Raw genomic sequence first — 56,883 nt, 5'->3', positions numbered from 1 at the left:
GCGCGGCGAGGGCGGCAATTTCGCGGCCGGCGCCGACATCCGGGAATTCCCCGCCCAGCGTGCCGACATGGCCGGGGTGCAGCACTATCACCGCCAAGTGCTGGCGCCCGCGCTCCAGGCCGTAGCCGAGTGCCCGCAGCCCGTGGTGGCGCAGATAGAAGGCGTGTGCGTGGGCGGCGGGCTGGAAATCGCCTGCCAGTGCGACCTGCGCATCGCCGGCGCATCGGCCCGCTTCGGCGTGCCGATCAATCGCCTGGGCTTTCCCATGGCCCCCGATGAAATGCGCGGACTGCTGGCGCTGGCCGGCCGGGCCGCCACCCTGGCCATCCTGCTGGAAGGCCGCGTGTTCGGCGCCGACGAGGCCCGCGGCCTGGGCCTGCTGACCCGCATCGTCGCCGACGGCGAGGTTGCCGAAGCCGCCCGCCGCAGCGCCGATCGCATCGCCCAGGGCGCCCCGTTGGCCGCCCGCATCAATAAGCGCTTGTCCGCCAGGCTCGCCACCGGCGCCGCCTTGACCGAGGACGAGTATCGGGATTATTTCTCCTATGCCGAAAGCCGGGACCACAAAGAGGGCGTGCGCGCCTTCCTGGCCGGCGCAGACCCTTCCTTTTCCGGAGACTAGACAGGTGAGCAACGCCAACCTATATGCTGTCCTGCAAGGCGGCTTTCCCAAAGACCGCAGCAAAGTCGCGCTGGAAACGCCCGACCTCCAATACACCTGGGACGACATCGACCGCGCCACGGCGTGCCTGGCGAATCTGCTGGCCTCGCTGAAGCTGCCCGAGGGCGCGCGCGTGGCGGTGCAGGTGGAAAAATCGCCCGAAGCCCTGTTGCTGTACCTGGCCACGCTGCGCGCCGGCCTGGTGTACCTGCCGCTGAACACCGCATACCGCGAGTCGGAAATCGAATACTTCCTGGGCAACGCCGAACCGTCGGTGGTGGTCTGCGCCAGCAAGAACCTGGATTGGGTGCAGCGCGCCGCCGACAAGGCCGGCTGCGCGCACGTCTACACGCTGGACGAGGACCGCACGGGCAGCCTGCTGGAGGCCGCGGGCGGCCTGGCCCAGACCTTCAAGACCGTCCAGCGCAAGCCGGACGACCTGGCCGCGATCCTGTACACATCGGGCACCACGGGCCGCAGCAAGGGGGCGATGCTCTCGCACGGCAACCTGGCGGCCAACGCCCGCACGCTGCACGAATACTGGGGCTGGCGCGAAGACGACGTGCTGCTGCACATGCTGCCGATCTTCCACGTGCATGGCCTGTTCGTCGCCTCGCACGGCGCGCTGCTGGCTGGCGCCCGGATGATCTGGCTGCCCAAGCTGGACGCGGACCAGGCGCTGCGCTACCTGCCGCAGAGCACGGTGATGATGGGCGTGCCCACCTACTACGTGCGCCTCCTGGCCGATCCGCGTTTCAACCGCGAGGTCTGCGGCAAGATGCGCCTCTTCATTTCGGGTTCCGCACCCCTGCTGGCCGAGACCTTCTCGGACTTCAAGCAGCGCAGCGGCCACCCCATTCTTGAACGCTACGGCATGAGCGAAACCGTCATGCTGACGTCCAATCCCTACGAAGCCGCGCAGGGCGAACGCCTGGCCGGCACGGTGGGCCGTGCGCTGCCCGGCGTGCAGGTGCGCGTTGTGGACGACGCCGGTATTGCGCTGGCGCCAGGCGAGATCGGCAACGTGCAGGTCCGCGGCCCCAACGTGTTCTCGGGCTACTGGCGCATGCCGGAAAAGACCCGCGAGGAATTCACCGAAGACGGCTGGTTCAAGACCGGCGACGTGGGCCGCTGGGGCGGCGAGTCCGCCGGGCGCGACGTGCCCGCCGACTTCCTGTCCATCGTGGGCCGCAGCAAGGACCTGATCATCTCGGGCGGCTTCAACGTCTATCCGAAGGAAATCGAAACCCTGATCGACGACATGCCCGGCGTCGCGGAATCCGCCGTTATCGGCGTGCCGCATGCGGACTTCGGCGAGGCCGTGGTGGCGGTGGTGGTGCCCAAGGACGGCGTGGCGCTCGATGCGTCGGCCATGCAGGCCGAACTGAAATCGCGTATCGCCAACTTCAAGGTGCCCAAGCGCGTGCACATCATTGACCAGCTGCCGCGCAACACCATGGGCAAGGTCCAGAAGAACGTGCTGCGCGAAACCTATAAGGCGCTGTAGCGCCCGCCATGCCGGTCCCCGCGGGACCGGCATTTTTTCAAGGAGACCCATCCCCAGCCAGTGACGCGCCAGCCCTACCCGCCGCATTCAATAAAAAAATTTCAGAGACGAGACGTCAAAAATCAGACGCCGTCCACCGATGCAGCAAGAGGAGACAAAATGAACTATCGCACCACCGCCGCGGCCGTATTCGCCGTGGCAGCCCTGGGTTTCGGCGGCGTTGCCGCCGCGCAATGGCCCGAGCGGCCCATCACGCTGATCGTTCCGTTCCCCGCCGGCGGCGGCACGGATACGTTCGCCCGTCCGCTGGCCGCGCAGCTCACCACGCAGCTCGGCCAGACGGTGGTCATCGACAACAAGGGCGGCGCGGGCGGCACCGTGGGCGCCGGCGTGGCCGCCAAGGCCAAACCCGACGGCTACACCTTCTTCATGGGCGGCGCGCACCATGCGCTGGCGCCTTCCCTCTACAAGAGCCTGAACTACAACATCCAGAAGGACTTCGTGCCGGTGGCCCTGGTGGCGCAGCCGCCGCAGGTGGTGGTCATCAACGCCGGCAAGCTGCCGGTCAAGACCTTGCAGGAGTTCATCGCCTACGCCAAGAAGCGTCCCGGCGAAATCAACTTCGGCACCGCGGGCAAGGGCAGCACCCACCACCTTGCCGGCGAACTCTTCGCCATGCAGACCGGCATCAAGCTGGTGGACGTGCCGTACCAGGGCGCGGGTCCGATGCTGTCGGCGCTGATCGGCGGCCAGGTGGACCTGGCGTTCGACGGCCTGGGCTCGTCCTCTGGACACATCCGCGCCGGCGCGATCAAGCCGCTGGCCGTGGCCGCCACCGAGCGTTCGCAGTCGTTGCCCGACGTGCCCACGGCCGCCGAGGCGGGCGTGCCCAACTACAACGTGTCGACCTGGTACGCGATCTGGGCGCCCGCAGGGACGCCCAAGGAAGCCGTGGACAAGATGGCCGCGGAAATCACCAAGGCCCTGAACACGCCCAAGCTCAAGGAAACCTGGGCCGGCAACGGCTCGGCGGTTCCCACGCTGACCGGCGCCGACTTCGGCAAGTTCGTCGACAGCGAAGTCGAGCGCTGGGCCAAGGTGGTCAAGGACTCGGGCGTGACGCTGGACTGAGGCGTCAGCGCCACTCGCTGGCCAGGCTGAGCTTGGCCAGCTGGTCGTGCGTCAGCGTCAGGCTGGCCGCCTTGACCAGTTCGTCCAGCTGGGCCAGCGAGGTGGCGCTGACGATGGGCGAGGTGATGCCCGGTTGCGCGATCTGCCAGGCCAGCGCGGCCTGGGCGGGCGTGCAGCCGGCGTCCTCGGACACCTCGTCCAGCGCTTTCAGGATGCGGTAGCCGCGGTCGTTCAGGTAGGTGTCCACGATCTTCTTGCCGCGCGCGCTCTTGCCGGCGTCGCCGGGCCCCCGGTACTTGCCGCTGAGAAAGCCGCTGGCCAAGGCGTAGTAGTTGATCGTGCCCATCTGCTGGGTCTTGACCAGGCTTTGCAGTCCGGATTCGAAGGGTTCGCGCGTGTACAGGTTGTACTCGGGCTGGATGCTCTCGTAGCGCGGCAGGCTGTGGCGTTCGCTGGTAATCAGCGCTTCGGACAGGCGCACGGCGGTGTAGTTGGACGCGCCGATCGCGCGCACTTTGCCCGCTTCGATAAGTTTGGCGTACTCCCCCAGGGTGTCGGTCAGCGGCGTGTCCGGGTCGTCCTGGTGCGACTGGTACAGGTCCACATGGTCGGTCTGCAGGCGGGCCAGCGACGCTTCCAGCGAGCGGCGGATGTAGGCGGGCGCCAATCCCTTTTCGCCCGGGCCCATTTCCATGCCCACCTTGGTCGCGATGAGCACGCGGTCGCGCTTGCCCGACTGCTTGAGCCATTTCCCGATCAGCGTTTCGGATTCTCCGCCCTGGTTGCCGGGGACCCAGCGGGAATACATGTCGGCGGTGTCGATGAAGTTCAGACCGGCGTCGACCAGGGCGTCCAGCAGGGAAAAGGTGCCGGCTTGGTCGACGGTCCAGCCGAAGACGTTGCCGCCGAAGGTGAGCGGGGGGATCTGCAGGCCGGAACGGCCCAGTGCGCGTTTGATCATGTCTGGCCTCGGGATGCTGCGGACGGGCGTGCGGAACGGGATGAACGGCGTTTGCCCGGCGCGTTTCGGTATATTCACGCTGCCTGCCCTGGTGTTGGGCATGCGTGCGTACGCATGCACCATTACAGGGATTCCCCCCAACTCCAATCGGGAGGCGGCAAGTTAGACTATACGGCTTTATGGCAGCCTGAACGGACGGCAAGTCCGCGGCGCGGCCGTAAATCCACCGGCACATTCAACAAGCAATACCAAGGGTTCAAGGAGCTTACATATGCTGATCGGAAAAAAACATTTTCTGACGGTTGGCGCCATGGCGCTGGCAATGGCTATCGCCGCGCCGGCCGCCGCGCAGCAGAAGTCCGTGGCGGTCACCGCCATCGTTGAGCACCCGGCGCTGGACGCCGTGCGCGACGGTGTGCAGGACGCCCTCAAGCAAGCCGGCTACGAGCCGGGCAAGAACCTGAAGTGGCAGTACCAAAGCGCCCAGGGCAACAACGGCACCGCCGCCCAGATCGCGCGCAAGTTCGTTGGCGACCGTCCCGACGTCATCGTCGCGATCGCCACGCCGTCGGCCCAGGCCGTCGTTGCGGCCACCAAGGACGTGCCGGTGGTGTATTCCGCCGTGACCGACCCGGCCGCCGCCCAGCTCGTGCCCAGCATGGACGCGTCGGGCACCAACGTGACCGGCGTGTCGGACCTGCTGGCGCTGGACAAGCAGGTCGAACTGATCAAGAAGATCGTGCCCAACGCGAAGCGCGTGGGCATCGTCTACAACCCGGGCGAGGCGAACTCGGTCGTGGTCGTCAAGAAACTCCAGGAAATCCTGCCCAAGTCCGGCATGAGCCTGGTCGAGGCGGCCGCCCCGCGCTCGGTGGACGTGGCCTCGGCCGCGCGCAGTCTGATCGGCAAGGTCGACGTCATCTACACCAACACCGACAACAACGTCGTGTCGGCGTACGAATCGCTGGTCAAGGTCGGCAACGACGCCAAGATCCCCCTGATCGCATCGGACACCGATAGCGTCAAGCGCGGCGGTATCGCCGCCCTGGGCATCAACTACCGCGACCTCGGCGTGCAGACGGGCAAGGTCGTCGTGCGCATCCTGAAGGGCGAAAAGCCCGGCGCCATCCCGTCGGAAACCAGCTCGAAGCTCGAGCTCTACGTGAACCCGGGCGCCGCCGCCAAGCAGGGCGTCACGCTGTCCGACGCGCTCATCAAGTCCGCTGCGGTGGTCGTGAAATAATACCGACCGCCATCGGCCCCGCCTTGCCCTTGCGGCATGAGCGGGGTTTTTCTTGAGTTTTTTTCCCGGTGCGCCGCGTCCCGCGCCTGTCGCGGGCGCCTGCCCGCGCGGCTGCGCTTTGGCAGAAATCAAGGGAAAATCGCGGCTCGGGAAACGTTTATTGCGAAAGCTCGGGTAAAACTGACCCTTGAACGCAAGAAATTGCGCGTTTCACTTCTTTAATATGCTCGTTTCTTTACCTGATTGGATCTGACCCATGTCATTGTTTTCGTTGTTGGGCGCGTTGGAGATCGGGCTGATCTTCAGCCTGGTGGCCCTGGGCGTGTTCATTTCCTTCCGTCTGCTGCGCTTCCCCGACCTGACCGTTGACGGCAGCTTTCCGCTGGGCGGCGCGGTCTGTGCGACGCTGATCGCGTCGGGCACCGATCCGTTTTCCGCGACCCTGATCGCCACCGTCGCCGGCGCCGCCGCGGGGCTGGTGACCGGCTGGCTGAACGTCAAGCTCAAGATCATGGATCTCCTGGCGAGCATCCTGATGATGATCGCCCTGTATTCGATCAACCTGCGCATCATGGGCAAGCCCAACGTGCCGCTGATCACCGAACCCACCGTCTTTACGATCCTGCAGCCGGAATGGATTTCCGACTACGTCGCCCGGCCGCTGATCCTGATCGTCATCGTCGTCCTGTGCAAGCTGGCGCTGGACTGGTTCTTCGCCACCCAGACCGGCCTGGCCGTGCGCGCCACCGGTTCCAACGGCCGCATGGCGCGCGCCCAGGGCGTCAACACCGGCCGCATGATCCTCGGCGGCATGGCGCTGTCGAACGCGCTGGTCGCGCTGGCGGGCGCGCTGTTCGCGCAGACGCAGGGCGGCTCGGACATCTCGATGGGCATTGGCACCATCGTGATCGGCCTGGCGGCCGTGATTGTCGGCGAAAGCATCCTGCCGTCGCGCAAGCTGGTGCTGGCCACGCTGGCCGTCATCATCGGCGCCATCGTCTACCGTTTCTTCATCGCATTGGCCCTCAATAGCGATTTCATCGGCCTGAAGGCGCAAGACCTGAACCTCGTCACCGCGGTGCTGGTCACGATCGCCCTGGTCATCCCCATGCTCAAGCGCCGCCTGGTCGGCAAGAAGGGGCGCTGATATGTTGTCCGCAAAAGACCTGAAAATCACCTTCAACGCGGGCACGCCCATTGAAACCCGCGCCCTGCGCGGGCTGTCGCTGGAGATCCCGTCGGGCCAGTTCGTGACCGTGATCGGCTCTAACGGCGCGGGCAAGTCCACGTTCCTGAACGCCGTCTCGGGCGACCTGCCGGTCGACTCGGGCCGCATCGACATCAACGGCGTGGACGTCACCCGCCAGCCGGTCTGGGCGCGCGCCGGGCGCGTGGCCCGGGTGTTCCAGGACCCCATGGCGGGCACCTGCGAAGACCTGACCATCGAAGAGAACATGGCGCTGGCGCAGATGCGCGGCGCTCGCCGCGGCTTCAGCCGGGCGGTCAAGGCCTCCATGAAAGACGGTTTCCGCGAGCGCCTGGCCACCCTGGGCCTCGGGCTGGAAAGCCGGCTTTCGGACCGCATCGGCCTGTTGTCCGGCGGCCAGCGCCAGGCCGTCAGCCTGCTGATGGCGGCGCTGCAGCCGTCGCGCATCCTGCTGCTGGACGAGCACACCGCCGCGCTCGATCCGCGCACGGCCGACTTTGTGCTGCAGCTGACGGCCCGCATCGTGGCCGAAAACCAGCTCACCACGATGATGGTCACGCACAGCATGCGCCAGGCGCTCGACGTCGGCGACCGCACCGTGATGCTGCACCAGGGCCAGGTCGTGCTGGACGTGTCGGGCGACGAGCGCCGCGGCATGGACGTGCCGGACCTGCTTGCGATGTTCGAGCGCGTGCGCGGCGAGAAACTGTCGGACGACGCGCTGCTGCTGGGGTAGAGGAGTGCGGGGCGAATCCCTTCGCCCTAGATGAAGCGCCCGGGCCGGAACGCATAATGGCGTGAAGCCGCGCCGCCGCCGTCGGCCATCAGCTCTCCCAGTATCTTCGCCGTGCCCGGCCCCGTGCTGAACCCGATGTGCTGGTGCCCCAGGGCCAGCCACAAACCGGGATGGCGGGGCGCTTCGCCGATCATCGGCCGGCTGTCCGGCAGGGTGGGGCGGCGGCCCAGCCAGGCGGCCGGGTCCAGCCGCTTGTCCAGGGGGAAGGCCTCGCGTGCGCGGGCCTCCGCCAGGTCCAGCTGGTCCGTTCGCGCGGGCGCATCGCAGGCGTCCAGTTCTACGCCCGTGGACAGGCGCAGCCCGCGCGCCATGGGCGACAGCACATAGCCGCCGCCGGTGTCATACACGGGGCGGGTGACACTGGCGCCATCCCGACCGCTGTAATGCATGTGGTAGCCGCGTTCGAACGCCATCGGCAGGCTGATGCCAACCGACTTCAGGATGTCTTTCGACCAGGGGCCCAGGGCGACCACCAGCCGGTCCGCCGTCAGCGATCCGGATCCTTCCAAACCCTGCACTGTCCAGCCCTGGCCATCGCGGCGGATGCTGCCGGCCGTAAGGCGCCGGAACTCGCCGCCCTGGCGGCGAAAGAGCTCGGCATAGGCGGCCACGACTTCGTGCGGGTCATCGACCGAATACGAACCCTGGATCCAGAGCGCGCGATGGAAGATCGGCGACAGTGCGGGTTCCAGGGCCGCGAGTTCGGCGGGGCTCAGTTCCTGGGTGGGAACTTCGTACTGCGCAAAGGCGCGCCGCGCCAGCGCGCCCGAATCCCAGGCGGCTTGCGTGCGGTACAGGAAGATCCAGCCGGTATCGCGCAGCCGGCGCCGCGCGCCGCTGGCGTCCATCAGCCGCAGGTGCTCGGGCGCGGACAGCCGGATCAGGCCGTCCAGCGCCTCAGCGGTCTCCTGGAACACGGCTGGCCGCGCGCTCAGCAGGAAGCGCGCCGCCCAGCCCAGGTTGCGCGCAAGGTACTGCCAGCGATACCGGAACTGGACGGTGTCGTTCTTCAGCAGGCGGGGCAGTTGGCTCCACAGGCCGGGATGGTTGAAGGGCATCAGCGAACTGCGGGCCAGGACGCCGGCATTGCCCATCGAGGTTTCCATGCCCGGTTCCCGCCGGTCGACAAGCTGGACCGACATGCCCCGGCGCTGCAATTCCAGCGCGCAGCAGACGCCGACCATGCCCGCGCCCAGCACAATGACCTGTTTTCCCATATCTTTTTTTCGCTGTATCCGGTCTGGAAGAACCGCCTGGCGGCAGGCCATTGCTGACCAGGCCGTAGCGGATCGCCGCGCCCCGCGCGGCCGCGGGCCGGGGGACGACGGATTGTATTGCAGCCGCCGGCTGATGGGCGGTCGGACTATGGACTTGGGCGCGGGCCAGGCTCAGCCGTGCGCGGGCTGGCGCCCCAGGATCCGCTCGGCCGCCGTCACGCCCCACCACGCGGCTTCCTCGAACACCGAATAGCCCGACAGGTCGGCGTGCGCAAACAGCACGGGACCGTCCACCGCGCGCAGCGCGGCCAGGCCCGGGTTGGACAGGTAGCCGCACAGCGGCGAGGCCATGGCATGGCCGCGCACCGTGATCTCCAGCTGGCGTGCATGCCGCCAGAATTCCTTGCCGTAGGCCGCGACCAGGTCAGCTGCGGCGGCGTCGCGCAAGTCCTGCGGGCTGGCCCGGGTGAGCCATTCGCGCGCAGCCTGGGGCGTCTGGCGGCTGAGCGCGTGGTAGGCCGTGAAGACGCTGCGCGGCGAGCGCGCCACGCGCAGGAGCTGGTGCGTGGAGACGACGTAGCCCAGGGCCTGGCCCTGGTAGACGACGTTGTCCCAGGACAGGGGTTCGCCGGGCGCCTCGGCCGGGTAGCCGTCCAGGACGAAGTTCGACACCATCCACGGCGCATGCGCGGACGCGTGCGTATGCGGGTCGTACCCATACGCGCGGATGTCGGGCAGGATGCGCTGCGCCACGAACAGCGGCATGGCGCAGACCGTGCGGCGGGTCTGCAGGACATAGGCGCTGGCGGCGCCATCCGGTCCGGACTGCAGGCACGTGACCTGCGGACCGGCCGGCGCCTCCCGCAGCCTGGCCGCGGCGCCGGGCAGCAGCCAGCCGGCGTGGCCCAGCCTGCGCGTGATGGATTCCCGCATGCGCTGCGCCAGCACCGCCAGGCCGCCGGGCCAGGTCAGCACCGCGCCTTCGCCGGCGTTCGCCGCGTGGCCATCGCGGCTGGCGAAGTAATGCAGGCCGGCCCATGCCGACACCACGTCGTACTCCGCGCCGTAGTCGTCGCGGCAGCAGTAGTTCAGGTACCAGTGCAGCGCGGCGGACGTGTACCCTTCGCGTTCCAGCCATTGCTTGAACGTGATCGCGTCCAGCGCGCGCCAGGCGGGGTCCTGCGACGACAGCGCGATCGGGATGCAGAACAGCTTGCGGCCGTCGGCGCCAACCTGGGTGCGCAGGGTCTCGATCCGCGCCAGGAATTTCCGGTGCTGCGCGGCGTCCGCGTCGGACACGCCCGTCATGGGCAGCAGGCCTTCTTCCCACTGTCCGTTGCGCAGCAGCCGCTCCTGCGGAGAATGCACCAGCACGGTCTCGTCGTAGTAGGGTCTGGCATCGCCCGCGCCGCGCTCGATGATGCCGAACTCCGCCAGCATGTCGCGCACGTGCGCGGACGCCAGCGACGGCAGGGGCAGATAGTGCGCGCCCAGCGGATAGTCCAGGCCGTCGCGCTGCCCCGACGCTGCGTTGCCGGCGAATTCCGGGCCCTGCACGACGACGAAATCCGTGAACCCTTCGCGCGCCAGCTTCCAGGCGCAGGACAGGCCGGCGACGCCGGCGCCCAGGATCGCCACCTGGTGCTGGCGGGTGGCCGACGGTTGCGGCAGGGCGGCGCCGTCGCGCAGCGCGTGGCCCGCCTGCATGCCCGGGTAGCGGACGTCCGGCGTGGTCTCGACGATGCGCGACCGGTAATAGCCCGCGGCGCCCGCCACTGCCGCCGTGCCCGCGCCCAGCAGGAAACTGCGGCGCCGCATCAGCGGATGACCTTGCGCCAGTCCTCGTCGAAGTAGCGCACGAGCGATTGTTCGTTCAGGCGGTTCGGCGGCATGGCCAGCGCCGGCATGTCGGCGGGGAAATGGAACAGCTCGCGCAGGGTGACGGGGTCCAGGTAGCGGGTGGCCACGGTGACCGTGTCGGGCGGCGTGTAGTCGCGCCGCTTGCTGGCCAGGATGAAGCCCCAGTCGCCGAACGACGGCACGTAGGCGTGGTACGGCCAGGTGTTCAGGCCCGCCTCTTTCAGGGTGGCGTCCACGCTCCAGAAGGAGCGCGGCGCAAAGTACGGCGAGGTGGACTGCACGACCATGTAGCCGTTTTCGGCCAGGTGGCGCGCCATCAGGTGATACACCGGCACCGAATACAGCCGGCCCAGGCCGAAGTTGGACGGATCGGGGAAGTCCACCACAATGAAGTCATAGACCTCGGCATGCGTTTCCAGCCAGCGGCCCGCGTCGTCGTTGATGACGGTGACGCGCGGGTCCTTGAGCGAGCCTTCGTTCAGCTTGACCAGGGGCTCGGAACGCGAGAACAGGTTGGTCATGGCGGGGTCCAGATCCACCAGCGTGACGTGTTCCACGTGCTTGTGCTTGAGGATCTCGCGCACGGCCAGGCCGTCGCCGCCGCCCAGCACCAGCACGTTGCGCGCCCAGGGCAGGGCAAGCAGGCCGGGATGCACCAGCGACTCGTGATAGCGGTGCTCGTCGCGCGACGAGAACTGCAGGTTGCCGTTGATGTACAGGCGCAGGTCGTCGTGCCAGCGCGTCACGGCCAGGCGCTGGTACTGGGTGGTCTCGGCATGGATCACGTCGTCGCCATACAGGCCTTTCTCGGCCCAGGCCGTCATGCTGCCGGAATAGATGAAGCCCAGGCCCAGCAGGCCGATCACCACGCCCGCCCGCACGGTCTTTTCACCGGGGCGGCGCACTTCGGCGCGGAACAGCCAGGTGGTCCACAGCGCCACGCTGGCGTTCAGGATGCCGAACAGAAAGCTGGTGCGCAGCAGGCCGAGCTTGGGCGCCAGCAGCAGCGGGAACACCAGCGACACCGCCAGCGCGCCCAGGTAGTCGAAGGTCAGCACGCGGCTGACGATTTCGCGGAACTCGGCCTTGCGCTGGTTGAACACGCGCATCACCAGCGGGATTTCCATGCCGACCATCAGGCCGATGACGAACACGCCCACATACAGGGCGGCGCGGAACGGGGCGGCCAGCCACGCAAACACCAGGAACAGGACAGCCGCGGATACCCCGCCCAGCAGCGCAACCAGCAGTTCGACGTCGATGAAGCGGTCCAGGACGTCTTCGTCTTTTACATATTTTGACAACCACGACCCGATGCCCATGGCGAACAGGTAGCAGCCGATGACCGACGAGAATTGCAGTATCGAATCCCCCAGCAGATAGCTGGCCAGCGCGCTGCTGATGAGCTCGTAGCCCAGCCCGCAGGAGGCGACGATCAATACCGAAAGAATGAGAACGCGGTCGCGCATGAGGTGTCCGACACGAAAAATGCGTTCGCAGTATATCGAACGCGACGTATATACTGCGCGCAATTGGGAGGCTGGCAATGGGAGAAGCAATGCATCCGGCGGTGACCTATCTGATCTACATCGTTTCGGCGCTCGTCATGCTGGGCGTATTCACGATGGTCTATACGGCCGTCACGCACTACAAGGAATTCGACCTCATCCGCGAAGGCAATATCGCCGCGGCCATGTCCTATGGCGGCGCGCTGGTGGGCTTCAGCCTCACCCTGTGCTCCAGCATCGCGGTCCATGCCAGCTTCGTCATGTTCCTGGTGTGGGGCGTGGCGGCGATGGCGGTGCAGATCGTCGTTTACATCGTCGTGACCAGGGCCATAAGGGGCATGAACGACGCCATCGCCGAAAACAACATCGCCATGGGCGGCCTGATCGGGGCGATTTCCCTGGCGGCCGGCATCGTCAACGCCGCCTGCCTGACCTGACCCGCGCAATCCGATCCGTCACAGGAGGACTTTCCATGAGTCTCGGTTCATTCATCCGCAAGCAGTTCATCGACATCCTGCAATGGAACGAGGATCGCGACGGCGTGCTCGCCTGGCGCCATCCGATGCAGGATTTCGAAATCCAGTACGGCGCCAGCCTGACCGTGCGCGAATCGCAGATGGCGGTGTTCGTCAACGAAGGCAAGGTGGCCGACGTGTTCGGCCCCGGCATGTACAAGCTGACCACGCAGACGCTGCCGATCCTGACTTACCTGAAGAACTGGGACAAGCTGTTCGAGTCGCCCTTCAAGTCGGACGTCATCTTCTTCAGCACGCGCCTGCAATTGGGCCGGCGCTGGGGCACGGCCCAGCCGGTGACGCTGCGCGACAGCGAATTCGGCATGGTGCGCCTGCGCGCCTTCGGCGTGTATTCGTACCAGATCTCCGACCCCGCCAAGTTCTACCGCGAAATCAGCGGCACGCGCGACGAGTACACGGTGGACGACCTTGAGGCGCAGCTGCGCAACATGGTGGTCGCGGCCATGACCACCGCGCTGGGCAGCGCCAAGGTGCCGTTCCTGGACATCGCTGGCAACCAGGGTCTGATGTCGCAGAGCATCGCCGAGCAGCTCGCGCCGGTGTTCGACCGCTACGGCGTCAAGCTGGACAACTTCACGGTTGAAAACGTGTCGCTGCCGGAAGAGCTGCAGAAGGCGCTGGATACCCGGATCTCCATGGGCATGGCGGGCGACCTGGGCAAGTTCACCCAGTACCAGACCGCCACGTCGATTCCGCTGGCGGCCCAGAACGAGGGCGGCATCGCCGGCATCGGCGCGGGCCTGGCTGCGGGCGCGGCCCTGGGCCAGACCATGGCGCAGGGACTGGGCGTGGCGGCGCAGGGGCAGCCGCAGCAGCCTGCCCAGCCGGCGCAGCCCGCGGCGGGCGCGCAGGCGGACCCCGTCCAGCGCCTGCAGCAATTGAAGGACCTGCTGGACAAGGGCCTGATCACCCCGGCGGACTACGATTCGGCCAAGGCCGAAGTGCTGAAGAAACTCACCAGCTAACAAGGCCCCATGCAGCAGGTTCTGTGTCCGCAGTGCGGCGCTCCAGTCAAGTTCACGTCCGCGGCGTCGGTGATGGCGGTTTGCGGCGCCTGCCGCAGCACCTTGCTCAAGGACGCGGAATCGGTCCGGCGCATCGGCGAGGCGGCGGAAGTCCTGGAGGACTATTCGCCGCTGTGCCTGGGCGCCGCGGGCGCCTTTGACGGCAAGCGTTTCGACGTCATCGGCCGCATCCAGCTGCGCTTTGACGAGGGCTTCTGGAACGAGTGGTACCTGTGGTTCGAAGACGGCTCCGATGGCTGGCTGTCCGACGCCTCGGGCCAGTACGCCGTGACCCGGCGCCGCAAGGTCAAGACCACGCAGGGCATGCCAGCCTTCGAAGACATTGCGCCGGGCGATGAACTGAAACTGGACGGCCAGCGCTTCGTGGCGTCCGACGTGCGCGCCTGCCAGGCCGGCGGGGCGCAGGGCGAACTGCCGTTCGTGCCGGGCGACGGCTGGCAGGCCAGGGTGGCGGACTACCGCAGCCTGGACGCCTTCCTGACGCTGGATTTTTCCGATGGCCCGCAGCCCGAGCTTTATATCGGCAAGGCCTTCGACCTGTCCGCGATGCAGGCCGGCTCGCTGCGCACGCCCGAACAGGTCGAAGAGACCGCCGGGCGCTTCCGCGGCCAGATCAAGGCCCTGGACTGCCCCAATTGCGGCGCCCCGATATCCTTCGTGGCCGCGATGGCCACGCACGTGGTCTGCCCGTCGTGCGCGTCGGCGGTCGATTGCTCCGGCCCCACGGCCGAGGTCATCGAAAAGGCGCGCAAGGTGCAGAAGATCAGGACCACCCTGGCGCTGGGCGCGGTGGCCAAGATGGAAGGCGTCAGCTACACGCTGATCGGCCTGATGAAATGCGCCGACCCCGACCCCGAGGAACCGTCCAGCTGGATCGAGTACCTGCTGTTCAATCCGGTCAAGGGATTTGTGTGGCTGGTGGAAACCGACGAGGGCTGGGAGCGCGTGCAGGTCTGCGACACCTGGCCCAGCCACAACAACGCCACCAGCGTGCGCTGGCGCAACCGGCTGTACCAGAAGCTGTACGACTACACCTCGCGCGTGGACGTGGCGCTGGGCGCGTTCAACTGGCGCGTCAAGGCCGGCGACAGCACCCGGATCACCGATTACAAGGTCGGCACGCTGAAGCTGACGCGCGAGCTGGGCGAGACCGAACTCGGCTGGTCGGCCGCCGTGCCGGTGTCGCCGACACAGTTGGCCCAATGGTTCGACAGGCCCGAACTGAGCAAGCAGCGGGCGATGCCCGCCGGCGACAAGCCCGGCGGCTACCGCAAATGGGCCAAGGCCGCGCTGATCGCCTTGGTTTTCCTGAATTTCGACAACATCTTCGAGGGCCGCTTCATTCCTGCCGTGATCGGCATGGCGTTTCTCTGGCTGCCGGCCCTGCTGGCCGACAAGCTTTCAGGCGAGGACGAATAGCATGAAGGGCAAGATCTTGTATGCGATCTACGCGCTGGTGGTCGTGTTGGCCACCACGGGGGCGAGCTCGCCGGGGTCGCGCATCGTCAGCGGCGGCAGTAGCAGCAGTAGCAGCTGGGGCAGCAGCTATTCCGGCGGATCGGGCTGGTCGTCGGGCGGATCCCACAAGTGACCGTGCATGCAACACCCGGCCGCCACCTGCTGGCGGACTTTCGCGGCGTGGCGGCCGACCTGCTGACCGACGTCCAGGCGCTTGAGGAACAGATGACCGCGGCGGCGCGCGCCGCCGGCGCGCGGGTGCTCAGCGCCCACTTCCATCGCTTCGGCGAGGGCGCCGGGGTGACGGGCGTCATCATGCTCAGCGAGTCCCACATCAGCATCCATTCCTGGCCGGAGCACCGGTTCGCGGCGCTGGACATCTTCATGTGCGGCGCGGCGCAGCCCGAATTGGCGCTGGACTTCCTGCAGTCGGCGCTGGCGCCCGAATCCGTCCACGTCACCACGGTCGCGCGCGGCTGACGCCCGCGCCGAAATTCCCATTGATTTTTCGCAATTCGCCTTCGAACCGCCAAATTGACTAGCGCTATATACCTCTATATATTTCGTTACCGAATCTGTGGTTTCCCTCAGGAGAAGAGCATGTCCTACAAACGCCCGATCATGGCGCTGTCCCTGGCGCTCGCCGCCGCATGGGGCGCCGGCGCCCACGCCGGGGAACTGGTGGTGTCCGCCGCCGCCAGCCTGACGAACGCCTTCAAGGAAGTGGCGCAGGGCTACGAGAAGGCGCACGCCGGCACCAAGGTGATCCTGAACTTCGGCGCGTCGGACGTGCTGCTGCAGCAGATCGTGAAGGGCGCGCCCGCCGACGTCTTCGCCTCGGCCGACCAGAAGGCAATGGACAAGGCGGTCGCGGAAAAGGCCGTCAAGCCGGCGTCGCGCGTGGACTTCGCCGCCAACCAGATCGTGCTGATCGTGCCCACGGACAGCAAGGCCGGCATCAATGCCCTGAAGGACCTGACGCGCGCGGATGTCAAGCGCATCGCCTACGGCAATCCGGCCTCCGTTCCCGTGGGCCGCTATACGCAGGCCGCGCTAGAGGCCGCCGGCCTGTGGGACGCCGTGCAGGCCAAGAGCGTGCTGGCCCAGAACGTGCGCCAGAGCCTGGACTACGTGTCGCGCGGCGAAGTGGACGCCGGCTTCGTGTTCGCGACCGACGCGGCTATCATGCCCGACAAGGTCAAGGTGGCCGTCCGCGTGCCGTCGCAAACGCCGGTGACCTATCCGATTGCGGTGACCACGCGCGAAGCGGCGGCCAAGGAAGCCGAGAGCTTCGTCGCCTACGTGCTGTCGCCCGCCGGCCAGGAAATCCTGTCGCGCTACGGGTTCCAGAAGCCCTGAGTTGCCGTTTTGAATCGTAGGCATTAATGAGTGATCCGGTCTGGGTCCCCCTGCTGCTTTCCCTGAAAGTGGCGGGCTGGGCCACGTTAATGGCGGCTATCGCCGGTACGGCGGCGGCCTATGGCCTGTCCCGCTGGCGCTGGCCGGGCCGCGATCTGCTGGACGCCATCCTGACGCTGCCGCTGGTGCTGCCGCCCACTGTGCTGGGCTACTACCTGCTGGTGCTGCTGGGGCGGCGCGGCATCATCGGCGAAACGCTGGCGGGGTGGGGCATCGAGCTGGTCTTCACCTGGCAGGGCGCCGTGATCGCGGCGTCCGTGGTGGCTTTTCCGCTGGTGTTCAAGTCCGCGCGGGCCGCGTTCGAAAACGTGGACAGCCAGCTTGAAAATGCGGCGCGCGTCCTGGGCGTGCGCGAAGCCGGCGTGTTTTTCCGCGTGACCCTGCCGCTGGCCGCCCGCGGCATCGCCGCCGGCGTGCTGCTGGCGTTCGCGCGGGCGCTGGGCGAATTCGGCGCCACCCTGATGATCGCCGGCAACCTGCCGGGCCGCACGCAGACCCTGTCGGTCGCCATCTACGAAGCCGTGCAGGCGGGCGACGACGCCACCGCCAACATGCTGGTGCTGGTCACGTCCGTGACCTGCGTCGTGGTGTTGCTGGTCGCGGGCAAGCTGGTGCCGATCGGCGCGGGCCAACGCAACGGAGGCGGGCGATGAGCGTCGGCATCCAGGTCCGCAAGCGCATGGTGTCGGGCGACCGCCAGTTCGATCTGGACGTGGCGTTCACCTCGACCGCCAAGCGCATCGCGCTGTTCGGCCCGTCGGGGGCGGGCAAGAGCCTGACCCTGCGCGCCGTGGCCGGCCTGCTGCGCCCGGACGCGGGGCGCATCGAGATCAACGGCCGCGTGTTGTTCGACAGCCAGGCCGGCATCTGCCTGCCCACGCAGTCGCGCCGGGTGGCGTACCTGTTCCAGGACTATGCGCTGTTTCCGCACCTGACGGTGGCGCAGAACATTTCCTTCGGCCTGCGCCGCGGCTGGCTGAATCCGCCCCGGCGCGAGGTCGGGCCTGAGGCCCGTCGCTGGGTAGACGCGTTTGAATTGGGTTCCATCGTGGGCAGCTATCCCAACGAGATCTCGGGCGGCCAGAAACAGCGTGTGGCGCTGGCGCGCGCGCTGATGCTGCAGCCCGACATCCTGTTGCTTGACGAGCCGTTTTCGGCGCTGGATTCGCAGTTGCGCGGAAAGATGCGCCAGGAGCTCAATGCCCTGCAGCGGCAACTGGACGTGCCCATGCTGCTGATCACGCACGATCCTGCGGACGTCGAGGCGCTGGCCGACGAAGTCTTCGAAGTGCGCGAGGGCAGGGTGGGCCGCCGCGACGACGACGTCGGCCTCTGACGGCCAGCCCGGAAAGGCAGGCCTAGTCCAGCACGCCCAGGATTACGCTGGAGGCCTTGAAGATGGCCACGGCTTCCGCGCCGACGCCCAGGTTCAGGTCCGCGGCGCTTTCATTCGTGACGATGGCCGCCATGGTGGCGCCGCCGTCCATTTCGATCAGGATTTCGCTGTTGACCGCGCCCGGGCGCACGTCGGTGATCTTGCCCTTGAGCTGGTTGCGCGCGGACAGCCGCAGGCCGGGGCCGGGCGCGCCTACGATTACCGCGGACGCCTTCACCAGCGCGATGGCTTCCTTGCCCACCTGCAGACCGAGTTCCTTGGTGCTTTCGCGGGTGATGGTGGCCGTGACGGTGTGGCCGCCCGCGATCCGCAGCAGGACTTCGTCGTTGACGGCGCCTTGGTTGATGCCGATGACAGTGCCAAGGAATTTGTTGCGCGCGCTGGTCTTAAGCATGAATCGCCTCATCAGGTCGATATCGCCGCTGGCGTCCAGTCCGGCGCGCGACAGGTTTTCCATGAATTTCCGATGCTCGATTTCAAGCGCCCGGAAGGTCGCGATCAGGCGGCGCGCCCGGTCGGTAAGCTGCGTGCCGCCGCCGCCCTTGCCGCCGACCGCCCGCAGCACCAGGGGTTCGCCGGCCAGGTTGTTCATCGCGTCGATGGCGTCCCAGGCGCCCTTGTAGCTCATGCCCACGGCGCGTGCCGCCGCCGTGATGGAGCCGGTGGCGTCGATCTGCGCCAGCAGTTCGATGCGATTCTTTCCGCCCCAGGTCTGGGCGCCGGAACGAAACCAGATTGAGCCGTCGAGTTCTAGCATTGCCGTAAAGGTGTCTTCAGTTGCGGTGGGCAGGACGAAGTGTAATGGACCGGCGGCCTGCCGGCGGTCCGTCGGCAGCCGCGATTTGCGGTTGCGAATGAGATTCTGTTGAAACTTTGAGAGCTTCGCGGCACTATGTTCACGGCCAGAACTCACGGAGATCGACATGAATGCGTTGAAATTGCTGACGGCGGGTTCCATGACGGCATTGCTTGCGGCCTGCGCGTCGGGCCCGACGGTCAAGGGCGATTACGATCACCAGGCCGATTTCGCGCAGTACCGGACCTTCGGCTACATGAATCCGCTGGGCACCGACAAGGCCGGATACAGCAGCCTGCTCACCGAGCGGCTCAAGAGCGCGACGCGCGGCCAGATGGAAATGCGCGGCTACACGTACAGCGCATCCAATCCCGACCTGCTGGTCAATTTCGGCGCCAAGCTCCAGCAAAAAACCGAGGTCATGCCTGCGCCCGCGCCCATGGGGCCGTACTACGGCTACCGCACGGGCTTCTACGGCGGCTGGCCTGGCTACGGCTGGGGCGACGACGTGTACCAATACACCGAGGGCACCCTGAACATCGACCTGGTCGACGCCCGCCGCCGGCAACTGGTCTGGGAGGGCGTTGCGGTCGGGGAAGTGCAGAGTCCCGAAGCGGCGGGCTCGCCGCAAAACGTGGACAAGGTGGTCGCCGAAGTCTTCGCCAAGTATCCGTTCCGGGCCGGCGTCGCCGCCCCGCAACTGCCGGACAAGAGCAAGCCCTAGAGGCGCCCGCATGACCACGCGCCGCAACGCCCTGGCCGAAGATACCGGCGACACGCCGGCCTACGACACCGTCGCGCTCGTGCTGCAGGGCGGCGGGGCGCTTGGGTCCTACCAGGCGGGGGTGTACCAGGGCCTGCACGAGGCCGGGATCCGGCCCAACTGGATCTCGGGCATCTCCATCGGCTCCATCAACGCCGCCATTATCGCGGGCTCTCCGGAAGACGAGCGGGTGGACCGCCTGCGCGGCTTCTGGGAAAGCATCTGCCGGCCGGCCGGATTCGCCTCGGTGCCCTGGGGCGAATCGCTGGCCGGTTTGTTCGAAGGCATTCCCTACGGCTTCGGTTCGCCCGCCATGAACGGGCAGCTGTCGGCAATGCAGGCGCTGTTCGCCGGCCAGCCGGGCTTTTTTAAGCCGCGCGTGCCGCCGCCGTATATGGTCCACGGGCACGGGGCGGCCTCCACCAGCTTTTACGACACCACGCCCCTGGCCGCGACTCTGCGCAAGTTCGTGGACTTCGATCTGCTCAATAGCGGCGCGGTTCGGGCCAGCTTCGGCGTCGTCAATGTGCGCACGGGCAACTTCGCCTATTTCGACAGCCTGCACGACACCCTCGGGCCGGAGCACATCATGGCCTCGGGCGCGTTGCCGCCCGGGTTCCCGTCGGTGGAGATCGACGGCGAGCACTACTGGGATGGCGGCGTCGTGTCCAACACGCCGCTCGCGCAAGTGCTGACCACCGACACCATGCGCGACACGCTGGCCTTCCAGGTGGACCTCTGGCCCGCGCGGGGCGGCCTGCCCACGTCGCTGGAAGAAGTCGCCGAACGGCAAAAGGACATCCAGTATTCCAGCCGGACCCGCCTGGTCACGGACCAGTTGCGCCGCGTGCTCAAGCTGCGCCATGGCCTGCAGCGCCTGCTCCAGCGGCTGCCCGAAGCCGAGCGCAACGCGCCGGACCTCGCGGACATCCGCAAGCTGTCCCACACCCCGGCCACCAACATCATCAACCTCATCTACGAATCCAAGCACCTGGAGCGCTACTCCAAGGACTACGAATTCGGCACCGAGGCCATGCGGGAGCACTGGGAATCAGGCCTGGCGGATATCCGCCACACCCTGCAGAAGCCGGGCATCCTGGCGCGTCCCACGCAGGACAGCTGCTTCGTCACGCACGATATCCACCGCAACGGCAGCAAGCACTCCTAGCTGCCCTGGCGGGCGCGACGGCCCGGTATGCGGCGGTCGCGCGGCAGATCTCGGATTGGTCTGATAAATGTGTCAGGTCAACCCTGGGGCCCGTTCGCGGGCGGTAGTCTTCTGGGACATCCTGCAACCTTGACCGGGACCGGCCGGCAAGCCCGCCTTGCCCAGCGCCGTCCCGTAGGAGATCTCCCGTGAATGTTCGCGATCTTCCCGCCCGGGCGTCCCTTGCTCCTTCCCGTCACCAGCGCAACGCGCTGGCAGCGCCCGGCGCGGAGCCCATTGATGGCTGGTGGAGCCTGCTCTACTGGGGCTGGACGCTGCAAATGCCCAACGGCGCGCGCCTTGATCTCACCGAGATCGAACGCGCCTGTTTCTCCTGCCTGGTGCGTAATCCGCGGCGCGAACTGGTGCGCGAAGAATTCAAGGCCATCCGCAGCGGACTCAACATGCGCTCGCTGAACGTCGCCATCTGCCGTCTGCGCGGCAAGGTGCGCAAGGCGGGCGCGCGCCTGCCCCTGCATACCGTGCATGGCATAGGCTATGCGTTCCTGGGCAATCTTCGCGAATGTAGCAGCGCGTAAAAGTGTTGCGGAAGCATCCCCAAAAGTTCCTCGAAACCTTATGAAAGTACGTGATTTCCCCAATATCTGAGTTACATTATTGGGCTGTTCACGTATCGTCGGTGACGCATGGTTATATTCTGAAAGCGCCTTGCTGGCGCTTTCGGAAGGCCGTGGCGGCCTGGCGCGATTTCATGACGCGGTTCATTACGCTACGCGGGGGTTTCAATGCGGTTTTCGCCTAAACGTATTTCGGGTCTGGCAGTTTCCGGTGGCGTCCTCGCGCTGTTGTTGGCGGGATGTGGTGAAAGACCGCAAATGAATCCCGGCATGCCGCAGGTCAGCGTCATCACCGTGCAGCCGCAGCGTGCGCCCATCGTTGCTGAATTGCCGGGCCGCGTAGACGCCGTGCGAGACGCCCAGATCCGCTCGCGGGTCACCGGCATCGTCCAGCGCATCACCTTCGAGCAAGGCGGCGACGTCAAGGAAAACCAGCTGCTGTTCAAGATTGATCCGGCGCCTTACAAGGCCGCCTACGATCAGGCGACGGCGCAACTGAAGCAGGCGCAGGCCAACCTGTTCAGCGCCAAGCTGCTGGCCGACCGCTACGCCCCGCTGGTCAAGGCCAACGCCGTCAGCAAGCAGGAATACGACAACGCCGTGGCGTCGTACCGCCAGGCCGACGCCACGGTCGCCGCGGCCAAGGCCGCCCAGGACAACGCAGCCATCAATCTGGGCTACACCGACGTCACCTCGCCCATCACCGGGCGTATCGGCAAGCCCCTGGTCACCGAGGGCGCGCTGGTCGAATCCACGTCCGCCACGCAGATGGCCACGGTGCAGCAGCTGGACCCGATCTACGTCGACTTCACCCAGTCCACGGCCGACCTGGCCGCGCTGCGCCGCGCCTTCGCCAGCGGCAGGCTGCAGCAGGTGGGCAAGGACGCCGCGCGCGCCACCGTGGTGCTGGAAGACGGCTCGGAATACGAGCATCCCGCCAAGCTGCTGTTCACCGGCATCACCGTGGATCCGTCCACGGGCCAGGTGAATCTGCGCGCCGAAGTGCCCAATCCCGACTACATCCTGCTGCCCGGCATGTACGTGCGAGTCCGGCTGGAGCAGGGCGTGGACGACAGCGCTCTCATGGTGCCGCAGCAGGCGCTGCAGCGCACGGCCGACGGCAAGCAGAGCCTGATGCTGGTGCGGGACAACAAGATCGAGCAACTGCCCGTCACCACCGGCAGCGCCATCAACAATAACTGGCTGATTACCAGCGGCCTGAAGGCGGGCGACGTCGTCGTCGTGGAAGGTTTCCAGAAGATCCGCCCCGGCGCGCCGGTGCAGGTCAGCGAATGGAAGAACGGCGGCAAGCCCGCGCAGGGCGGCGCGCCCGCGGCGCAGCCTGGCGCCAAGCCCGCCGAACCCGCCCCGCAGCCCGGCGCCAAGCCGGCCGAGCCTGCCCAGCAGGACAAGGCCGCCGGCCAGAAATCGTAAGCGGCACGCGGCGCAGCAGGCGCCGCGTTCCTCTTTGGTGAGCATCGCTTTCAGAGTCAGCCCACATGCCGCAATTTTTCATTGATCGACCAATTTTCGCCTGGGTAGTCGCCCTGTTCATTCTGTTGGCTGGCGTGCTGGCCATCCCGAACATGCCGGTCGCGCAGTACCCGGATGTGGCGCCTCCCGCCATCACGATCACCGCCACCTACCCTGGCGCGTCGGCCAAGGAAGTGGCCGAGTCGGTCACCAGCATCATCGAAGACAAGCTCAACGGCGCCAAGGGCCTGATCTACTACGAGTCCGTCAGCGATTCGTACGGCACCGCGACCATCACCGCCACGTTCGCGCCCGGCACCAATCCAGACCTGGCGCAGGTGGACGTGCAGAACCGCGTGTCCAACGTGATCGCGCAGCTGCCGGCGGCCGTGCAGCAGCAGGGCCTGCAGTATGAGCAGACCAGCACCGGCTTCCTGATGATCGTGACGGTGTCGTCCACCGACGGCTCCCTGGACCAGACGGCGCTGGCCGACTACATCACCCGCAACGTGCAGAACCCGGTGTCGCGCGTGCCGGGCGTGGGCCAGTTCCAGCTGTTCGCCGCGCCCCGCGCCATGCGCATCTGGGTCGATCCGGCCAAGCTGGTGGGCTTCAACCTCAGCATGGCCGAGGTCAACAACGCGATCGCCGGCCAGAACGTGCTGGTTTCGGGCGGCAGCATCGGCGCGCCGCCCAATCCGGATTCGCAGCGCATTACCGCCACGGTCACGGCCAACGGCCAGCTCAGCACGGTCGACGGCTTCGGCCGGATCGTGCTGCGCGCCAATACCGACGGCTCCAAGGTGCTGTTGCGCGACGTTGCCCGGATCGAAGTGGGGGCCGACAACTACCAGTTCGGCGCCCGCCTGAACGGCGTTCCCACCGCGGCCTTCGCCATCGTGCTGTCGCCCAACGCCAACGCGCTGGCCACGGCGCAGGGCGTGCGCCAGCAGATGGAAGAGCTGTCCAAGTACTTCCCCGGCAACATCAAGTATTCGGTTCCGTACGACACCGCGCCCTACGTGAAGGTGTCCATCGAGCAAGTGCTGCACACCCTGGCCGAAGCCATGGTGCTGGTGTTCCTGGTGATGTACCTGTTCCTGCAGAACGTGCGCTATACCTTGATCCCCGCGCTGGTCGTCCCGGTGGCCATGCTGGGGTCGTTCGCAGTGATGCTGGGGTTCGGGTTCTCGATCAACGTGCTCACCATGTTCGCGATGGTGCTGGCCATCGGGATTCTGGTTGACGACGCCATCGTGGTGGTCGAAAACGTCGAGCGGATCATGGCGACGGAGGGCCTGCCGCCCAAAGAGGCCACCAAGAAAGCAATGCCGCAGATCAGCGGCGCCATCATCGGCATCACGCTGGTGCTGGTGACGGTGTTCCTGCCGCTGGCCTTCATGAGCGGCTCGGTGGGCGTGATCTACCGGCAGTTCTCGGTGGCCATGGCCGTGTCGATCTTCTTCTCGGCCCTGCTGGCGCTGACCTTCACGCCGGCGCTGTGCGCCACCATCCTCAAGCCGGTGGCCAAGGGCCACCACGAGGACAAGAAGGGCTTCTTCGGCTGGTTCAACCGCAAGTTCGACGCCACCACCCATGGCTACCAGAACTGGGTGTCGCGCATCCTGCACAAGGGCGGCCGGATGATGCTGATCTTCCTGGTCCTGGTTCTGCTGCTGGGCTGGCTGTACCTGCGCCTGCCGTCGTCGTTCCTGCCCGAGGAAGACCAGGGCTACGTGATCAGCAACATCGAATTGCCCACCGGCGCCAGCGCCAACCGCACGGTCGAGGTGATCGAGCAGGTCGAAAAGTACTTCAGCAGCCTCCCGGCGGTCGAGAACATCATCGCCGTGCAGGGCTACAGCTTCAACGGCAACGGCCTGAACGCCGCCATCGCGTTCACCACGCTCAAGGACTTCAAGGACCGCAAGGAGCGCAAGGATTCGGCGGGCGCGATCGCGTTCACCGCCTTCGAGAAGCAGCTGATGGGCATCCACGACGCGCAGGTGTTCACGCTGGTGCCGCCGGCCATCTCGTCGCTGGGCAACGCCACCGGCTTCGACCTGCGCCTGCAGGATCGCGGCGCCGCCGGCACCGACGCGCTGGCGGCCGCCACGGCCCAGCTCATGGGCGAAGCCATGAAGAGCCCGGTGCTGTCGCAGGTGCGTATCACGGGCCTGGCCGCGGGCACGCAGCTCAGCCTGAACATCGACCGCGACAAGGCGGCGGCGCTGGGGGTGGACTTCAATGAAGCCGCCACGCTGGTCTCCACGGCGGTGGGTTCGGCCTACCTGAGCAAGTTCCCCAACATGGGCCGGATGCAGAACATCTGGGTCCAGGCCGACGCGCCTTACCGCATGCAGCTTTCCGACGTGCTCAAGCTGAACGCGCGCAACGCGCAGGGCGGGATGGTGCCGCTGTCGACGTTCGTGACGGCCGAATGGGTGCAGGGGCCGGTGCAGGTCGTGCGCTACAACAGCTACGAGTCGATGCGTATCGGCGGCAGTTCCGCGGCGGGCTACACCACGGGCGAGGCCATGGAGGAAATGCAGCGCCTGGTCGGGCAGTTGCCGCAAGGCTTCGGCTACGAATGGACGGGCCTTTCCTACCAGGAGCGGCAGGCGGGCAACCAGGCTCCCATCCTGATGGGCCTGTCGCTGCTGGTCGTGTTCCTGGTGCTGGCCGCGCTATATGAAAGCTGGGCCATCCCGATTTCCGTCATGCTGGTGGTGCCGCTGGGCATGCTGGGCGCGGTGGCGTTGGTCAGCGCGCTGGGCATGTCCAACGACGTGTACTTCCAGGTGGGGATGGTGACCGTGATCGGGCTGGCGGCCAAAAACGCCATTCTTATCGTGGAATTCGCCAAGGACCAGTACGCGCGGGGCATGGGACTGTACGAGTCCGCGGTGGAGGCCGCGCGCCTGCGCTTCCGGCCGATCCTGATGACGTCGCTGGCGTTCATCCTGGGCGTGATCCCGCTGGCGATGGCCACCGGCGCTGGCGCCGCGAGCCAACGCGCGGTGGGCCTGGGCGTGCTGGGCGGCATGCTGGCCGCCACGCCGTTCGCCGTGATCTTCGTGCCGACCTTCTTCGTAGTGGTGCTGGGCCTGTTCAAGACGCGGCCCCGCCTGCTCGGCGCCGAACTGCGCGCCTTCGAGGAAGAGCAGGCCGCCAAGAAGGCGGAGGCCGGACAGGCTCCCGCCACGGCGACGCCGCAACCCGCACAACCCACTGGTGGCCAGGAGGGCAAGGAATGAAAGCCCTGAAGTTGAAACAGACCGCCTTGTCCGCCTTCGTGGCGGTGGCGTTGGCCGGCTGCTCGCTGGCGCCCGACTACAAGCGCCCCGATGCGCCCGTGAGCGGCGCGTGGCCCGACCAGCCCAAGGTCCAGTACGGCGCGTATTCGCGCGCGACCACGCTGGGCACGCAGCCGTCCTCCGACGTGATGCCGGAAGCGGGCACGCCCGCGGCAGACCTGGGATGGCGCGAATTCTTCCGCGATCCGCGCCTGCAGGCCCTGATCGAACTGGCGCTGCTGAACAACCGCGACCTGCGCGTGGCGGTGCAACGCGTCGAAGAGGCCCGCGCCCAGTACGGCATCCAGCGCGGCGAGCAATGGCCCAGCATCGGAGCCGGCATCCAGGGCCAGCGCCAGCACCTGCCGGCCAACATGCGGGCCGGCGGCCCCGACTCCAGCTCGATCAGCAGCTCGTACCAGGCCGGCATCGGCCTGACGACCTTCGAGATCGACCTGTTCGGCCGCCTGCGCAACCTGTCCGAAGCGGCGTATCAGCAATACCTGTCGACGGAACAGGCGCAAAAGACCGTGCAGATCACCCTGGTGGGCGCGGTCGCTCAGTCGTATTTCAATCTGCGCGCCGCCGAAGTCCAGCTTGACCTGACGCAGCGCACGCTGGCGTCGCGCCAGGAGTCCTATGACCTGGTCAAGCGCCGCTTCGACGGCGGCGTGTCGTCCGAACTGGATCTGAACCAGTCCAAGTCGCTGCTGGACACGGCCTCGGCCGACCTGGCGCAGTTGGCGCGCGCGCGCGCCCAGGCCATGAACGCGCTGGTGCTGGTGGTGGGCACGCCGCTGCCCGACACGCTGCCCGCGCCCGCGGAGTTCGGCCGCGACCAATTGCTGGCCACGGTGCCGTCGGGCCTGCCGTCCGACCTGCTTGAACGCCGGCCCGATATCGCGGCGGCCGAAAACCAGCTGCTGTCCGCCAACGCCAATATCGGCGCGGCGCGCGCGGCGTTCTTCCCGACCATCTCGCTGACCGGCCTGCTGGGCGTGGCCAGCCCGTCGCTGGGAGACCTGTTCAAGGGCGGTCAGGGCTACTGGAGCTTCTCGCCCTCGATCACCACGCCGCTGTTTGCCGGCGGCAGTATCCGCGAAGGGCTGAACCTGGCCAAGGCGCGCGAAAATATCGCGGTGTCGCAATACGAACAGAGCATCCAGCAGGCGTTCCGCGAAGTGTCGGACGCGCTGGCGGGCGAAGCAACCTACGGCGCGCAGCTGGATGCCCAGCGCGCGCTGCAGGATTCTTCGGCGCGGACGCTGGAACTGTCGAATTTGCGGTATACCAACGGTATCGACAGCTACCTGCAGGTGCAGACCGCGCAGGTGGACTTTTTCAACGCCCAGTTGTCGCTGGTGCAGACCGGCCTGGCCGCGCTGATCAATCGCGTGGAGCTGTACAAGGCGCTGGGCGGCGGCTGGGAAGAAACAACGAAAGTGCAATGATAGAACTTGGTGTAAATATCGACCACGTCGCCACGCTGCGGCAACAACGCCATACGGTTTACCCCGATCCGATCGCCGCCGCGCTGCGCGCGGAAGACGCCGGGGCCGACCTGATCACGCTGCACCTGCGCGAAGACCGGCGCCACATCCAGGACGCGGACGTCTATGCCATCCGGCCGCAGCTGCGCACCCGCATGAACCTGGAGTGCGCGGTCACCCCGGAAATGCTGGAGATCGCCTGCGCGGTCAAACCCAGCGATGTCTGCCTGGTGCCCGAAAAGCGCACCGAGCTCACGACGGAAGGCGGGCTGGAAGTCGCTGGCGCCATGGGCCCGGTGTCGGACGCGGTGGCCCTGCTGGCCGAGGCCGGCATCCGCGTATCGCTCTTCATTGATCCGGACCCCGTTCAGATCGCCGCCGCGGCCAAGGCCGGCGCGCCCGTGATTGAACTGCACACGGGCGCCTATGCCGAAGCCGAGGGCGAGGCCGCCCAGGCCGAATTGCAGCGCATCCGCCTGGCGGTGGCCGAAGGCCTGCGCCACGGCCTGCGCGTGAACGCCGGCCATGGCCTGCACTACGGCAATGTCAAGCCGGTGGCCGCGCTGGACGGCATTTCCGAACTCAATATCGGCCACGCCATCGTGGCGCAGGCGATATTCGACGGCTGGGAAAAGGCGGTGCGCGACATGAAGGCGCTGATGGTGCAGGCGCGGCTGCACGCCCTGCGCGGCGCCTGATCGCGCGGCGATGACCCGATCCGACGCTCTTCCCGCGAAGCCGCCCATGCCTGAATCGTCCGCCGCCACGCCTCCCGGCGCCATCGCCGGCATCGGCATGGACCTCCTGCGCATCGACCGCATCGAGCGCGCCCTGGCGCGCCACGGCGACCGTTTTGCCGAGAAGATCCTGGGCGTCGAGGAGCTGCAGAAATTCCATGCCCGCCGCGCCCGCGACCCCGTCCGCGGGCTGCGCTTCCTGGCCACCCGCTTCGCCGCCAAAGAGGCGTTTTCCAAGGCGATCGGGTTGGGCATGCGCATGCCCATGACCTGGCGCCGCGTGCAGACGCTGAACGCGCCGGGCGGCCGTCCGGTGCTGGTGATCGCGCCCGAACTGCTGGAATGGTATGAGCAGCGCTTCGGCGCGGCCCATGTTTCCATTACCGATGAATCCGACATGGCCGCCGCGTACGTGGTGGTCGAGCGCAAGCCCTGAGCCCGGGCTTCTCCCGGCCGGCTTGCCGCGCATAGATACAAGGACAGCCCTATGGCCAAGAAAAAATCCAAGGCGGTTCTGCCCCCCGGCCCCGTGATGGTCGATGTGGCGGGATACACGCTGACGAAGGCCGAAAAGAAGCGCCTGCGCCACCCGCTGGTGGGCGGCGTGATTCTTTTCGCCCGCAACTTCGAGAACCGCGCCCAGCTGACCGAGCTGACCCGCCAGATCCACAAGGCTCGCAAGGAGCCGCTGCTGATCCTGGTGGACCACGAGGGCGGCCGCGTGCAGCGCTTCCGGGACGACGGTTTCACCGCCTTGCCCCCCATGCGCGAACTGGGCGCGCTGTGGGACCGCGATCCCCTGAACGCGATGCGGCTGGCGACCGAGGCCGGCTACGTCCTGGCCGCCGAGCTGCGCGCCTGCGGCGTGGACATGAGCTTCACGCCGGTGCTGGACCTGGACTACGGGGTCAGCAAGGTGATCGGCAATCGCGCCTTCCACCATGACCCGCGCGTGGTGACGATGCTGTCGCGCGCGCTGGTGCAGGGCCTGGCGCTGGCCGGCATGTCGGCCTGCGGCAAGCACTTCCCGGGCCACGGCTACGTCGGCGCCGACTCGCACCACGAAATTCCCGTAGACCCGCGCACGCTGGACCAGATCCTGCAGGACGATGCGGCCCCGTACGCCTGGCTGGGCGACGCCGTGCTGCCGTCCGTGATGCCCGCGCACGTGATCTATCCCAAGGTCGACAAGCATCCGGCCGGTTTCTCCAAGCGCTGGGTGCAGGACATTCTGCGCAAGCGCCTGGGCTACGATGGGGTCGTGTTCTCGGACGACCTGACCATGGAAGGCGCGTCGGTCGCCGGCGACATCCTGGACCGCGCCAACGCCGCGCTGCGCGCCGGCTGCGACATGGTGCTGGTGTGCAACCGGCCGGACCTGGCCGACGAGCTGCTGTCGCGGCTGGAGTTCGACCACCCGCCCGAGTCCGTCGCCCGCATCCGTCGCCTGATGCCGCGCTTCGACGCGCCCGACTGGGACACCTTGCAGGCTGAAAGCCGTTACCAGAATGCCCGACGACTTCAATCTCAAATCGTTCCTGTCTGACCTGCCGCATCTGCCGGGCGTATACCGGCATCTGGATGCGGCCGGCGAGGTCATGTATGTCGGCAAGGCGCGCGACCTGAAGAAGCGCGTATCGTCGTATTTCCAGAAGAACCTGTCCAGCCCGCGCATCGCCCAGATGGTGGCGAAGGTGGCGCGGCTGGAGGTCACGGTGACGCGCTCCGAGGCGGAAGCGCTGATCCTGGAAAACAACCTCATCAAGAGCCTGAAGCCGCGCTACAACATCCTGTTCCGCGACGACAAGTCCTATCCCTACCTGCATATCACCGGCCACGACTGGCCGCGCATTGCCTACTACCGCGGCGCCACCAATAAGCGCGGGCAGTTCTTCGGCCCCTTTCCCAACGCCTGGGCCGTGCGCGAAACCATCCAGATCCTGCAGAAGGTGTTCCGCCTGCGCACCTGCGAGGACAGCGTCTTCGCCAACCGTTCGCGGCCCTGTCTGCTGCATCAGATCGGCCGCTGCTCGGCGCCCTGCGTGGGCGCGATCGAAGCCGCCGACTATGAGCGCGACGTGCAGCGGGCGGTGCGCTTCCTGAACGGCGAGGCCAAGGACGTGATGGGCGAGATCGAGGCCCGCATGCTGCAGGCCTCCAGCGAGCTGCGCTTCGAGGAAGCCGCCGCGCTGCGCGACCAGATGGGCTCGCTGGCGCGCGTGCTGCATCAGCAGACCATGGAAAACGTCAGCGGCGAGGACACCGACATCATCGCGGTGGCGGTCGCAGGCGGCAAGGTGTGCGTCAACCTGGCGATGGTGCGCGGCGGCCGTCACCTGGGCGACAAACCGTTCTTTCCCAGCCATGCCGAAGGCGAGGCCGCGCCGCAGGTGCTGGAAGCCTTCGTGGCCCAGCACTACACGGACAACGCGATGCCGCCCGTGCTGGTCTGTTCGCACGCTTTGCCCGATCCCGACCTGATCACGCTGCTGGTGGAGCAGGCCGGCGGACGCCCATCGCGCGTGCTGACGCGGCCGCAGGGCACGCGCCGGTCGTGGCTGGAACAGGCCGCGAAAAACGCCGAGATGGCGCTGGCGCGCGCGCTGACCGAATCCGGCGCCCGGGCGGCTCGCACCCTGGCGCTGGCCGAGGCGCTGGATCTGGATACGGACGAAGCCGCGCTGGACGCGCTGCGCATCGAATGCTTTGACATCAGCCATACGGCCGGGGAGGCCACCCAGGCCTCCTGTGTGGTGTTTGAGCACCACGACATGCAGCCCTCGCTCTACCGCCGCTACAACATCGCGGGCATCACGCCGGGCGACGACTACGCCGCGATGCGCCAGGTGCTGACCCGGCGCTTCGCCAAGGTCGCCGACGGCGATGCCCAGATGCCGGGGCTGGTCCTGATCGACGGCGGCAAGGGACAGGTCGAGGTCGCCCGCAAGGTGTTCGCCGAACTGGGCCTGGACATCCAGACGCTGGTTGGCGTGGCCAAGGGGGAAGGGCGCAAGGTCGGCCTGGAAACCCTGGTCTTCGCCGACGAGCGTCCGCCCGTGGCGCTGGGCGGCGAATCCGCCGCGCTGATGCTGATTGCCCAGGTGCGCGACGAGGCGCACCGTTTCGCCATCACCGGCATGCGCGCCCGGCGCGCCAAAACGCGCAATGTCTCGCGGCTGGAGGAAATCGAAGGCGTCGGCGCCCGCCGCCGCCAGCGCCTGCTCGCCCGCTTTGGCGGCTTCTCGGGCGTGGCCTCGGCCAGCATCGAAGACCTGGCGTCCGTCGACGGCATCTCCCAGGACCTGGCGATCCGCATCTACGAAGCGCTGCGCTGAAAGCCCGGAGTCACCCAGATGCCACAAAACTCCCTCAAATTTCAACCACCCGCCACTACGAGCAATCCGGGCCGCGCGGATCCGGCTACGCCGGTTCGCAGAGGCGCCCCCTTTGGGGAGGCGCCAAAGGCGCTTCGGGCGGACTCTAGCTGTTAGCATACGGACACTATGCCAATTAACGTTCCAATAATCCTGACATGGCTGCGTATCGCCATGATTCCGCTGGTGGTCGGGTTGTTCTACCTGCCCGAGAGCTGGATGTCTGTACCCGTGCGCGACACGCTGGCCGCATGGGCTTTCATCATTGCCGCGCTGACCGACTGGTTTGACGGCTGGCTCGCCCGGCGCTGGAACCAGACTTCGGCATTCGGCGCTTTCCTGGACCCCGTGGCCGACAAGCTCATGGTGTGCGCCGCCCTGATCGTCCTGCTCGACCTCAGCCGCGTCGACGCGTTCATTTCGCTGATCATCATCGGCCGCGAAATCACGATTTCCGCCTTGCGCGAATGGATGGCCAAGATCGGCGCCAGCGCCAGCGTGGCGGTGCACCGGCTGGGCAAGTTCAAGACGGCCGCGCAGATGATCGCCATCCCGTGCCTGCTGTACAACCAGTCGATCCACGGCGTCAACACCAAGCTGCTGGGCGATGTCCTGATCATCGTGGCGGCGGTGCTGACCGTATGGTCGATGCTGTACTACCTGCAGCGCGCCTGGCCCGCCATCCGCGAAAAGGCCCTGTAGCACCTATTCGCCAGCGCCGGCGGTGTCAGCCGGCCTGGAGCAGTTGCAACATCCCACGGCGGTCCGGCTCGCGCAAGACGGCCGCCGTGGCGCTTCAAGAGCGATCCGCCGGCCCGATCCGGCACGGCCTACGCGCCGCAATCGCCGCGAACACGACGCCCGGGCGGATGCCCGGACCGTCGCCGGAGACAACCCGCGAGCCGCCCCGTGCGGACGCAATCCGCCGCTGCCTGCGGCCTATGGCAATGAACACCGCAACCGCTGCAAACCCCATGATTTCCGACGCCGACATCCGCCGGCGCGACTGGAAGATCATCCTGCTCATCGGCGTGGCGCACGCGTCGTCCCACTTCTTCCAGTTGGTCCTGCCGTCGCTGTACGGCGCGCTGGGTCTGGAGTTCGGGCTGGATTTCGCGCGGCTGGGCCTGCTGGTGTCCACCTTCTACGTGGTGTCGGGCATCGGCCAGGCCTCGTCGGGCTTCGTGGTCGACCGGATCGGCGCGCGCCCGGTGCTGTGGTTCGGGCTGGGCTGCTTCGTCCTGTCCGGGGTGCTCATCGGATCGGCGACGGGCTACGCCATGCTGATGGCCGCGGCAATCGTGGGCGGCATCGGCAATTCGGTGTTTCACCCGGCGGACTACTCCATCATCAACCATCGCATCACCGCCCCGCGCCTGGGCCATGCGTTCTCGACGCATGGGCTGACCGGCAATCTGGGCTGGGCGCTCACGCCCGTGTTCATCACGTCCATCACGCTGCTGGCCAACTGGCGCGTGGCCGCCTACAGCGCGGCAGCCCTGGTGGCGCTGGTGCTGCTGCTGACGGTATTGGGCCGCGACCTGCTCGGCGGTCCGTCCCCGATAGAGGCGCGCGGTGACGCCAAGGATGCTTCCAAGCCCGCGGCCCAGCCGCAGGAAGGCGTGCTGGCCACCCTGGTGGCACTGCTGGCCAAGCCGGCGCTGTGGGGTGCGTTCCTGTTCTTTGCCTGCACCTCTATCGCGCTGTCGTCGGTGCAGAACTACACGATTCCGCTCCTGGGCCAGCTGTATGACCTGTCCAAGGTCACCGCCAGCTCGGCGCTGTCGGGCTACATGGTGGCCTCGGCCGTGGGTATGGCCGCCGGCGGTTTCCTGGTGTCGGCCAATCCGCGCACCGAGCGCACCGTGATGGTGGCGCTGATCCTGGCGGGGCTGACGCTGGTGGTGCTGGCCCTGGGCCTGGTGCCCGCCGTGCTGGCCGCGCCCGTGGTGGCCCTGGCCGGTTTCTGCTCCGGCGTGGCCGCGCCGTCGCGCGACATGCTGATCCGCCGCGTTACCCCCAAGGGGTCCACCGGCTCGGTCTATGGCCTGGTGTATTCGGGCATGGACGTGGGCTCGGCCCTGGGGCCGCTGGCCTTCGGCCTGCTGCTGGACGCCGGCTTGCGCCAGGGCCCGTGGGTTGGGGCGGGCGTGGCGTTCACCGCGGCGGCCTTCCTGGCGCAATGGATCGCCGTGCAGGCCCGCCGCGCCGAGCCAGCTCCCGCGGCAGCGTCGGTCCGGCCCTGACCAGGACCTGCTTATCCCGGCCCGCGCGCGGGTTTTTCCTTGAGCGCCGTCAATCTTCCGGTTTGACGCGATAGGGCGGCTTGTGCGGCTTGACGCCCCGCAAGGCCGCCGGAATGGGGCTTCGCTGTAATAACCATGAAGTTACACGGGTTATTCACAGGAGAAGCAAATGAGAAAGCAAAGCACGCTGCTGGCCATCGGGATCGTACTGAGCCTGTGGGCCGGGCAGGCCTGGAGCACCGCGCAAGAGCCGATACAGCCGGTCGAGCCGGCCATCGTCAAGGATCCGGCCAAGGTCGAACTGGGCAAGAAGCTCTTTTTCGATCCGCGCCTGTCGCGCTCGGGCGCGATCTCCTGCAATTCCTGTCATAACCTGGCCATGGGCGGGTCCGACAACCTGAAGGCCTCCATCGGCCACAAGTGGCAGCAGGGCGGCATCAACTCGCCCACCGTGCTCAATTCCAGCCTGAACATCGCCCAGTTCTGGGACGGCCGCGCCAAAGACCTGCGCGAACAGGCGGGCGGCCCCATCGAAAATCCGATGGAAATGGCCTCTACGCACGAGCTGGCCGTACAGGTGCTGAACTCCATCCCGGGCTACCGCGCCGAATTCAAGCAGGTGTTCGGCAAGGACAGCATCACGATCGGCGAGGTAACCAGCGCGCTGGCGGCGTTCGAGGAAACACTGGTCACGCCGAATTCGCGCTTCGACCAATGGCTCAAGGGCGACAAGAAGGCGCTGACCGTGCGCGAACTGGGCGGCTATGAACTCTTCAAGAACAGCGGCTGCGTGGCCTGCCACAACGGCGTGGCCGTGGGCGGCAATTCGTTCCAGAAGATGGGGCTGGTGACGCCCTACGTGACCGAGAACAAGGCCGAAGGGCGGGCAGCCGTCACCGGCAAGGACGCCGACCGCTTCAACTTCAAGGTGCCGACCCTGCGCAACGTGGCGCTGACCTATCCCTACTTCCACGACGGCGAGGCTGCCACGCTGACGCAGGCGGTAGATGTGATGGGCCGGCTGCAACTGGGCCGCACCTTCACGCCGGACGAAAACGCGCAGATCGTGGCGTTCCTGAAGACGCTAACGGGCGACCAGCCGGTCATTCAGTACCCGGTGCTGCCGCCGTCGGAAGACGACACGCCCAGGCCTGAACCCTTCGTGAAGTAAGACAAAGCGGCCGCCTCTGGGGCGGCCGCTTCCATTATTGGCGGACGGTGCGCATGTCCGCGGGCGGCGCGGATTCGAAGTTGCTGCGCCACGGATTGATGTCCAGCCCGCCGCGGCGCGTATAGCGCGCGTAGACCGTCAGCTTTTCGGGACCGCAGGCCTGCATGATGTCGCTAAAGATGCGCTCGACGCAGTGCTCGTGGAACTCCGCGTGCTGGCGGAACGACACCACATAGCGCAGCAGCGATTCGCGGTCTATCGGCGCGCCGCGATAGCGGATCTGCACCGTGGCCCAATCGGGCTGGCCCGTCACGGGGCAGTTTGATTTCAACAGGCGCGACGCCAGCGTCTCTTCGACTACGTCGCCCGGCCGGGTGCGCAGCAGCTCGGGCGCCGGCTCGTAGGTATTGATCTCGATATCCAGCTTGTCGATATAGATGCCGTCGAGTTCGCCCATCTGCAATTCCGAAAAGCGCTGCGGCAGATAGAAATCCAGGCCGACCGGCGCGCCCGCGGCTGCGCTCAGGTCGCGCTCCAGGCGGCCGCGCAAGGCGGCGGAGTTGACCAGGCGGGTCTGGTTGAACGAATTCAGATAAAGCTTGAACGACTTGGACTCGATGATGTTCGGGCTGTCGGCCGGCACCGAGAACGTGGCCATGGCCACCCGGGGCTTGCCCTTGGCGTCCAGCCACGACAGTTCGTAGGCGTTCCACAGGTCCACGCCCGTGAAGGGCAGGTTGTCCGCGTGCAGGTTCAGCGCCGCTCGGTTGTGCGAGCGCGCGATGGGAAAGAGCAGCGAGGGGTCGTATTGCGAGGCATACGCCACGCTCTGGCCGAGCGGGCCGTGGGACAGGGTCATAGCTGAGTCATTCAAAACGGGGTGGATGCCGGCATTGTAGGCGCTGGCAAAGGGGGCAAATTTCCACACTGTGAAATGTAACCCTCGTCATGTGAAAGTGCCTGTTGCGCAGCAATGCGAGGCCATTTCACAGACGATAATGTCGTTTCATTATACGAAATCTGTTTTATAAGGTGTTGATTTTTATGAATAAGATTTTTCGTCTTATATAAGACATGCCAGCACATTGCTCCGCAGCAGAGGCATAGACTTTCTCCAACGATTCACGCAACGCAAGACGCGAATCTTTTGAAGTTCTCTTATCACTGACCAGGAGCATCACAATGAGCACTCGCGAAACCGAAATCCGTAATCTGCAGAAGGACTGGGCGGAAAACACCCGCTGGCAGGGCATCAAGCGCGACTACAGCGCCGAGGACGTCATCCGCCTGCGCGGCTCGATCGGCGTCGAACACACGCTGGCCCGCCGCGGCGCCACCCGGCTGTGGGAGCTCCTGCATAGCGAGCCTTTCGTGAATTCGCTGGGCGCCCTGACCGGCAACCAGGCCATGCAGCAGGTCAAGGCCGGCCTGAAGGCCATCTACCTGTCCGGCTGGCAGGTCGCGGGCGACGCCAACCTGGCCGGCGAGATGTACCCCGACCAATCGCTGTACCCCGCCAATTCGGTGCCGCAAGTGGTCCGCCGCATCAACAACTCGCTGACCCGCTGCGACCAAATCCAGTGGATGGAAGGCAAGAACCCCGGCGACGAAGGCTACATCGACTTCTTCGCGCCCATCGTGGCGGACGCCGAAGCCGGTTTCGGCGGCGTGCTCAACGCCTATGAACTGATGAAGGCCATGATCGAGGCTGGCGCCTCGGGCGTGCACTTCGAAGACCAGCTCGCCTCCGTGAAGAAGTGCGGCCACATGGGCGGCAAGGTGCTGGTCCCCACCCGCGAGGCCGTGGCCAAGCTGGTGTCGGCCCGCCTGGCGGCCGACACGATGGGCACGCCCACCGTGCTGCTGGCGCGTACCGACGCCGACGCCGCCGACCTGGTGACCAGCGACGTCGACGAAAACGACCGTCCCTTCATCACCGGCGAACGCACGGTGGAAGGCTTCTTCCGCACCCGCGCCGGCATCGACCAGGCCATCTCGCGCGGCTTGGCCTATGCGCCCTATGCCGACCTGATCTGGTGCGAGACCTCCACGCCCAACCTGGAATACGCCCGCAAGTTCGCGGACGCCATCCATCGCCAGTTCCCGGGCAAGCTGCTGGCCTATAACTGCTCGCCGTCCTTCAACTGGAAGAAGAACCTGGACGACGGCACCATCGCCAAGTTCCAGCGCGAGCTGGGCGCCATGGGCTACAAGTTCCAGTTCATCACGCTGGCCGGCTTCCATGCGCTGAACTACGGCATGTTCGAACTGGCTCACGGCTACGCCCGCCGCCAGATGAGCGCCTTCGTGGAACTGCAGCAGAAGGAATTCGCCGCTGCCGAACTGGGTTTCACCGCCGTGAAGCACCAGCGCGAAGTGGGCACGGGCTACTTCGACGCCGTGACCCAGACGATCGAAGGCGGCAAGTCGTCGACCACCGCGCTGACCGGCTCGACCGAAGAGGCGCAGTTCGAACACGGCAAGGTGCAGAAGGTCGCGTAAGGAAAGCCCCCGGTGTCTGACACCCTGGTGGCAACACGTCGGCATGACGGTTGTCTCTGGGGGGTGTCAGACACCGGGCGCGGAAAGATTTTGCAGTTGTAGTCGCAGGTGCTGTTGTAGGGTGGATTCGGGGTGCCTGCGGGCACCCTTTTTTTCAGCCCTGCCGAAACTACGCCGCGGCCCGCTCTTCGCCCAGCGACGCCATGTCGATCACGAAGCGGTACTTCACGTCGTTCTTGATCAGGCGTTCGTAGGCTTCGTTGACCGATTGGATCGGCACGATTTCCACATCGCTGACGATGCCGTGCTCTGCGCAGAAGTCCATCATTTCCTGCGTTTCGGCCATACCGCCGATGGCCGAGCCGGCCAGGGACTTGCGGCCCATGATCAGGTTGGCGCCGGGGATCGGGTCCAGCGGCGTCAGCGCGCCCACCAGGGCCATGGTGCCGTCCAGCGCCAGCAGCGCCATGTAGGGATTCACGTCATGGCTGACGGGCACGGTGTTCAGCAGGAAGTCGAAGGTGCCGGCGTGGGCCGCCATCGCGTCGGCGTCGCGCGACACCAGCACGTCGTCGGCGCCCAGGCGCCTGGCGTCGCGGGCCTTGTCGGCGGACGTGGTGATCATCACCACATGCGCGCCCATGGCGTGCGCGAACTTGACGCCCATGTGGCCCAGGCCGCCCAGGCCGATGACGCCGACCTTCTTGCCGGGGCCGACCTTCCAATGGCGCAGCGGCGAATACGTGGTGATGCCGGCGCACAGCAGCGGCGCCACGGCCTTCAGGTCCAGCTTGTCGGATACCTTCACGGCAAAGTGTTCCTGCACCACGATGCGGTCGGAGTAGCCGCCGAAGGTGAGCTGGTCGCTGCCGCGTTCCTTGTCGTTATAGGTCAGCGTGGCGTTTTCCTCGCAGTACTGCTCCAGGTTCAGGCGGCAGGCCTTGCAGTGGCGGCAGGAATCGACCATGCAGCCGACGCCGGCGTAGTCGCCCACCTTGAACTTGCCGACATTCTTGCCCACCTGTGCAACGCGGCCGATGATTTCGTGGCCCGGCACCATGGGATACATGGAATTGCCCCAGTCGCCGCGCGCCTGGTGCAGGTCGGAGTGACAGATGCCGCTGTAGAGGATGTCGATCAGCACATCGTCGTCGCCGGGTTCGCGGCGGGTGAAGCTAAAGGGGACGAGGGGAGTGTCGGAACTGTGGGCGGCGTAGCCTCGGGCTTGGATCATGACGGCCTCTGATTGGGTTTATTGAGCAGGTGTTCACAATAATCCTGGAGAGATTGGCGCTTCAAGCTAGAATTTCGGCATGATTTATTGAAGTTTTTTTCATAATGCTGCCCGACAACCTGTCCCATCTTGCCGCCTTCTCGGCCGTCGCCCGACTTGGAAGCTTCCGCAAGGCCGGCGAAGAACTGAGCCTGTCGACCTCGGCGGTCAGCTACGCGATCCGCAACCTGGAAGAGCGGCTGGGCGTGAACCTGTTCAACCGCACCACCCGCAGCGTGGCGCTGACCGACGCCGGCCAGCGTCTGGCCGAGCGGCTGCAGCCCGTGCTGCACGAGCTGGGCGACGCGCTCGAAGAAATGAACCATTTCCGCGGCGCGGCATCCGGCACGCTGCGCATCAACACGTCGCGCGCCGCGTCGTATCTGTTGCTGATGCCCATGGCGGCGCGGTTCCTGGCGGCCTATCCGGACATCCGCCTGGAGATCGCCGAGGACGACAGCTTCGTCGATATCGTCGGATCGGGCTTCGACGCAGGCGTGCGGCTTCTGGAGGCCGTGCCCGAGGACATGGTGGCGGTGCCTATCGGCCCGCCGCTGCGCTCCGTGGTGGTGGCCTCGCCCGCCTACCTGCAGGGGCGCGAGCCGCCGCGGCATCCCACGGACCTGATGCGGCACGAATGCGTCCGCTACCGCTTTCCCAGCGGCCGTTTCTACAAGTGGGAATTCGAGAAGGACGGCGTGGCGCTCGAAATCGACGTGCCGGGCCGCATCGCCCTGAGCGACGTGCACGCCGAAGTGCGGGCGGCGACGGACGGAATTGGCATCGGCTGCGTGCCGGAGACTTATGTGGCCGAGTTGCTGGAATCGGGCCGGCTGGTGCGGATGCTGGAGGACTGGTGTCCGACGATTCCCGGCTTCATGCTGTATTACCCGCGGCAGCGGCGCGTGTCGTCCGCGCTGCGGGCGTTTATCGACATGGCCCGGCAGTGAGCCCGGCGGTCTTTCACGGCCGGGCGCCTTCCAGCAAGGCCTGGTGTGCGAGACTCCTCGCATAACGAGATGCAAGTGCACCATCTCCAAGCAATCAGATCCCCAAAATACGCCTCGCAGCTGATTTAACCGATTTCGTATTCGGGGAAAGCATGACCTACGGTGCAGTCCGTGATTCACGGTCCATATCGGCGGGCCATTGAACCTTGGGCGCCAGGCGCAGTGCGACGTTGTACCAAGGCACGTCGTTGTGATTGCGCGGTATCCCGGGAGGCGGCAGTGCCTTCGGGCCATTTTGCATATAGGTACAGATATAGGCCCAAGCGAACTCGTCGGCGTCCATCGTGCTGAGCGGGAAGCGGTCGATGACCTTGTTGGTGCCTGGCTCGACTATCGACAACACCACGCCCCACTTGAAAATAATTCCGCCGTTTGGCAACACCCCTCGCTTTGACCAACGTTCTGCACGGACTTGCGACCAGTCATAGGCCACGGTGGCGACGGTCCAACTCTCGAATGGATTCCACAACCTGTAATTGAAGTTGTACGCGTACATGCGCTGGCGAGCGCGATTAAACCTTAGCGGGAGATCGCGAGGCGGAGAAATGTCCACTTTGATCAAAAATGCCGCCCCCCACAGGAAAACTAATGTGCTAATAATGCCTGCGGTGAAGATGACGGACAAATCTCTAAGGTCAAACATTGACAATGGTCCGATCGTTATGACAATGGGATATGATGCCAAAAATAGCCCCGCCCAAAAAAATATCCCTCTTGCCCGTGAATTGGGTCGACATACCTCTAGATAGTTGTCGTCCATGTGGTTGGGACTGTTGTCCCACAACGATGCAGGAACAGTGGGAGGGGAAGTCGGCTCGGGCAGATCCGAAACCCATCCCGAGCAGGGCGGATAGAGTTTTGGTCTTTTCACCATGATCCACCTTTCTCATCGGTGTCGATCTTATCCTCTCGCAGTAGAAGGCGAGCGCATCCTGAAACATCGTTCGTGTCAGGCCAGTAATAGACTTCGAGTTCTACTGCATGAATGCCGTTTGTCATATGCAAAGCGATGGCGCCGTTGATGACCATAGTTCCTGAAGTTTCATCTACAGAGACAGTCGGCATCGTCGTTTTTGGAAAGTAATCAATCTTTCTGGGATCTTCCGGCGGACTAGCTATTGCTGGCGGACTGCCGCTTTGGCCTGAGGCGAGCGGCCAGATAAGGATCTGGCCGCAAGTCCTTGGTAACGATGATCGTCCTGATGGGGCGGATGGGGCTTGTCGAAATCGTTCCAGCTCAGGTGGCCATGGCGACTGAAATCCAGTACCGCCATCCCCATCAGGGGTGAGCCTCACGGTGCAGTCCGAGATTCACGGTCCATATCCGCCGGCCATTGAACCTTGGGCGCCAGGCGCAGTGCGATGTTGTACCAAGGCACGTCGTTGTGATTGCGCGGGATCCCGGGAGGCGGAAGTGCCTTCGGGCCATTTTGCATATAGGTGCAGATATAGGCCCAAGCGAACTCATCGGCGTCCATCGTGCTGAGCGGGAAGCGGTCGATGACCTTGTTGGTGCCTGGCTCGACTATCGACAACACCACGCCCCATTTGAAAATAATGCCGCCGTTTGGCAACACCCCGCGCTTTGACCAACGTTCGGCGCGGACTTGCGACCAGTCATAGGCCACAGGGGCGACGGTCCAACGCTCGAATGGATTCCACCATCTGTAATTGAAGTTGTACGCGTAAATGCGCTGACGGACACGATTGAATCTTATTGGCAAGTCGCGTGGCGGGCATATATTGCTTTTCAACAAGAAAAATAAAGCACAAAAGCTTAGTGAAAACCCAAGAGCCCCAAGAAGAAACGATTGATAGACGTATGGCTCATCGCGATCCGGCCATAATATTTGAAAAGAAAGGAATAAACATACAGCGAGTATCGGCGCAAACCCCAACATCAAAGTCCTAGCCAATGACGAAGGTCGTGATATCTCTAGGTAGTTCCCATCCATGTGGTTGGGATTGTTATCCCACAACGATGCAGGCACAGTGGGTGGGGAGGTCGGCTCGGGCAGATCCGAAACCCATCCCGAGCAGGGCGGGCAGAGTTTGGGCCTCTTCACCATGATCCACCTTTCTCATTGGTGTCGATCTTATCCTCTCGCAGTAGAAGACGGGCGCATCCTGAAACATCATTCTTGTCAGGCCAGAAATAGACTTCCAGGTCCATCGCGTGAATGCTATTGATCATGTGCAGAGCGATGGCGCCATTGACAATGAGCGACTTCGAGGTTTCATCCGTAAAGACACTCGGCATTGTCGTTTTTGGAAAATAATCAACTCTCTTGGGGTCTTCAGGCGGATTAGTAGTCGCTGGCGGACTGCCGCTTTGGCCTGAGGCGAGAACTTGACCATTCGCTTCATTTGGGCGATAGACTTTTAGACGCCACTCATAACGCGATGCAATTGCGTCGTATCCAGGAAGGGAAATCTTATAGACAATATAGCTTGTAGCCGGAATCGAACTCCCATCCCAGACTAAAAATCCCTTCTGGGTATCAAGCGTATCCCCATATTTATCGAATCGAGTTTCGACCGCGAGTTCAGCGATCATTCCCAGCACTGCAGCATTCAGAGCCCCCACTGCTATGTCGAAGTCCGATTCGGCGACCCACTGCCTATGCTTAGCCAAAATGCCCCAACGACTGCGGCGGGCCCAGAGTTCAAGGGCAGAAGATTCATTTTTTTTCGCCCAAGTCGCCAGTGCAAAAGCCGCTAGACCTAGAACTATTGCGACACCGATTGGACCCAATAACGTGGAACTTATTGCCAAGGTGCCACTGCCACCCGCGACGGCCGAGATGATCGAGAGCACCCCAGCTGTAACATATCCATCTCGTGCTATAGAGTCTCCATGTACTGCGGCCCTATTGGCAGAGAAAAAATACTGAGTTCCGTCGGCTACTCCGGCAATAGCGGAGACTGCCCCCCCCATACTGGGCAACACGAGTACCTAGACTCACAGTCGTCATCCGTCCTGCGACCTGAATCTCAACCTTTGAATTTGGACGCAGAATCTGTATGCCGGCTCCGGCAATTTCTACGCTCGCACCCATTACGCCAATGGATGACGACCACACCGCAGCCAACGCCTCGGCGCTACCGCTGCCTGGCGTATTCAGTGACGTCGCATAGTTCCTGCGCAGACTATCCTGCTGAAACCATAGGCTTCCGAGCGCAAGCAGCAGTTCACCGCCCGCGGGCGCGGCGGAGATCGCGGCATTGCGCATCCGTTGCATGGCTCCTCTGGCGAGCGCGCGCGCGTCTTCTACGTTGATCGCAAGGTTCTGCGCCATTTGAGCAGCGCCGCTATGGAGCGTCGCCGCACCGATGCTGACGGTGCGTACTGCCTCTGATATTCCTTCACCGGCGGAGGCGCGCAGCTTCTCCAGCCTTTCCTGCAGTGCCTCAGCACTTTCAAGCGACCAGATCATCACGTCGACCATCTTGCCGTGGTTGCTCGAGACCGCAACGGTGATGGCGCCGCTTAAAACCTTCGCGCGGATCTTGCGTTCAGCGGGTTTGCGAAACTTTTGATCGAGTTGAGCGATGAACTGGTCAGTGCGCTCTTGCAGGACTTCGTTGAGTAAGGCCAGGTATTCGCCGAGCTTCAGCGAGACGATGACCTGGGTTACATGCTGGCCGGCATAGCGCAATAAGGCTGCGCTATGCACGTGGCCCACTAGCGTTTGTGTTTGCGTCGAGATCTGTTGCCCGAGGGCGTTGCTGGCATTGGCCGCTGCGGCCAGGAGCTGTCCAATGGCCTGCTTGACGGGAGACACCATAAGATCCTTGCCTTCCTCGGTGCCTGTAATGCTCTTGATGGTGTCGTACACCTTGCCCAGTTGATTGCCCGCCAGGGCCGTCTGTAGCTGCTCCAGCAATAATCTGTCTTTTGACAGCAAAGCCTGATAGAGCAGGCTCTTTCGATCTTCCAGCAGGCTTTTCCAGAGCCGCTGCGTTGTGCCCAGCTTTTCCTTGTCTATCTGGATGACATCGGTAGGACCGCCAAAGAGGCAGAGGGCCAGCATGCGAATGAAATCTTCCACCGAGCGCCAGGAAGTAGCGCTGTAGTCGTATTCGGCGGCAAGCTGGAAGGGCGCGGCCAGGTATTCCCTGACATACAGTTCCGCGACCCCGTCAACGGTCTTTTGCCTAATCTCCTGCTCTGCCAGGTAAGCCTTTTCGAAGGAGGCGCGCGCCGCCTCGTCGTAACGCGCCTCGAGGCGTTCGTGAGCGTCGGCCTGCTTGGATTTGGCTCTGCGCTGGGTGTCGGCCTCGATATCCAAAGGCGGAAAGGTCACCTTGTCGCCCATGAGGCTGTTGTTATGCCGGCGACGGTACGCATCTTCGGCCTTCGCCTCGTCCGCTGCTTCCGCAGCGGCCCAAGCGGTTTGCAGCTCTTTAATGCCGAGCAGCGCCTGAGATGTAAAGAGCTCGAACCGTCGCTGAGGTTCCGAGCGCCATTCCTGCATGGCTCGAAACCTGCCGACGCGTTGCGCATTGCATTCCTGCACAAAGCCTATCGGATCGGGCAGCACCAGCGCCAGTACGCCATTCGGCAGCTTTTCACGCTGCACCAGGGTACGGATATGGCCTTCCAGCGCATCTAGCCGATGATTTCGAGTGTAGAACCCGTGCACGCTGATAAAGTCGCCCGCATTGACCTCTGCGTACTCGAGTACTTGATGCACCCCGAGTTGCGCTTCCGTCATCGCAATCCCGACGCTTGCAGGATCGTTCCGTGCGGCTTTCAGGTCGAGTTTTTGGAAGCGGGCTTCCAGCGTAGTTCCATCATCCGCAGTGCCGCGCAGGTACTGGTCAAGAACCGTCTTGGGCCATGGATCATTGGCGATGGCAATCCATGCAGTCGAGTACCTGTCCACGTCGATATTGATGAACGACGACGCCACGTCGTGGTTGGCGTCGACACACCACTGGCTCAGCGGGCTAGGCTCGTCTCTAGGCGGTTGGAAAGGACGGAACTGGCGTAATGCGCCTTCAGGCGTGACCTGATAGGCCTGCCATTCCTTTTTATCCAGCAGCACGTAGAGGTAGCCACTGCGAAGAACGCGGGGCTGGTCCTGCCGCATCGGCACAGACTCCAGGTCTGAGCCTGGCGAAGCGCGCCGCTTATGGGTCGATCCAGGCTCCGGTGCGTACGCCGCGCGTAGCGGGAGTATGGGAAAGCCCGTTCGCTCGCAAGCGTTGCAGGATCCAGTCGGATTAGGGACGGCGTGATTGATGGTCTGATCGACGACGGTACTGATATTCATGAGTAGTTTTCTGCTCGAGGCAAGGCGGCGGCTATGCGCTTCCAGTTGGCGTCGTCATAGGTTGCGAAGCGATCTCGCAAGGACTCAATGCCATTGGCTGCGTCACGAATGTCCCGTTGAATATCCGGGTGCTTTATCAAGTGCGGATGAATGCACACCCGATGCCTACTCAGGAGCAAGACCCTTGGTGCGAAGCTGAATCGACTGGCCCGTGGGGCGGATTGGGAAGGAATGGCGTGCTCCAGGCAGCGACAGGCCGCCTCCGCCGAATCCGGGCGAGTAGTCAGCCTGTTAAGGGCCGTCCTTTGAGATCAGGTAAGAGTGCAATGGACGCGCATGAACAAAGCACTTGATCTTGCTTATCCGCCTGACTTCTGTATATGGGACAAGTCTTGATATCTGTGGAGATTGATTAGACAGATCTGAAAGACCTTGGGCTGACCACATCGCTTGCATGCAGGAGTGCCCATCGCCTTAGCCGGGCGCCTGGGAGAAATGGCAAGAAGGCAGTGGCCGCAACATGCCCGGCCTGCCTGCGCCTAATCCGCCTCGGCCGCCGCGCCGTCCAGCGCCGCCAGGCATTCCGCCAGCGGCGGTATACCTCGCGCCAAGGCGTCCACCGCCGCGGCATCCACCCTGGGCAGGGGGGCGATCTCGGCCAGCACGCGCACGCAGCCGAAGCGTTCGATGGCCTCCTTGTTGCCTGCCGACGGTGGTCCGCTCATGACCACGCCAAGGATCGGGATGCCGCGCCGTTTTAGCGCCTCCAGGCTGAGCAGGGTGTGGTTGATGGTGCCCAGCCCGCTGCGCGCCGCCAGCACCACCGGCATGCCCAGCCGCGCGATCAGGTCGATCATCATGTGCGTGTCGTCGATGGGCACGTACAGGCCGCCGGCCCCTTCCACGATCAGCGGGGCCCGCGTCGCGGGCGGGACGATGCTGGTGGCGTCCACCACGGTGTCTTCCAGCGTGGCGGCCGCCCAGGGCGACAGCGGCGCCTGCAGCACGTAGGCGGGCAGGTGCAGCCGTTCCGGGGGCAATTGGGCCAGTTGTGCCACGGTGTCGGTGTCCCCGGGTTCCTCGGCCACGCCGGTCTGCACAGGCTTCCAGTAATCGGCGCCCCAGGCGCGCGCCAGGATGGCCGACACCAGGGTCTTGCCGATGCCGGTGTCGGTGCCGGTCACGAAAACGCCATTGGGTCGTTGCATGCTCTTTTTCCACATACCGTAGGCCAGGTGATACGTCACCGTGGCCCCTTGTTCGTCAAATGCCGCCAGCACGCGGCGCAGACCGGCCGCGCCCAGCGGCGGGCGCCCGGGCGCGGGCGTGGTGGCGCCGATGCCCTTGAGGCTCCGCAGGAAATGCAGGCCGTCAGGATGATTTTGTATCAGCCGCTCGCCGCGCACGCCACCCATCAGATCGGCCATGGCCGGACGGATGGCCCGCACGGGCGGATAAGGTGGCGTGCCGGCCGCCAGCCCGGCGGCGCGATGCGCTTCGCGCCATTCGTCGAAGGTGTCCGTCGCCAGCGTCGCCACTGCCAGATGGCCGCCCGGCGCCAGCAGCCCGGCCAGCCGGGCCAGCCCGGCGTTCAGGTCGGAAAACCATTGGACTGCAAGGCTGGAGCAGATCAGGTCGTAGCCGCCATCGAGCCCGTCCGGGTGTTCGCCGTCGAGCAACCGATAGCGGGCGAGGCCGGGCAGGGAGGCGCCGCGCTCGGCCGCGGCCAGCATGGCGGGGGAGATATCGGTCACAGTCCAGTCGGCCGGCCCTAGGCGGCGGGCCAGGGCCTGCGTCAGCAGACCGGTGCCGCAGCCGATCTCCAGGATCCGGGGGTGGGGCGGCAAAGGCAACAGGGCGATGTCGCCGGCAAGCCGCTCGGCCGCGATGCGCTGGATGGCTGCGTGATCTTCGTAGCGGGCGGCGGCGGCGCCAAAGCGCGCGCCGATCCGGGTGTTGCGGGCGGTCATGCGTTGCGTGCCAGATTGTCGGCGAAGCCGCGGATATGGCTGGCGCACCAGGCAGTGTCGGTGACGGGCAGCAGATGTCCGCCTTGTTCCCGCCAATGCGTTGCCTCGCCAGGCCGGCCGGCGAAGGCGGCCCGTGTCATCGCGGCGGGAACGATGGAGTCTGCTTCCCCTGCCAGCCGCAGCAGCGGCACGGGCAGTGCGGCCAGGGCGGCGCGCTGGTCTTCGTCGCGCAGCGCTTCCAGGTCCTGCGCGAGCGTCGCAACCTGGGGCTCGCCGAATGCCGATCCGTCGCCGCAGCGCTGGCGGAAATCCTGCACCACGACGCGTGGCGAGTCGGCCAGGCGCTTGAGCATGCGGTCCAGCATGCGCGCGGGTACGCCCTCGGCGTAGTCGGACGCCGCGCCGAACCGGGGAAAGCCGTTGATCGACACCAGGCCCGCGCAGCCGGCCGGCAGTTCCCGCAACAGGCGCAGCACGCCCATCGAATGACCGATGGCGATGACCGGGCCCGCCACGTCGGGATGCCGGGCGGGTCCGAAATAGCCGGCGTCGAAGACGGCTTGCGGCCAATCGGCCAGTTCGGCGCGCAGCGGCGTCCAGAACGTGGCGTCGAAGGCCCAGCCGTGGACGAACAGCAGCGTGGGGGTGGAAACGCGGGCCGTCATGCCAGCACCGCGGCGAAGCCGTCGATCAGTTGCGATACGTCGGCATCGCGGTGCGCCGCGCTGAGCGCGATGCGCAGCCGGCTGGTGCCGGCGGGTACGGTGGGCGGCCGGATCGCCACGGCCAGCAGGCCGCGCCGCTCCAGTGCCGCGGCGATCGCCAGGGCGCGGGCCTCGTCGCCTACGATGGCCGGGACGATCTGGGTGGACGACGCGCCGGTGTCCAGCCCCAGGCCTTGCAGCGCGCCGCGTAGCCGCTCGCCGCTTGCGGCCAGCCGGGCGCGTTCGGCGTCCAGGGTGGGCGCCAGATCCAGCGCCGCGTCCATGGCGCCCAGCACGGCGGGCGGCAGCGCGGTGGTGTAGATGAAGCCAGAGCAGGCGTTCACCAGGAAATCGCACATTGCCCGCGACCCGGCGACATAGGCGCCGAATCCCCCCAGCGCCTTGCTGAAGGTGCCCATGGCCAGGTCGATCCGGCCGGGAGCCAGCCCGGCCAGGCCCATGCCGCCCGGACCCAGCACGCCGGTGGCGTGCGCTTCGTCCAGGTAGACGAAGGCGCCGTGCCGGTCCGCCAGGTCGGCCAGCCGGACCACGTCGGTCCGGTCGCCGTCCATGCTGAACACGCTTTCCGTGATGATGAATCGCGAAACCGGCCGGCCGTCGGCGCGCGGAGTCGCCGTCCGGTCGTCCAGCAGGCGTTCCAGATGGTCCAGGTCGTTGTGGCGGAAGCGGATCTGCCGCACGCCCGCCGCCTGGCACCCATGATGCAGGCTGGCATGGTTGAGCTTGTCGGCGTAGACCTCCACCTCGCCTTGGCCTGCGGCCGCGCGCAGCAGGGCGGGCAGCACGGCCGCGTTGGCCTGCCAGCCGGACGCCAGCACCAGGGCGGCTTCTGTGCCCTTCAGCCGGGCCAGCTTGGCCTCGACCTGCTCGTGTAGGTCCAGGTTGCCGCAGACCAGGCGCGAGGCCTGGGCGCCCGCGCCGTGGCGGGCGGTCCATTCGCGCGCCCGCTCGACCAGCAGCGGATGGCGCGACAGTCCCAGGTAATCGTTGCTGGAGAAATTCAGGACGGGGGCCCCGTTCAGCACGATGCGTCCGGGCGGGGCGGAGGAGGCGGTGCGCAGGCGGCGGCGCGCGCGGCGCGTTTCGGCCTGCGCCAACTCAGAGGAAAAAAGCGAATCCAGCTTAGACATCAAGAAATCCGGCAGCGGCCCGGAACCTGCCGGCCGCTGGCGGCGGCAGGCCGCGGCGCGGGGGGCGTTGGCGCCAGGCCGTAGAATGCGGGCCATTGTAGTGGAGGCGCGCAAGCCCCTGCCGGCGGCCAGGAATGGCGCGCGGCGGGCGCCGCGCCGCCGGTTTTTCTAGAGGTGAATCATGCACGCGCCCGACTGGATGGCCCAGGGCCAACCCCATATCTGGCTTCCCTATGCCCAGATGAAGACGGCCACGCCGCCGTTGCCCGTGGTCCGCAGCCACGGCAGCCGGCTGGAACTGGCCGACGGCCGCAGCTTGATCGACGGCGTGGCGTCCTGGTGGACCGCCTGCCACGGCTATAACCATCCACATATCGCCCAGGCCGTGCGCGCGCAGCTCGACGCCATGCCGCACGTGATGTTCGGCGGGCTTACCCACGAACCGGCGCTGACGCTGGCCCGCCGGCTGGCCGGGCTGCTGGGGCCGGGCCTGGACCGCGTCTTTTATACGGACTCCGGCTCGGTGGCGGTGGAAGTCGCCATGAAGATGGCGCTGCAGTTCTGGCTGAACCAGGGCGAACGGGGCCGCAGCCGGTTCCTGGCCTTTCGGGGCGGCTACCACGGCGACACCTTTGGCACCATGGCGGTCTGCGATCCGGAAGAGGGCATGCACAGCCTGTTCAACGGCATGCTGGCCGGACACGACATCGTCGGCCTGCCGCGCGACGAGGCCTCTCTGGCCGAACTTGACGCCTGGCTGGAGGCCCGCGCGCCGCAACTGGCGGGCATCCTGGTCGAGCCGCTGGCGCAGGGCGCCGGCGGCATGCTGCTGCACGACCCGGAAGTCCTGCGCCGGCTGCGGCGCCTGGCGGACAAGCACGGCCTGCTGCTGATCTTCGACGAGATCTTCACCGGGTTCGGGCGCACTGGCACCCTGTTCGCCTTCGAGCAGGCCGGTATCCGGCCCGACATCATCACCCTGTCCAAAGCGCTAACCGGCGGCACGCTGCCGCTGGCCGCCACGGTGGCCAGCGACCGGGTGTTCCAGGCGTTCTGGTCCGACGACCCCGCCCACGCGCTGATGCACGGCCCCACCTTCATGGGCAATGCGCTGGCCTGCGCCGCGGCCAACGCCTCGCTCGACCTGTTCCAGACCGAGCCCCGGCTGGCGCAGGCGCAGGCCATCTCGGCCGCGCTGGCGGCCGGGCTGGAACCTTGCCGGGAACTGCCCTGGGTGCGCGACGTGCGCGTGCTCGGCGCGATCGGCGTGGTCGAACTGGACGGCATTGCCGACCGCGAGGCGCTGAAGCGGCGCCTGATCGAGGCGGGCGTCTGGGTCCGCCCCTTCGGCAACGTGGTCTACCTGACGCCCGCGCTGACGATTTCGGACGAGGACCTGGCCGTTTTGACCGGCGCCGTGGCCAGCGTGCTGCGCGCGCAGCGCCCCTGAGGCCCGCTGCCGCCGCGCTGGCTGGTTCACGTTGCGGCGGCAAATCGCAAAAGACGCCTTGATTCAGATCAAGGCGTCCCGGCGGGGGGCTGATTACCATCGCCGCATGCGAGCCAAATCCATATTCGCCGTTCCGGCCAGCCTGCCCGATGCCGACCGCCAGCAACGCCGTCACGCGCTGGTGCGCCTGTCGCTGGCCTGGCTGGCGATGATGCAGGTCATGATGTTCGCGTGGCCCGGCTACCTGCGCCACGAAGGCATGCCCGCCGACGCGCTGGAAACCCTGGACTGGGCCATCGTCCTGATGAACTGGGCCAGCTTCGCCCTGACCATCCCCGTGGTGCTGTACTCGGCCTGGCCCATCTGGCGCCATGCCGGCGACAACCTGCGCCACGGCCGCGCCGGCATGGACGTGCCGGTGGCGCTGGGCATCGTGGCCGCCTTCATCCCCAGCGTGCACGCCACCTACACCGGCCGGGGCGAAGTCTATTTCGATTCGGTCACGATGTTCGTGGCCTTCCTGCTGACCGCGCGCTACCTGGAACTGTGCGCCCGCCAATCCTATGGCGGCGCCGCTGGCGGCCGCCGCCATGCCCGCGTCGAAGACCTGCGCCTGCTGCTGGGCGCCCGCGCCGACCGCCTGGCGTCCCGCTTCGTCATGATCCAGGTCGCGCTGGCGCTGGCCGCCGCCGCCGGCTGGGCCTACATCGACCCCGCCCACAGCATTCCCGTCATGGTGGCGCTGCTGGTCATGAGCTGTCCGTGCGCCATGTCGATGGCGGTGCCCACGGCCATGGCGTCCGCGCATTCCGCCCTGGCCGCCCATCCCGACATGCCGGATGCCGCGCTGGACGCGCTGCTCGACGAAGCGCGGCGCAAGGCGCGCCAGAACTTGTACGGCTCGCTGGTCTGGCACCTGCTGATGACGCCGCTGGCCCTGGTCGGCTGGGTCACGCCCTGGCTGGCCGCGATCACCATGCTGGTGTCGTCGCTGGCGGTCGCCTACAACTCGTGGCGGCTATGCCGCCGCGACTGGTCGGACGAACTGTCGTCCGGCGGCGCGGTCGGAGCCGCGCCATGACGATCCTGTATCTGCTCCTGCCGCTGTCGCTGCTGTTCGTGTTGGTTATCGGCGTGTCGCTGTGGTGGGCCGTCTTCAACGGCCAGTACGACGACACCGACAACGCCGGCATGGCCATCCTGCGCGACGACGACAGCGGCGCCGCAAGCCGCCGCTGAGCGCTGCGCGAGTCCCGGCGCGGCGGCTGCACGCGGCCAAATACCCCTGATAGCGTTGCGGTTTTGCCGCGATCCCCAAGCCGACGATGCCCTGTTGATCCAAATCAACGCCGTCTCGTGTGACTAGTCCCATCATCGAGGCCTGTAGTTTTTGTTACTTTGGGGGAAGGGTGATGAACGATTGCGCCGCAATCGCAAGCAAGGCCGATACCTTCAACTACAAGGTCGTGAGGCAGTTCGCCATCATGACGGTAGTCTGGGGAATCGTCGGCATGGCTGTGGGCGTTTTTCTCGCCGCGCAGCTGATTTGGCCTCAGTTGAACTTTGACACCGCATGGCTCAGCTACGGCCGCCTGCGTCCGCTGCACACCAACGCGGTGATTTTCGCGTTCGGCGGCAGCGCACTGTTCGCCACGTCGTACTACGTTGTCCAGCGCACCTGTCAGGCGCGCCTGTTTTGCGGCCCGCTGGCCGCGTTCACGTTCTGGGGCTGGCAGATCGTCATCGTCGCCGCCGCCATCACCTTGCCGATGGGCTTCACCAGCAGCAAGGAATACGCGGAACTGGAATGGCCCATCGACATCCTGATCACGCTGGTCTGGGTCGCGTACGCCATCGTGTTCTTCGGCACGATCATCAAGCGCCGCTCCAAGCACATCTACGTGGCCAACTGGTTCTTCGGCTCGTACATCCTCACCATCGCCATCCTGCACATCTTCAATAACATCGAGATGCCGGTGACGCTGTGGAAGTCCTACTCCGCATACGCGGGCGTGCAGGACGCCATGGTGCAGTGGTGGTACGGCCACAATGCCGTGGGCTTCTTCCTGACCACCAGCTTCCTGGGCATGATGTACTACTTCGTGCCCAAGCAGGCCGGCCGTCCCATCTACTCGTACCGCCTGTCCATCGTCCACTTCTGGGCGCTGGCCTTCACGTACATGTGGGCGGGTCCGCACCATCTGCTGTACACGTCGCTGCCCGACTGGACGCAGTCGCTGGGCATGACCTTCTCGCTGATCCTGCTGGCGCCTTCCTGGGGCGGCATGATCAACGGCATCATGACCTTGCAGGGCGCCTGGCACAAGCTGCGCACCGATCCCATCCTGAAATTCATGGTCACGGCGCTGTCGTTCTACGGCATGTCCACCTTCGAAGGCTCGATGATGTCGATCCGCACGGTCAACGCGCTGTCGCACTACACGGACTGGACCATCGGCCACGTGCACTCCGGCGCGCTGGGCTGGGTCGCCATGATCTCCTTCGGCTCGCTCTACTACCTGATCCCGCGCCTCTACGGCCGCGAAAAGATGTACAGCGTCAAGGCCATCGAACTGCACTTCTGGATCGCGACCATCGGCGTGGTGCTGTACATCGCCGCCATGTGGATCGCCGGCGTGCAGCAGGGCCTGATGTGGCGCGACACCGCACCCGACGGCACCCTGGTCTACAGCTTCGTCGAAGAACTGAAGACGCGCGTCCCGTACTACCTGATCCGTTTGCTGGGTGGAACCTTGTTCTTGTGCGGCGTGTTCGTCATGGCCTGGAACGTGTGGAAGACGGTGAGCGGCGCGCAGCCGGTCAACCCCGCCATTCCGCTGGACGATCCCCATGCCGCCCGTCCGTCGGTCCCCGCGACCGCCGTGCCGGCTACCGTTTGACGAGGACATCATGGCCAACAAGAATCACGGCTTCTTTTCCCACCAGACCCTTGAGAAGAACATCGGCTGGATGATCATCGCCAGCATCCTGGTGGTGTCCTTCGCCGGCCTGGTCCAGATCATCCCGCTGTTCTTCCAGCACAGCACCACCCAGCCCGCGGCGGGCGTCGAACCCTACAGCCCGCTGCGGCTGATGGGCCGCGACGTCTACATCCGCGAAGGCTGCGTGGGCTGCCACTCGCAGCAGGTGCGGGTGCTGGCCGCCGAAGTCCAGCGCTACGGTTCGTACTCGGTCGCGTCGGAATCGGTCTTCGACCATCCCTTCCTGTGGGGTTCCAAGCGCACGGGTCCCGACCTGGCGCGCGTGGGCGAGCGCTACTCCGACGACTGGCACCGCATCCACCTGCGCGATCCGCGCAAGGTGGTGCCAGAGTCCAACATGCCTGCCTACCCGTGGCTGGAAAAAACCGTCATCACGGGCCAGAACGTAGAGCAGCGCATGCGCGCCCTGCGGATGCTGGGCGTGCCGTACACCGACGACGAAATCGCCGCCGCGCCCAAGGCCATCGAGGGCAAGACGGAAGAAGACGCGCTGGTGGCTTACCTGCAGGGCCTGGGCGTCGGCGTACGCAAGGCGCAGCAGGCCGAAGCGGCCAAGAAGGCCGAGGCCGCCAAGAAGGCGCAGCAGCCCGCCGCCCAGTCCGCCGTCCAGCCCGCGCAAGCGGCATCGGGGGGCTGACCATGCTGGGCTACCTGAGCGCGATCGTCACCGCCATCTCGATGGCAACCTTTTTCGGCATCGTCTGGTGGGCCTGCTCGCGCGGCCGCCAGGGCGCCAACCGCGAATCGGCCATGCTGCCGTTCGCACTGCCCGATGAATTCGGTCAGGCACAACAAGATGGAGCGAATCGGTCATGAGCGATTTCGTCAATGGCTTCTGGGGGTATTTCATCGCGATCGTCGCCGTAGGCGGGGTGGTCTGGTGCATCTGGCTCCTGTACACGCAGCGCCGCTGGCTCAGCGCCACGCCGGCCAGCGGCAAGGTCGAAGACACCGGTCACGTCTGGGACGGCGACCTGACCGAACTGAACAACCCGGTCCCCACCTGGTGGACGTGGATGTACCTGCTGGCCTGCGCGTTCGCGCTGGGCTACCTGTTCCTGATGCCGGGACTGGGCCAGTACAAGGGCAAGCTGGGCTATAGCAGCACCGAGGAAGTCGCGCAGCAGCAAGCCAAGATGGCCGAGGCCGTCCGTCCCATCTATGCGCGCTTCGAGACCATGTCGGTGCCGCAGATTGCGCAGGACCCGGGCGCCCGGGAAATCGGCCAGCGCCTGTTCCTGAACACCTGCGCGCAGTGCCACGGCTCGGACGCCAAGGGCGGACCCAGCTTCCCCAACCTGGCGGACGGCGACTGGCTGCACGGCGGTTCTCCGGAAACCATCATGCAAACCATCAAGGAAGGCCGCCACGGCGTGATGCCGCCCTGGAAGGACGCCATTGATCCCAAGATGGCCGGCGACATCGCGCAGTACGTGCGTTCGCTGTCGGGCCTGACGGCCGATCCGGTGCGCGTGTTCCGGGGCAAGCGCGACTTCGCCAATTTCTGCGTCGCCTGTCACGGTGTCGACGGCAAGGGCAACCAGCTCATGGGCGCGCCGAACCTGACGGACGACGTGTGGCTGTACGGCAGCTCCGAAGCGACGATCGTCAAGACGATTCTTGAAGGGCGCGACAACCGCATGCCGGCGCACGAGCACATCCTGAGCCCCGAGCAGATCAAGATCCTGACCGCCTGGGTCTGGGGTCTGTCGAACAAACCGGACGCGCAGAAGCAGGCAGCCGTGACCCCCGCCGAATCGGACGCAGCCAAGTAACGGCGTCGCGGCATGTACATGGAGGGCCGCGGCGCGGCCCTCCATATCACTGGAAATTACAGTACGGAGCAATAAATGGAAGATGGGTCAACCGCAAGCGTCGGCAATTCGCCTGGCGGTGACCCGCCGCCCTGGCGGCCGCACACGCGGCCGCCGCGTCCCGGCCAGGAGACCCTGGAACAGACGCTGGCGGGGGTGCGAAGCAAGATCTATCCGCGATCCGTCAGCGGCATCTTCGCCCGCTGGCGCATCGCGTTCGTCTTTATCACCCAGATCATTTTCTACGGCCTGCCCTGGCTGCAATGGAATGGGCGCCAGGCGGTGCTGTTCGACCTGGGCGCGCGCAAGTTCTACCTGTTCGGGCTGGTGCTGTGGCCGCAGGACGTCGTCTACCTGGCTGTCCTGCTGGTCATTTCGGCGCTGGCGCTGTTCCTGTTCACCGCGGTGGCGGGGCGCCTGTTCTGCGGCTACGCCTGTCCCCAGACCGTCTACACCGAAATCTTCATGTGGATCGAGCGCAAGGTCGAAGGCGACCGGATCGCGCGCATCCGCCTGGACGAGGCGCCCTGGAGCCTGCGCAAGGCCCGCCTGAAACTCACCAAGCATTTCCTGTGGATCGCACTGGCGTGGTGGACGGGCTCTACGTTCATCGGCTATTTCGCGCCCATCCGCGAACTCGGCCACGAACTGTTCGCGCTGCAGCTGGGGCCCTGGCAGTGGTTCTGGATGCTGTTCTACGGCTTCGCCACCTGGGGCAACGCCGGCTTCATGCGCGAGTCGGTGTGCAAGTACATGTGCCCTTACGCCCGCTTCCAGAGCGTGATGGTGGATCCGGACACCTTCGTGGTCACCTACGACAAGCGTCGCGGCGACCCGCGCGGCAGCCGGTCGCGCAAGGTCGACCACAAGGCGGCGGGCCTGGGCGACTGCGTCGATTGCAGCCTGTGCGTGCAGGTCTGCCCAACCGGCATCGACATCCGCGATGGCCTGCAGTACATGTGCATCGGCTGCGGCGCCTGCATCGACGCCTGTGAGCAGGTGATGGACAAGATGCAGTACGAGCCTGGCCTGATCCGTTACACGTCCGAACGCGCCATGCTGGACGGCCTGTCGGCCAAGAGCGCGCGGTCGCATCTGCTGCGTCCGCGCGTGCTGATCTACGGCACGCTGATTCTGCTGTTGGCGGCGGCCTTCGTGACGTCGCTGGCGATGCGCAATCCCTTGCGCGTGGACATCATCCGCGACCGGGGATCGCTGGGCCGCGAGGTCGCCGGCGGCATGATCGAAAACGTCTACCGCCTGCAGATCATCAACACGTCCGACCAGCCGATGCGCCTGCGCATGTCGGCGGACGGCATGCCCGACTTGGCGGTGCTTTGCGGCCAGCAGGCGTCCGACGTGGTTGAAGTCGAGCCCGCCGCCAACAAGCTGGTGCCCATGGTCATCCGCGCCCCGGCAGGCGCGGCGCCCGGCGCCCATCCCATCACGCTGCATGCGCGGGGAGTCGACGGCGAGAACCGCCAGGTCGAGACCGACGAAGCTGCAAGTTTTTACGTGCCCGATTAGGGCGCCGGCCAGGGGCGTTCAACGCCCCTGGCGCAACAAGGACACCGACATGAACGCCGCGCAAATCGCAGCCACTCCCGCCATCGAAGCCAAGCCCTGGTACCGCGAACCCTGGCCCTGGATTCTGATGGCCGGCCCCTTCGCA

General features: G+C 65.8%; 51 protein-coding genes (1 of these 51 only partly in view). 37 read left to right on the top strand and 14 right to left on the bottom strand.

The features are described from left to right. The 3 genes from KYC_RS26340 to KYC_RS26330 form a co-directional block, all read left to right on the top strand. Nucleotides 1–622 carry the 3' portion of an enoyl-CoA hydratase/isomerase family protein gene (locus KYC_RS26340; protein WP_008168282.1) on the top strand. 170 nt of this gene lie to the left of the window's left edge, so only the last 622 of its 792 coding nucleotides appear in the window; its start codon lies off the left edge, out of view; it ends in the stop codon at nucleotides 620–622. 4 nt (nucleotides 623–626) lie between these two features. Then, the gene (locus KYC_RS26335; protein ID WP_008168280.1) at nucleotides 627–2,168 is read left to right on the top strand and encodes a malonate--CoA ligase; all 1,542 of its coding nucleotides are present in this window, start codon (nucleotides 627–629) and stop codon (nucleotides 2,166–2,168) included. Nucleotides 2,169–2,327: 159 nt separating this feature from the next. Next, nucleotides 2,328–3,299 (top strand): Bug family tripartite tricarboxylate transporter substrate binding protein, encoded by a 972-nt coding sequence (locus KYC_RS26330; RefSeq protein ID WP_008168277.1) that lies wholly within the window; start codon nucleotides 2,328–2,330, stop codon nucleotides 3,297–3,299. A gap of 4 nt (nucleotides 3,300–3,303) precedes the next feature. Here KYC_RS26330 and KYC_RS26325 read toward each other — a convergent pair whose 3' ends face one another. Beyond that, on the bottom strand, nucleotides 3,304–4,260 hold the full coding sequence (locus tag KYC_RS26325; RefSeq protein WP_043519358.1) for an aldo/keto reductase: 957 nt from the start codon (nucleotides 4,258–4,260) through the stop codon (nucleotides 3,304–3,306). Between the two features lie 271 nt (nucleotides 4,261–4,531). Here KYC_RS26325 and KYC_RS26320 point away from each other — a divergent pair, with 271 nt between their 5' ends. From KYC_RS26320 to KYC_RS26310, 3 genes are all read left to right on the top strand, one after another. Continuing rightward, a complete protein-coding gene (locus KYC_RS26320; protein WP_008168272.1) occupies nucleotides 4,532–5,503 on the top strand; it encodes an ABC transporter substrate-binding protein in 972 nt (323 codons plus the stop codon). Nucleotides 5,504–5,759: 256 nt separating this feature from the next. Further along, on the top strand, nucleotides 5,760–6,650 hold the full coding sequence (locus tag KYC_RS26315) for an ABC transporter permease (RefSeq protein WP_008168270.1): 891 nt from the start codon (nucleotides 5,760–5,762) through the stop codon (nucleotides 6,648–6,650). 1 nt (nucleotide 6,651) lies between these two features. Continuing rightward, entirely contained in the window at nucleotides 6,652–7,446 is a 795-nt protein-coding gene (locus tag KYC_RS26310) for an ABC transporter ATP-binding protein (protein WP_008168268.1), read from the top strand. Nucleotides 7,447–7,472: 26 nt separating this feature from the next. On the opposite strand, the gene KYC_RS26305 is transcribed toward KYC_RS26310, so the two are convergent. The 3 genes from KYC_RS26305 to KYC_RS26295 all read right to left on the bottom strand — a co-directional run bounded on the left by KYC_RS26305 (nucleotide 7,473) and on the right by KYC_RS26295 (nucleotide 12,052). Then, nucleotides 7,473–8,723 (bottom strand): NAD(P)/FAD-dependent oxidoreductase, encoded by a 1,251-nt coding sequence (locus KYC_RS26305; protein WP_008168266.1) that lies wholly within the window; start codon nucleotides 8,721–8,723, stop codon nucleotides 7,473–7,475. Between the two features lie 171 nt (nucleotides 8,724–8,894). Then, a complete protein-coding gene (locus KYC_RS26300) occupies nucleotides 8,895–10,541 on the bottom strand; it encodes an NAD(P)-binding protein (protein WP_008168264.1) in 1,647 nt (548 codons plus the stop codon). Beyond that, nucleotides 10,541–12,052: a polyamine aminopropyltransferase gene (locus KYC_RS26295; RefSeq protein ID WP_008168262.1), complete on the bottom strand. Its 1,512-nt coding sequence runs from the start codon at nucleotides 12,050–12,052 to the stop codon at nucleotides 10,541–10,543. The genes KYC_RS26300 and KYC_RS26295 overlap by 1 nt, the downstream gene beginning before the upstream one ends. 89 nt (nucleotides 12,053–12,141) lie before the next feature. On the opposite strand from KYC_RS26295, the gene KYC_RS26290 reads away from it, so the two are divergent. The 8 genes from KYC_RS26290 (at nucleotide 12,142) to KYC_RS26260 (ending at nucleotide 17,865) form a co-directional block, all read left to right on the top strand. Continuing rightward, nucleotides 12,142–12,528, top strand: a complete 387-nt coding sequence (locus KYC_RS26290; protein WP_008168260.1) for a DUF350 domain-containing protein — start codon at nucleotides 12,142–12,144, stop codon at nucleotides 12,526–12,528. A 35-nt stretch (nucleotides 12,529–12,563) separates the two neighbouring features. Then, nucleotides 12,564–13,592, top strand: coding sequence for an SPFH domain-containing protein (locus KYC_RS26285; RefSeq protein WP_008168258.1), 1,029 nt, complete (start codon nucleotides 12,564–12,566; stop codon nucleotides 13,590–13,592). Between the two features lie 9 nt (nucleotides 13,593–13,601). After that, nucleotides 13,602–15,071, top strand: a complete 1,470-nt coding sequence (locus tag KYC_RS26280; RefSeq protein WP_008168255.1) for a DUF4178 domain-containing protein — start codon at nucleotides 13,602–13,604, stop codon at nucleotides 15,069–15,071. Between the two features lies 1 nt (nucleotide 15,072). Then, the gene (locus tag KYC_RS29770; RefSeq protein ID WP_008168253.1) at nucleotides 15,073–15,243 is read left to right on the top strand and encodes a hypothetical protein; all 171 of its coding nucleotides are present in this window, start codon (nucleotides 15,073–15,075) and stop codon (nucleotides 15,241–15,243) included. Then, the gene (speD, locus tag KYC_RS26275) at nucleotides 15,240–15,590 is read left to right on the top strand and encodes an adenosylmethionine decarboxylase (protein ID WP_008168251.1); all 351 of its coding nucleotides are present in this window, start codon (nucleotides 15,240–15,242) and stop codon (nucleotides 15,588–15,590) included. The genes KYC_RS29770 and speD overlap by 4 nt, the downstream gene beginning before the upstream one ends. 120 nt (nucleotides 15,591–15,710) lie before the next feature. Further along, nucleotides 15,711–16,469 (top strand): molybdate ABC transporter substrate-binding protein, encoded by a 759-nt coding sequence (gene modA / locus KYC_RS26270; RefSeq protein ID WP_008168250.1) that lies wholly within the window; start codon nucleotides 15,711–15,713, stop codon nucleotides 16,467–16,469. 26 nt (nucleotides 16,470–16,495) lie between these two features. After that, entirely contained in the window at nucleotides 16,496–17,182 is a 687-nt protein-coding gene (modB, locus tag KYC_RS26265; RefSeq protein WP_008168249.1) for a molybdate ABC transporter permease subunit, read from the top strand. Continuing rightward, nucleotides 17,179–17,865, top strand: a complete 687-nt coding sequence (locus KYC_RS26260) for an ATP-binding cassette domain-containing protein (protein ID WP_008168247.1) — start codon at nucleotides 17,179–17,181, stop codon at nucleotides 17,863–17,865. The genes modB and KYC_RS26260 overlap by 4 nt, the downstream gene beginning before the upstream one ends. A gap of 22 nt (nucleotides 17,866–17,887) precedes the next feature. Here KYC_RS26260 and KYC_RS26255 read toward each other — a convergent pair whose 3' ends face one another. Next, nucleotides 17,888–18,682, bottom strand: coding sequence for a TOBE domain-containing protein (locus KYC_RS26255; RefSeq protein WP_043519321.1), 795 nt, complete (start codon nucleotides 18,680–18,682; stop codon nucleotides 17,888–17,890). Nucleotides 18,683–18,848: 166 nt separating this feature from the next. Between KYC_RS26255 and KYC_RS26250 the strand changes: the two genes are divergently transcribed. From KYC_RS26250 to KYC_RS26190, 13 genes are all read left to right on the top strand, one after another. Beyond that, nucleotides 18,849–19,445 (top strand): DUF4136 domain-containing protein, encoded by a 597-nt coding sequence (locus KYC_RS26250; protein ID WP_043519319.1) that lies wholly within the window; start codon nucleotides 18,849–18,851, stop codon nucleotides 19,443–19,445. A 10-nt stretch (nucleotides 19,446–19,455) separates the two neighbouring features. Further along, nucleotides 19,456–20,652, top strand: coding sequence for a DUF3734 domain-containing protein (locus KYC_RS26245; RefSeq protein WP_008168243.1), 1,197 nt, complete (start codon nucleotides 19,456–19,458; stop codon nucleotides 20,650–20,652). Nucleotides 20,653–20,840: 188 nt separating this feature from the next. Continuing rightward, nucleotides 20,841–21,230, top strand: coding sequence for a winged helix-turn-helix domain-containing protein (locus tag KYC_RS26240; RefSeq protein ID WP_008168241.1), 390 nt, complete (start codon nucleotides 20,841–20,843; stop codon nucleotides 21,228–21,230). A gap of 207 nt (nucleotides 21,231–21,437) precedes the next feature. Next, the gene (locus KYC_RS26235) at nucleotides 21,438–22,703 is read left to right on the top strand and encodes an efflux RND transporter periplasmic adaptor subunit (protein ID WP_043519317.1); all 1,266 of its coding nucleotides are present in this window, start codon (nucleotides 21,438–21,440) and stop codon (nucleotides 22,701–22,703) included. Between the two features lie 65 nt (nucleotides 22,704–22,768). After that, a complete protein-coding gene (locus KYC_RS26230; protein ID WP_008168237.1) occupies nucleotides 22,769–25,999 on the top strand; it encodes an efflux RND transporter permease subunit in 3,231 nt (1,076 codons plus the stop codon). Then, nucleotides 25,996–27,489, top strand: a complete 1,494-nt coding sequence (locus KYC_RS26225) for an efflux transporter outer membrane subunit (protein ID WP_008168235.1) — start codon at nucleotides 25,996–25,998, stop codon at nucleotides 27,487–27,489. Before KYC_RS26230 ends, KYC_RS26225 begins: the two co-directional genes overlap by 4 nt. Further along, the gene (locus KYC_RS26220; protein WP_008168233.1) at nucleotides 27,486–28,226 is read left to right on the top strand and encodes a pyridoxine 5'-phosphate synthase; all 741 of its coding nucleotides are present in this window, start codon (nucleotides 27,486–27,488) and stop codon (nucleotides 28,224–28,226) included. Before KYC_RS26225 ends, KYC_RS26220 begins: the two co-directional genes overlap by 4 nt. A gap of 46 nt (nucleotides 28,227–28,272) precedes the next feature. Continuing rightward, nucleotides 28,273–28,701 carry a holo-ACP synthase gene (gene acpS, locus KYC_RS26215; protein WP_008168232.1) on the top strand — a complete coding sequence of 143 codons (429 nt, stop codon included), beginning with the start codon at nucleotides 28,273–28,275 and terminating at the stop codon, nucleotides 28,699–28,701. Between the two features lie 51 nt (nucleotides 28,702–28,752). Next, nucleotides 28,753–29,811, top strand: a complete 1,059-nt coding sequence (gene nagZ / locus KYC_RS26210; protein ID WP_008168230.1) for a beta-N-acetylhexosaminidase — start codon at nucleotides 28,753–28,755, stop codon at nucleotides 29,809–29,811. Continuing rightward, nucleotides 29,774–31,600 carry an excinuclease ABC subunit UvrC gene (uvrC, locus tag KYC_RS26205; RefSeq protein WP_008168228.1) on the top strand — a complete coding sequence of 609 codons (1,827 nt, stop codon included), beginning with the start codon at nucleotides 29,774–29,776 and terminating at the stop codon, nucleotides 31,598–31,600. Before nagZ ends, uvrC begins: the two co-directional genes overlap by 38 nt. Before the next feature lie 168 nt (nucleotides 31,601–31,768). Next, a complete protein-coding gene (gene pgsA, locus KYC_RS26200) occupies nucleotides 31,769–32,341 on the top strand; it encodes a CDP-diacylglycerol--glycerol-3-phosphate 3-phosphatidyltransferase (protein ID WP_008168226.1) in 573 nt (190 codons plus the stop codon). A 239-nt stretch (nucleotides 32,342–32,580) separates the two neighbouring features. Continuing rightward, nucleotides 32,581–33,885, top strand: coding sequence for an MFS transporter (locus KYC_RS26195; RefSeq protein WP_043519316.1), 1,305 nt, complete (start codon nucleotides 32,581–32,583; stop codon nucleotides 33,883–33,885). 169 nt (nucleotides 33,886–34,054) lie between these two features. Further along, complete coding sequence (locus tag KYC_RS26190) at nucleotides 34,055–35,056, top strand: cytochrome-c peroxidase (RefSeq protein ID WP_008168223.1); 1,002 nt, start codon at nucleotides 34,055–34,057, stop codon at nucleotides 35,054–35,056. 34 nt (nucleotides 35,057–35,090) lie between these two features. Here the strand turns inward: KYC_RS26190 and queF are convergent, their stop codons facing one another. Further along, nucleotides 35,091–35,915: an NADPH-dependent 7-cyano-7-deazaguanine reductase QueF gene (gene queF / locus KYC_RS26185; RefSeq protein ID WP_008168221.1), complete on the bottom strand. Its 825-nt coding sequence runs from the start codon at nucleotides 35,913–35,915 to the stop codon at nucleotides 35,091–35,093. 323 nt (nucleotides 35,916–36,238) lie between these two features. Between queF and aceA the strand changes: the two genes are divergently transcribed. Next, nucleotides 36,239–37,558: an isocitrate lyase gene (aceA, locus tag KYC_RS26180; RefSeq protein WP_008168219.1), complete on the top strand. Its 1,320-nt coding sequence runs from the start codon at nucleotides 36,239–36,241 to the stop codon at nucleotides 37,556–37,558. A 169-nt stretch (nucleotides 37,559–37,727) separates the two neighbouring features. Here the strand turns inward: aceA and KYC_RS26175 are convergent, their stop codons facing one another. Beyond that, nucleotides 37,728–38,792 (bottom strand): NAD(P)-dependent alcohol dehydrogenase, encoded by a 1,065-nt coding sequence (locus tag KYC_RS26175; RefSeq protein WP_008168217.1) that lies wholly within the window; start codon nucleotides 38,790–38,792, stop codon nucleotides 37,728–37,730. 104 nt (nucleotides 38,793–38,896) lie between these two features. Between KYC_RS26175 and KYC_RS26170 the strand changes: the two genes are divergently transcribed. Further along, complete coding sequence (locus KYC_RS26170; protein WP_008168213.1) at nucleotides 38,897–39,781, top strand: LysR family transcriptional regulator; 885 nt, start codon at nucleotides 38,897–38,899, stop codon at nucleotides 39,779–39,781. A gap of 157 nt (nucleotides 39,782–39,938) precedes the next feature. Here the strand turns inward: KYC_RS26170 and KYC_RS30005 are convergent, their stop codons facing one another. The 7 genes from KYC_RS30005 to KYC_RS26140 form a co-directional block, all read right to left on the bottom strand. Beyond that, entirely contained in the window at nucleotides 39,939–40,484 is a 546-nt protein-coding gene (locus tag KYC_RS30005) for a DUF6708 domain-containing protein (RefSeq protein ID WP_008168211.1), read from the bottom strand. Between the two features lie 649 nt (nucleotides 40,485–41,133). Then, the gene (locus KYC_RS30105) at nucleotides 41,134–41,742 is read right to left on the bottom strand and encodes a DUF6708 domain-containing protein (protein ID WP_337999281.1); all 609 of its coding nucleotides are present in this window, start codon (nucleotides 41,740–41,742) and stop codon (nucleotides 41,134–41,136) included. A 161-nt stretch (nucleotides 41,743–41,903) separates the two neighbouring features. After that, nucleotides 41,904–42,659, bottom strand: coding sequence for a hypothetical protein (locus tag KYC_RS29570; protein WP_139026544.1), 756 nt, complete (start codon nucleotides 42,657–42,659; stop codon nucleotides 41,904–41,906). 52 nt (nucleotides 42,660–42,711) lie between these two features. After that, entirely contained in the window at nucleotides 42,712–45,120 is a 2,409-nt protein-coding gene (locus KYC_RS26155; RefSeq protein WP_139026543.1) for a T6SS effector BTH_I2691 family protein, read from the bottom strand. Nucleotides 45,121–45,659: 539 nt separating this feature from the next. Then, nucleotides 45,660–47,090: a dethiobiotin synthase gene (gene bioD, locus KYC_RS26150; protein ID WP_008168206.1), complete on the bottom strand. Its 1,431-nt coding sequence runs from the start codon at nucleotides 47,088–47,090 to the stop codon at nucleotides 45,660–45,662. Continuing rightward, nucleotides 47,087–47,755 (bottom strand): alpha/beta fold hydrolase, encoded by a 669-nt coding sequence (locus tag KYC_RS26145; RefSeq protein WP_008168205.1) that lies wholly within the window; start codon nucleotides 47,753–47,755, stop codon nucleotides 47,087–47,089. The genes bioD and KYC_RS26145 overlap by 4 nt, the downstream gene beginning before the upstream one ends. Beyond that, nucleotides 47,752–48,945, bottom strand: a complete 1,194-nt coding sequence (locus tag KYC_RS26140) for an aminotransferase class I/II-fold pyridoxal phosphate-dependent enzyme (RefSeq protein WP_008168204.1) — start codon at nucleotides 48,943–48,945, stop codon at nucleotides 47,752–47,754. Before KYC_RS26140 ends, KYC_RS26145 begins: the two co-directional genes overlap by 4 nt. 181 nt (nucleotides 48,946–49,126) lie before the next feature. Here KYC_RS26140 and KYC_RS26135 point away from each other — a divergent pair, with 181 nt between their 5' ends. From KYC_RS26135 to ccoG, 8 genes are all read left to right on the top strand, one after another. Continuing rightward, nucleotides 49,127–50,395 (top strand): adenosylmethionine--8-amino-7-oxononanoate transaminase, encoded by a 1,269-nt coding sequence (locus KYC_RS26135; protein WP_008168203.1) that lies wholly within the window; start codon nucleotides 49,127–49,129, stop codon nucleotides 50,393–50,395. Between the two features lie 106 nt (nucleotides 50,396–50,501). Then, entirely contained in the window at nucleotides 50,502–51,476 is a 975-nt protein-coding gene (locus tag KYC_RS26130; RefSeq protein ID WP_008168202.1) for a P-type ATPase actuator domain-containing protein, read from the top strand. Beyond that, on the top strand, nucleotides 51,473–51,634 hold the full coding sequence (gene ccoS, locus KYC_RS29125; protein ID WP_008168192.1) for a cbb3-type cytochrome oxidase assembly protein CcoS: 162 nt from the start codon (nucleotides 51,473–51,475) through the stop codon (nucleotides 51,632–51,634). Before KYC_RS26130 ends, ccoS begins: the two co-directional genes overlap by 4 nt. A 173-nt stretch (nucleotides 51,635–51,807) precedes the next feature. Continuing rightward, nucleotides 51,808–53,295 (top strand): cytochrome-c oxidase, cbb3-type subunit I, encoded by a 1,488-nt coding sequence (ccoN, locus tag KYC_RS26120; RefSeq protein WP_008168189.1) that lies wholly within the window; start codon nucleotides 51,808–51,810, stop codon nucleotides 53,293–53,295. Between the two features lie 10 nt (nucleotides 53,296–53,305). Then, entirely contained in the window at nucleotides 53,306–54,034 is a 729-nt protein-coding gene (gene ccoO / locus KYC_RS26115) for a cytochrome-c oxidase, cbb3-type subunit II (protein WP_008168188.1), read from the top strand. Nucleotides 54,035–54,036: 2 nt separating this feature from the next. Next, nucleotides 54,037–54,213: a cbb3-type cytochrome oxidase subunit 3 gene (locus KYC_RS26110; RefSeq protein ID WP_008168186.1), complete on the top strand. Its 177-nt coding sequence runs from the start codon at nucleotides 54,037–54,039 to the stop codon at nucleotides 54,211–54,213. After that, nucleotides 54,210–55,172, top strand: a complete 963-nt coding sequence (gene ccoP / locus KYC_RS26105; RefSeq protein ID WP_008168184.1) for a cytochrome-c oxidase, cbb3-type subunit III — start codon at nucleotides 54,210–54,212, stop codon at nucleotides 55,170–55,172. Before KYC_RS26110 ends, ccoP begins: the two co-directional genes overlap by 4 nt. A gap of 75 nt (nucleotides 55,173–55,247) precedes the next feature. Continuing rightward, nucleotides 55,248–56,738 (top strand): cytochrome c oxidase accessory protein CcoG, encoded by a 1,491-nt coding sequence (ccoG, locus tag KYC_RS26100; RefSeq protein WP_008168182.1) that lies wholly within the window; start codon nucleotides 55,248–55,250, stop codon nucleotides 56,736–56,738. Nucleotides 56,739–56,883 lie beyond the last annotated feature (145 nt).

Origin of the sequence: Achromobacter arsenitoxydans SY8 (genome assembly GCF_000236785.1) — a bacterium.
Taxonomy (GTDB): Bacteria; Pseudomonadota; Gammaproteobacteria; order Burkholderiales; family Burkholderiaceae_B; genus Achromobacter; species Achromobacter arsenitoxydans.
Note: the sequence above shows the minus strand (reverse complement) of the source record. Positions and strands in the feature narration are given on the sequence as shown.

Bases quoted from the DNA above. Each gene is read 5' to 3' on its own strand.
- pgsA (WP_008168226.1), top strand. From the start codon at position 31,769: ATGCCAATTAACGTTCCAATAATCCTGACATGGCTGCGTATCGCCATG.
- queF (WP_008168221.1), bottom strand. From the start codon at position 35,915: ATGACCCTGTCCCACGGCCCGCTCGGCCAGAGCGTGGCGTATGCCTCG.
- KYC_RS26280 (WP_008168255.1), top strand. From the start codon at position 13,602: ATGCAGCAGGTTCTGTGTCCGCAGTGCGGCGCTCCAGTCAAGTTCACG.
- KYC_RS26320 (WP_008168272.1), top strand. From the start codon at position 4,532: ATGCTGATCGGAAAAAAACATTTTCTGACGGTTGGCGCCATGGCGCTG.
- nagZ (WP_008168230.1), top strand. From the start codon at position 28,753: ATGGCCAAGAAAAAATCCAAGGCGGTTCTGCCCCCCGGCCCCGTGATG.
- KYC_RS26220 (WP_008168233.1), top strand. From the start codon at position 27,486: ATGATAGAACTTGGTGTAAATATCGACCACGTCGCCACGCTGCGGCAA.
- KYC_RS26225 (WP_008168235.1), top strand. From the start codon at position 25,996: ATGAAAGCCCTGAAGTTGAAACAGACCGCCTTGTCCGCCTTCGTGGCG.
- ccoN (WP_008168189.1), top strand. From the start codon at position 51,808: ATGAACGATTGCGCCGCAATCGCAAGCAAGGCCGATACCTTCAACTAC.
- KYC_RS26195 (WP_043519316.1), top strand. From the start codon at position 32,581: ATGGCAATGAACACCGCAACCGCTGCAAACCCCATGATTTCCGACGCC.
- KYC_RS26305 (WP_008168266.1), bottom strand. From the start codon at position 8,723: ATGGGAAAACAGGTCATTGTGCTGGGCGCGGGCATGGTCGGCGTCTGC.
- KYC_RS26145 (WP_008168205.1), bottom strand. From the start codon at position 47,755: ATGACGGCCCGCGTTTCCACCCCCACGCTGCTGTTCGTCCACGGCTGG.
- KYC_RS30105 (WP_337999281.1), bottom strand. From the start codon at position 41,742: ATGTTGGGGTTTGCGCCGATACTCGCTGTATGTTTATTCCTTTCTTTT.
- KYC_RS26260 (WP_008168247.1), top strand. From the start codon at position 17,179: ATGAGCGTCGGCATCCAGGTCCGCAAGCGCATGGTGTCGGGCGACCGC.
- KYC_RS26295 (WP_008168262.1), bottom strand. From the start codon at position 12,052: ATGCGCGACCGCGTTCTCATTCTTTCGGTATTGATCGTCGCCTCCTGC.
- ccoG (WP_008168182.1), top strand. From the start codon at position 55,248: ATGGAAGATGGGTCAACCGCAAGCGTCGGCAATTCGCCTGGCGGTGAC.
- KYC_RS26290 (WP_008168260.1), top strand. From the start codon at position 12,142: ATGCATCCGGCGGTGACCTATCTGATCTACATCGTTTCGGCGCTCGTC.
- KYC_RS26330 (WP_008168277.1), top strand. From the start codon at position 2,328: ATGAACTATCGCACCACCGCCGCGGCCGTATTCGCCGTGGCAGCCCTG.
- ccoO (WP_008168188.1), top strand. From the start codon at position 53,306: ATGGCCAACAAGAATCACGGCTTCTTTTCCCACCAGACCCTTGAGAAG.
- modA (WP_008168250.1), top strand. From the start codon at position 15,711: ATGTCCTACAAACGCCCGATCATGGCGCTGTCCCTGGCGCTCGCCGCC.
- KYC_RS26250 (WP_043519319.1), top strand. From the start codon at position 18,849: ATGAATGCGTTGAAATTGCTGACGGCGGGTTCCATGACGGCATTGCTT.
- KYC_RS26155 (WP_139026543.1), bottom strand. From the start codon at position 45,120: ATGAATATCAGTACCGTCGTCGATCAGACCATCAATCACGCCGTCCCT.
- KYC_RS26230 (WP_008168237.1), top strand. From the start codon at position 22,769: ATGCCGCAATTTTTCATTGATCGACCAATTTTCGCCTGGGTAGTCGCC.
- ccoS (WP_008168192.1), top strand. From the start codon at position 51,473: ATGACGATCCTGTATCTGCTCCTGCCGCTGTCGCTGCTGTTCGTGTTG.
- KYC_RS26315 (WP_008168270.1), top strand. From the start codon at position 5,760: ATGTCATTGTTTTCGTTGTTGGGCGCGTTGGAGATCGGGCTGATCTTC.
- KYC_RS26140 (WP_008168204.1), bottom strand. From the start codon at position 48,945: ATGTCTAAGCTGGATTCGCTTTTTTCCTCTGAGTTGGCGCAGGCCGAA.
- ccoP (WP_008168184.1), top strand. From the start codon at position 54,210: ATGAGCGATTTCGTCAATGGCTTCTGGGGGTATTTCATCGCGATCGTC.
- modB (WP_008168249.1), top strand. From the start codon at position 16,496: ATGAGTGATCCGGTCTGGGTCCCCCTGCTGCTTTCCCTGAAAGTGGCG.
- acpS (WP_008168232.1), top strand. From the start codon at position 28,273: ATGCCTGAATCGTCCGCCGCCACGCCTCCCGGCGCCATCGCCGGCATC.
- KYC_RS26300 (WP_008168264.1), bottom strand. From the start codon at position 10,541: ATGCGGCGCCGCAGTTTCCTGCTGGGCGCGGGCACGGCGGCAGTGGCG.
- KYC_RS26175 (WP_008168217.1), bottom strand. From the start codon at position 38,792: ATGATCCAAGCCCGAGGCTACGCCGCCCACAGTTCCGACACTCCCCTC.
- KYC_RS26235 (WP_043519317.1), top strand. From the start codon at position 21,438: ATGCGGTTTTCGCCTAAACGTATTTCGGGTCTGGCAGTTTCCGGTGGC.
- aceA (WP_008168219.1), top strand. From the start codon at position 36,239: ATGAGCACTCGCGAAACCGAAATCCGTAATCTGCAGAAGGACTGGGCG.
- KYC_RS29770 (WP_008168253.1), top strand. From the start codon at position 15,073: ATGAAGGGCAAGATCTTGTATGCGATCTACGCGCTGGTGGTCGTGTTG.
- KYC_RS26190 (WP_008168223.1), top strand. From the start codon at position 34,055: ATGAGAAAGCAAAGCACGCTGCTGGCCATCGGGATCGTACTGAGCCTG.
- KYC_RS26135 (WP_008168203.1), top strand. From the start codon at position 49,127: ATGCACGCGCCCGACTGGATGGCCCAGGGCCAACCCCATATCTGGCTT.
- KYC_RS26310 (WP_008168268.1), top strand. From the start codon at position 6,652: ATGTTGTCCGCAAAAGACCTGAAAATCACCTTCAACGCGGGCACGCCC.
- bioD (WP_008168206.1), bottom strand. From the start codon at position 47,090: ATGACCGCCCGCAACACCCGGATCGGCGCGCGCTTTGGCGCCGCCGCC.
- KYC_RS26245 (WP_008168243.1), top strand. From the start codon at position 19,456: ATGACCACGCGCCGCAACGCCCTGGCCGAAGATACCGGCGACACGCCG.
- uvrC (WP_008168228.1), top strand. From the start codon at position 29,774: ATGCCCGACGACTTCAATCTCAAATCGTTCCTGTCTGACCTGCCGCAT.
- KYC_RS26325 (WP_043519358.1), bottom strand. From the start codon at position 4,260: ATGATCAAACGCGCACTGGGCCGTTCCGGCCTGCAGATCCCCCCGCTC.
- KYC_RS30005 (WP_008168211.1), bottom strand. From the start codon at position 40,484: ATGTTTGACCTTAGAGATTTGTCCGTCATCTTCACCGCAGGCATTATT.
- KYC_RS26110 (WP_008168186.1), top strand. From the start codon at position 54,037: ATGCTGGGCTACCTGAGCGCGATCGTCACCGCCATCTCGATGGCAACC.
- KYC_RS26130 (WP_008168202.1), top strand. From the start codon at position 50,502: ATGCGAGCCAAATCCATATTCGCCGTTCCGGCCAGCCTGCCCGATGCC.
- KYC_RS26285 (WP_008168258.1), top strand. From the start codon at position 12,564: ATGAGTCTCGGTTCATTCATCCGCAAGCAGTTCATCGACATCCTGCAA.
- KYC_RS26255 (WP_043519321.1), bottom strand. From the start codon at position 18,682: ATGCTAGAACTCGACGGCTCAATCTGGTTTCGTTCCGGCGCCCAGACC.
- KYC_RS26170 (WP_008168213.1), top strand. From the start codon at position 38,897: ATGCTGCCCGACAACCTGTCCCATCTTGCCGCCTTCTCGGCCGTCGCC.